Raw genomic sequence first — 57,671 nt, forward strand, 5'->3', positions numbered from 1 at the left:
TCTCAAAGGCCTTTTTCACGCTATTTCTCCTATTATTTTTGATTGTTGAAGAGTAGGGAATTTCTATCTTTCCTCTCAACAAAGCGGACGGGATGGGAGGGCCGACTCCTGCAGGAGGGAAGGGCAGTTTGAAATCCACCGGCGCAGCCGGTTAGTTCAACGCCCGCCTGCGGAAAGCGTGCCCCCCATCCCGGGAGCGGGTCGAAGCTCCTCAAGTCCGAAATAAACGAGCACTTTTTCAGTGGCTTCAATAAAGGCAAGGGTGAGACCCCACAGTGCGTAAGCGCGAGGAGGCTCACCAGCCGCCCGCGGAAAGCGAAGTCTATTTCCGGAGCGAATGCTATGCACCAACTAACATTAAGTTCGATTTTCTCATTAATAAACACTTTTTTGTCCCAGTCCTTCTTACTCTCAACTAAAATTCCTCACTCGATCATATTGATTGTCATTACGAATGTCTACTGCTTTTTTAGGGTTGTCCGTTATGATTCCGTCACATCCCAATTGAATAAATCTTCTAATTTCCTCTTCATCATTCACCGTAAATGGGCGTAAACGAAGACCCTTTTTTATCAATTGTTCTATCTCATCATCTAGCAAACTTTTAAAATAAAAATGATATCCCAGTGCTTGAACTTGCCTTACATATGCAGCAGGATCATATAGAGCGGCAAATGCAATGATGGCTGTCTCAACCATAGGAGCTTGTTGGTTACAAAGAGCCATAAGCTGGTGGTCAAAAGAAGAAAGAATCACCTTCTCTTCCAGTTCATACTTCTCTATTAATGGTAGAATAATAGATGCTGTTTTATGCCGATGTTGAATAGAGCCCTTTAGCTCTACATTTACAATCAATGGCAGCCCTCTCGCCCATATAAACACTTCCTCAAGTGTTGGAATTTCTTCCTTTTGAAATGTTTCACTATACCACGAACCTGCACTTACTTGTTTTAGTTGCTGTACTGTATGATGCTGAACATAACCTGTTCCTGTCGTCGTTCGCTCAAGTGTGTGGTCATGAATCACAACGGGAACATCATCTTTGCTTAATTGTACATCAAGCTCAATGCCATCAGCTTTCGCCTCATATGCAGCCTTAAACGCCGCCATCGTATTTTCCGGATACGAACTTGAAAAGCCCCGATGCGCAAATATTTGTGTCTGGTTCACACGATCTCCCCTAATTCACTTTTTTGTTCACAGCCCTAGTGCTATCCTACTTTATTAGAAAAGAGCCCTTTTCCTCGACACCCCAAAATAGTTTCCCAATATCGTTCACATGTATCGGGCCTACGCCTTCTGGTGTTCCTGTGTAAATAAGGTCCCCCTCTCCCAACCCAAAACAGTCGGCACATTCATCAATAATATCTTGGAACGTAAAAATCATATCTCGAGTATGACCTTTTTGCCTCGTCTCTCCATTCAGATCAAAAGAAAATTCAGTATTGGCACATTCCTTTTCATCAAAAGGCCAGAACTCTGTTATAATGGCTGAGTTTTTGAATCCTTTTGCCCTAAGCCATGGATGACCTTTTTTCTTCAATTCTGATTGAACATCTCGCAACGTTAAATCAAGACCAAGAGCCATTTCACTTACTACTTCCGTCACTTTACTTCCTTTTTCTACGGCTTTATTAATTTTTAAGACAATCTCTAGTTCGTAATGAATGTCACCTAGACCTTTTGGTAAAACAATTTCCTGCCCTCTTGCTTCAACTAATGAATGACTAGGTTTAGAAAATAAAAGAGGTTGGTCTGGTACCTCATTCCCTAATTCTGAAGCATGTTTTTCATAATTACGCCCTATGCAATAAATATTCAATTGACTACACCCTTTCATCCACTTTGACATTTCACCTATTGTCTCCTATTGTACTAAAAAGAGTGCAGAGATTGATAGGGACATCTCTTCAGTTCGTTGTAAAAAAAGTGTCCCAAAAGGTTACTCACCTAACAGGACACTTCTATAATTATATCCCTGCAGAGCGCTGGAGACGTTTTGCTATTTCTAAGAAATCTTCATGAGAAATTCCAGGCGCAAATTCCTCTTGTATTTCAGGATAATCCGGTATCGGGGCCCCTTGAGGAGCTCCTCGTATGACTTCTACAGGCTTTCCATCTTCTGGGTGAGTCCCTTTCCAAATTTTATCGATATCTTGGTAATCTGTATCACTAAATGTATATAATTTACGATGTACACCTTGATCTTCATACTTTCTTGCATAATCAAAGGCTTTGTTCGATAAATTCGGAATAGGTACCATTTTCGTCATGTCCACACCCGTCGCAATTTCAAGAGCTTTTGCATAGGCGACAACATGAACACCGCCACGAACAAGAAGGTACCCTATCATTTCACGGGCAACGGGGTTCTCGGTCATTTCATAGACACGCATCTTATGTGTTCTCGCACCGCATTCTAAGAAGAAATTATGCAATAGATCTAAAATCAAATTCCCACTATTAAAAACATACTCTCCTTTCCAAGGAGCCCCCATGGAATCCATCGGTCGGGACGTTTGAGCCGTATCAATAAAATGGTACGTATTTCGTTTGTCTTTTGCATTTTGCATTGGCTGCATGTCAGGGTCGGCAGGGAACGTTGTGCCTTCGATCATGTTATTTATCGTGTGTGAGACCAATTCAACGTGGCCAAATTCCTCAGCAGTGATACTAGCAACTAAGTCATAGAAAGGTTTTAATTTCTTTTTACTTCGAAAATTAAAGGACTGATACATATAATTATTTAACGTCGACATTTCCCCGAATTTCCCGCCAAGCAATTCTTGGACTGCCGCGGCAGCGTTCGCGTCTGGATGCTCTGGTTTAGGCAAATCAATAAGTAATTTATCTAAACGTTTTATCATCTGACTCCCTCCAATGAAGCAAAATAAGATTCACTATGTTCATATGAAGGAAGTTGGATGTCCTATGCCAATTTATTTTCCTAACGGAGAAAACACTTGAAGCGATCCAATTCGTTGCATTGCCTCACGGAGAACAGCTTCTTCACTTAATAAACCAATTCGGACGTAACCTTCACCGTGTTTCCCAAATCCAATTCCTGGCGCTACTACGACTCTTGCTTTTTCTAATAAAAGATCGGCAAATGACTCAGACGTGTATCCTTCTGGAACCGGAAACCAAGCAAAAAAGGACCCTTTAGGTGCATTAACGTTCCAACCGATTTGATGAGCCGCTTCGACAAGAGCTGCTCTTCGGCTTTCATACATTTCTACTAACTGATTCACACTTGATTGATCAGATTGTAAAGCAAACGCTGCTGCTTCTTGAATTCCGCCAAACAAGCTGCAATAATAATGATCTTGCATGAGTTCAATCGCTTTAATAACACTCCGATTCCCAACAACAAATCCCACACGCCATCCAGCCATATTATACGTTTTAGATAACGTAAGCATCTCAACGCCAACATTTTTGGCACCTGGCATCTGCAGAAAGCTCAGTGGCTTTTCTCCATCAAATCCGATTGCACCGTAGGCAAAATCATGAACGATGCAAACATCATGCTGATCTCCTAACTGAATCGCCTGCTCAAATAATTCAGGAGTGGCAACTGCACCAGTTGGGTTATTCGGATAATTTAAAAACATGAGCTTGGCATCATCCCAAGTCGACTGGCTAATCTCTTGGAAATTGGGATGAAAGTTATGTTCTTCTCTAAGTGGCATTTCATACATGTTCGCTCCAGCTAAAGCAATCCCCGACCAATAGTCCGGGTATCCTGGGTCCGGTACTAACACCGTGTCTCCTGTATTAAGCAAGCATTGGCTAATTTCGACTAACCCTGTTTTGGCTCCCGCTAAAACAGCAACCTCGGTTGTAGGGTCCACATCCACGTTATATTCTTTCTTATAATAATCAGCTACAGCCTTTTTTAAAAAAGGGTAGCCTGCAAATGGTGGATATTTATGATAAAGCGGATTGTCTGCCGCTTTCTTTAATTGATCCACGATAGGCTTAGGAGTTGGCTGATCTGGGTTCCCTTGCCCTAGATTGATCACATCATCATGTTGTTGTTTTACTTTTATAACTTTATTTACAAGCTTCGCAAAAAACTGCTCCGGCAATCGTTGCAAAGCATCAGACTGTGGAAATTCTTTCACTTTCTTCACCTCTTTGAATGTATGTAAAAAAAGAGCCCTTTTATAGAGAGCAATGAAAAAGGAAATGTTCCCTTCCATTGCTCTCCTTATAAGTCTAAAAAAGTAGCTCTTTGTCTGAATGTAATCTAGTATTTCCAACACAGCTTGTCAAGGAAGGGTGATCATTTTAAAAATCCTTGTTTTTTGAGAAACTCACCAACTTGTGGTCTCTTTGGAGTAGAGAGAAAACTAGCCATTTGTTCTGACCATGTATCAGACCGCTTTCCTTTCGTACGATCATAATAATACTGTTTCATAACCTCATCATATTCCTCAATCGCTTCAACTAACGATTTCGTATCATACTGTTCAGAATGAACAACAGCCTCTTTAGGCAATCGCGGCTTCTGCTCAGGGTTCTGATCCGGATAACCTATACATAGACCCATGACCGGGAATGTATACGGTGGTAAATCTAGCAATTCCGTCACAGCCTCTTGATCGTTTCGGATGCCCCCAATCATAACACCACCAAGATTGAATGATCTTGCTGCTAGTAACATGTTTTGGGCAACTAAAGCGGCATCCACAGCCCCTACAAGGACCTGTTCTTCTTCACCTATTTCAAAGGCTTGCTGATGAATCGTACTTGTCTGTTTCAATCGATAAAAATCAGCGCAGATTACGAAAAATACAGGACATGTTTCCACATAAGATTGGTTACCTGCTAAAGCGGCTAGCTTCTTTTTCTTTTCCTCATCTTGCACAACAATTACACTATATGCTTGGACATGATGAGAGGTTGGAGCCCAACGTCCAGATTCAATGATTTGCTCCAATTGTTCGCTTGAAATAGAATCACTTGTAAATTTTCTAATAGAACGGTGACTTTGTATTAACTCAATAACCGAATTGCTTTTCAACGTAGGTCACTCCCTTTACTTAATGTACTACTACAAGTTTATCTCAACTTCAAACGTTTTCAAAAGAATTTCTACTAAAGAATCATACATAATAGTTGTTAATGTACTTCTCGTTAATTTACAATAAAAGGAATTAAAATATAAAAAGGAGTTATATATGAATCTACATTCTCGCCCTTTAAAAGAAGGGGACCGGATTATTGCTTTAGACATGATGAGAGGCTTAGCTCTATTAGGCATTTTATTAGCTAATAGTCTTCACTTTCAATATGGATTGTTTGTCTTACCCGAGATTCATCATCTCTATCCTTTAGGAATGATTGATAAAATCGCCGAAGGATTGATTCTCGTCTTTGCCCAAGCTAGCTTTTATACTCTCTTTTCTTTTTTATTTGGCTATGGAATGGCCTATTTAAAAGAGAGACTTGAACAAAGAACGTTACGATTTGGAGTTGTTTATTTTAGACGAACCTTTCTTTTATTAATCGTTGGTTATTTGCATGGATTGTTTATATGGGATGGAGATATTCTTTTTGTTTATGCACTTACAGCGTTTCTCTTATACTTCTTTTTAAAATTAAAGGAAAGAGGCTTATTGATCTGGTCTTTTCTATTATTATTTCTCATGGCCTTATCAATTGCGACTCCAGAAGACGAGTCAACGTCGATTGTCGATGAACAGTTACTACAATATTCGATTGAAGAAAATGAGGTATTATCATCAGGTTCGTATTCAGAAGTCGTTTTCTTTCGCTTGTATGCTGATCCCCTCGGTTTAGGAATCGTAGGCGACATCATTATCAATGCGACGGCTATGGTAAGCGTTCTTGGAATGTTCTTGCTTGGTGCCTTTGTTGCTAGGAAAAAATGGCTGTTAGATGTTCCGAAACACCGCCGCCTTATCTTGAGAATTTGGTGGATTACGATGCTTTTTGGATTTCCATGTAAGATTGCTTATTTATTCATTGATACTAATGCTTATGAAATGCTTCATACAATGGTTGGTGGTCCTCTCGTTGCTATGTTCTACGCGTCTAGCATCGTCTTACTAGCTACAAGTGAACGTGGCCAAAGATGGCTTAAGCCCCTTACGTATGTAGGAAGATTGTCATTAAGTAATTACCTATTACAATCATTGGTTTTTACAACATTATTCTATGGATATGGTGTTGGTTTGTTTTCAAATATTGGGGTATTTACAGGCGTCTTGCTTGTCCTTGTATTCTTCACATTGCAAGTTATAGCTAGTAAATGGTGGCTCCGACTCTTTCAGATCGGGCCGTTTGAATGGCTATGGAGAGCCGGTACGTATCTTTATTTACCAAAACTATTGCGTAAAAAATAGGAAAAAACCGTGTAATGAATACACAAAACGCTCAGGAAAAGAAACTGTACCCTAATCGTTAGACACAACTAACGATTAGAGGTGCATTTTTTTATGGCAAAATATACTTTTGATGAAAAGCCATCGGCAGTTACAAGATATTTAGAGGGGACAGAAAGTTTTATTTCCAACGCGAGATTAATGGGGACATTAGAAAGAGCTTGATGAACTAGGTAAAGCTAATAACTAGCTGGTGTAGTGGCGTTAGTGAAGAGTCAACAATCTTTTTGACATTGTCTCTCAACAACATGATGAAGGACAAATATTTGGAAATTCAACCTGACTTTGTCTTTCATTAGCTATATGACGGACAAAACTTCGACAATTCAACTTGGCTTTGTCTTTCATCAGCTTTATGAAAGGCATTTCATCGACAATTCAACGTTATTCTCTCTTTCATCATTTTGATGAAGACGTTTGTCATCTTAGCTTGTTAAATAAAACAGCCGTTACTTTGATAACAGTAGAAACTGACTTTCAACCAAAGCAATCCGGTAACTTAAGCAAATAAGCACACAATCTAATTAACTTGAGTTTTAAATAATTGGTTACTAAACGTCGTTTCATCGATTTCCTCTATAGAAGGTAAATTTGAAGTTGTTTTGTCTACAAGCCAATAAAGGCCCACGGTAAGAACAGCTATTCCACTGAAAAAAATAACATAAAAACCTCCAATTATTACACCTAAACTACCACCCAGTAACGATCCAAGTGGCATTGCAATACCACTTAAACTAAACGAGGCTGAGAATACTCTACCTAATAATTGTTTCGGAATCCCTTTTTGTAAACACGTATTTATTAGAATATTTGTAACACCACCAGGTAACCATGCCATTCCATAAACTATAATCATTAACCATGTCCATGGCATAAATACAGATACTGCCCACAGTACCCCACTAATTAAAAATGCAACTGCATATACCTTTCCTACTTTAAAATGCTCTAATTTTAGATAAGGGGCTAGTAGCGCTCCTGACAAACTACCAATTGCTTGAGCCATTAATAATAAGCCATAGATTTCGGCTCCACCTTGATAGTCACTAAATTCAGGAAGAACCACAAAAGTTGCTCCGCCCACAAGATTAATAACAATCATACCAAAAAGGAGTCGAGAGAATTTTTTGCTAAGCAAAATTTTCATACCATCTTTAAGTTCATAATGATACGTTTTCAACTGATTCTTTATTGATTTTTTCATGATACTTTCTTGTATATTTGTAAGCTTTTTCTCTACTTTTATCATTGAAAATATTAAAGCACCCATTAAAAATAGGAAAGAATCCAAGATATAGATGGATACAGCACCAACAATAACAATTAAAACCCCCGCTACTGCATTGCATCCTACCTCAATTCCTTGATATGCAAGTGTAAAATAAGAATTAGCTTTCGTTAGATCTTTATCTTCAACAAAGTTAGGAAGTGAAGCCATTTGTGCAGGGTATACCAACATATTAAAGGTCATAATAATAGGTGACAAAATTAGAACAAGTGCAACACTAAGGAATCCAAGATAAGAGGCCAAAGGAATCATCAATAAAAGGATGCATTGTGTAAGTTGTGTGTTGATTAATAAAGGACGAATAGATATTTTATCGATTAGTGGTCCACTCAAAAACTGGATCAATCTAGGAAGAATAGTAAGAAAACCTGCTAATCCTGTATAAAAAGTTGATCCACCTAGATCGTACACTAGCCACATAGCCGCAACAGCATACAGGCTATCGCCAATATTGGTTATTATTCTTCCTAAAAACAAATACCTGAAATTTTTATTCAAAAATAAATTCATTCATCTCCCTCCTTTAGATAGGCTTTTGGTTTTGTAGAGTTTATTTTTATACCGATACTAAACTCTTGAGCCTCTTCCTTGTTATTTACGGAAGTCTTTTTCACCCACCCTTCAAGAAATGCTCTAAATTCTTCCTTAATTTGATCTTGTTGGTCTTGAGAGAGGTTTAATCGTATACTAAGTGCCGTTGATTCATTAGAAATAAAATCGTCTTTTAAAACAGGATCAATTGGCTCTGTCCCGTAAGAATTGAACCATTTAGATTTTGATTGATAATATTTCTCTATCACTCCACCAACTTGTTTTTCTTCCACAAGTTCAATTAGACCTCCCTCGAAAAGCTTCTTCATATGATAATGTACATTACCTCCAGATTCCCCCAATAAGTCAGCAACCTGCTTCGCTGTTCTAGGTTCCTCCAGTAACTGGCTAATAATTTTTATTCGAAGTGCATTTCCGAGTAGTTTAGCTTGTTTAACTGAAACATTTAATGGTTTATTATTCATATTAAAATCTCCCATAATTCGATCTGTTTTTTTAGATTATCGATCTATAAAATTAGATTATTACTTTAAATAAAAAATATCTACATTTATTTAATTATATTTCTTGAAATTTCGTAATCAGCTGCCTTCGCCTAAACCATTTCCACAAGATATAAAGAAGGAGCCTCTCAAAAGATCTAATTTGGAACCTTTGAGAACCCCTTCTCTTTAGACTGCTTTACGTAGATAGCTTTTCTGAAAACCGAGGAAACGTGAGTATAACTCTTGCTCCTTTATTAGAGAGATTTTTGTACTGAACACTGCCTCTATGGTCACTCATGATCTTCTTAACAATCATCGTTCCTAACCCTGTGCCATCTTTTTTCGTTGTATAAAAAGGTTCTCCGATTTTCGTTAGCGTTAAAGAATCAAATCCGCCGCCATCATCATCAACGATAATGACGACACTTTCATCAATATCCTCAAGTGAGATTTCGATATTGCCATGTAAACCGATCGCTTCCGCGGCATTTTTTAAAACATTGACAAGAACTTGTTTCACTTGATTTGGCTCAGCATAAATAGAATGAAGCTTTGTTTTCGTAACAATGGAAACCTCAATCTCATGTTGGTTTAAAAATCCTCGATACAAAAACAAAACATCATCTAACAGTTGTTTCATATCCACTTTTCTTTTTTCGACTGCTTGCGGTTTGGCGAGCATCAACAATTCATCTGTAATCATATTCATACGTTGTAACTCTGCAATCATTAAGTCTTTCTTTTTTTCCGATCGTTCATCTAATAAATCTACAAACCCTATTAATACAGTAAGAGGGTTTTTCAATTCATGAGCAATGCCAGCAGCCAAACGCCCTACAGAAGACAGTTTTTCAGCTTGAATGACTTGTTCTTCTGTTTTTCGTTTTTCAGTCACATCTTGTATAAAGGCGGAATAGACTTTTTTCTCTGAAGTTGTCGCAATCTCAGAAATGGAAACATTCACAAAAATAGACTGTTTGCTTCTAGTGACATGCTCAGTCTCTAAAAAGGGCTGACTGTTAGTTAACAACTTTTTCCATTCTCCCCCGAAGATTTGTTTGATATTGGTGTCGATCAACTCTACTTGAGAATATCCATATAAGTTTTCAAATGCTTGGTTGCAAGATAGAATCTTACCATCCTCATGAAATAACACAATTCCTTCTTTTACATTTGAAAACAATGAATCTAGATGAGCTTGTGTTGTTTCTAGCTCTTGTTTTGCCATGTATTCATTCTTTTGAGATTTCATCCATAGTTCTCTCGTAAAACGAATATGAAAAATAAAGAAGATGATCGTTAAACAAGAAAAAATGACAAACGTTAAAACCTCATTCTGATCTACATCAACAAAAATATCGTCAAACGAATGATAGAAAAAAAACACAATCATCGTTGTTGCTAACACTCCCGCATAAAGTAAGGCATCAAGACGTTGATACACGGAAGCCAACATGACTCCAAAAAAGATAAACATAAAATAGCCAACTTCTGGATACATCCAATTAACAACAAATGTATACACATATATGCCTGTGATCATGACATACATCATAATAACAGGATTGGGTATGAATCGATAAAAAAGATACAAACTGAAGCAAGTGATAACCCCAACTGGAGGCCAAATATACTCTGGAAAAAACACCCCATCTAAAAAGAGAAAGAAAAAACAACAAATCCATATAATAATCAGCAACAGCCGATTTCGTTTATGTAAAAACTCTAAAAATGTCACGTAGCAATCATCCTTAATTTCAGTAACTTCCATTATAACCCACACCATCATTCTCTTGTCTGTTGCAATTTGAAAAAGCGGGACCTATTTACCATATTACACTAAATTGTCTTACCGAATCATTGGATACGTATTTTTTTTCGACATTTTTTTCGATACACAAAAAAGCAGCAACAATGTTTCCACTGTTGCCACCTCTTCATCCATTATTCAGCAATGGCCGCATCTACTTCAGCAATCATTCCATCGATTGCTGTTAATCCACCAGCAGTGATATACCAATATACTGGATCTAAGTAAATAATATTGCCATTTTGGTAAGCTTGTGTTCCTTTTACTAAATCATTTTCTACTGTTTGTTGACCAGAAGATTCTCCGCCAACAATAGCTCCACGGTCCACAACAAATAAATATTCAGGGTCTTTTTCAGCAATATATTCAAAAGAAATATTTTGTCCGTGTTGAGAAACTTCGATGTTTTCATCTACTGCCGCAACACCAAAATCAGTATGAAGCATTCCAAACCTTGATCCTGGACCATAGGCACTGATCGAGCCATCGTTTGCCAGAATAATTAAACCTTCTGCCTCGCTAGACGTTGCTTTTTCGTTCAATGCAGCTAACGATTCTTCAATTGTAGCCAACTGTTCTGCAGCTACATCTTCTTTTCCGAAGATTTCAGCTAATAATTCAACATTACTTGTAAATGACTCTAAATAGTTTGCAGTATCAACTTGCACAAATAGTGTAGGCGCAATCTCGCTTAATTCGTCATAAGCTTCTTGTGCACGACCTGAGATAATAATCAAATCTGGTTGTAAATCATAAATTTTTTCGAAATCAGGCTCAAATAATGTACCTGCTGTTTCATATTCAGAGCCTTGGTATTTTGAAAGGTATTCTGGAATACTTTCAGTTGGAACAGCTGTTACTGCATTTACTCCTAATGTATCTAATGTATCAAGTACACCCATATCAAAAACAACTACATTTGTTGGATTTTTCGGTATAACGGTTTCACCTAATTGATGAGTAACTGTAATTTCAGCTTCTTCAGCTGCTTCTGTCTCTGCTTCTTCTTCAGCACCTTCGTCTTCCGTTGTTTCTACTTCTTCAACTGGATCAGCAGCCTCACCTTCAGTTTCTGTGCTTGAACCGCACGCTGCTAAAAATAGAGATAAAACCAATGTCATTAGTAAAAAGATCAACGACTTTTTCATTCTACTCACTCCTATTTTGTCTATTGTATAAAATATATAATTAAAGAGATTGGCAGTGTTTGTTTTGCAAGAGCAATTGCTATACCTTGGCCGAGGACTTGCTACATATCCACCAATTTCATTAACTAACAAAAAATTATTGAAGATAATAATAATCATTATCACTATTACCTTTTAATGTTCCCCCCTTAATTTCATAAGGGGGGATTTTAAGATTTTAAACAAAAAGGGAAGTTCGCCCTTTTGCCCTTATCTGTGCGTACATCGTTTGCGGTGGCTTCTCTCGCCGTGCGCTGTTTGAGAAGATCGCTCAAACAGCTTAAAACCATTACGGCGGCTCCGCTCACCGCGTCGATTTTACCCAAAAAGGCAAGATCGGCCTTTCCACCCTACCTGTGCGTACATCGTTTGCGGTGGCTTCTCTCGCCGTGCGCTGTTTGAGAAGATCGCTCAAACAGCTTAAAACCATTACGGCGGTTCCGCTCACCGCGTCGATTTTAACCCAAAAGGGAAGATCACCCTTTTGGGTTAAAATCTATGTAAAATACACACAGATTTTTTTGTCTCCTACGCAGTTAATCGGAATGTCCATGTCATAAATTTCTTTTAGTACGGAATTAGTAATGATTTCTTGTGCGGGGCCTTCCCGTACAATTTTTCCGTCTTTTAAGGCGACAATGAAATCCGAGTAACAGGAAGCGAAGTTGATGTCATGTAAGACAATGACAATCGTTTTGCCTAGCTCATCTACCATTCTCCGCAATACTTTCATAATTTGCACAGAATGTTTCATATCTAAATTGTTTAATGGTTCATCGAGTAAAATGTATTCTGTATCTTGAGCAATGACCATCGCGATATGAGCTCGTTGCCTTTGCCCACCACTTAATTGGTCTAAGAATTTATCTTGGATGTCCTCTAATTCCATGTAAGAAATGGCTTCATCAATATATTTTTTGTCTTCTTTTGTTAATCTACCTTGTGAATATGGAAAACGTCCAAAGGACACTAGATCGCGAATGGTTAATCGGATCGTAATATTATTCGACTGTTTTAATATAGAAACTTTCTTAGCTAACTCATCGCTTTTCGTTTTACTTATATCAACATCGTCAATTTTTACTTCCCCTTGATCTTTCGCTATTAACCGACTAACAATGGAAAGCAATGTACTTTTACCAGCCCCATTTGGACCAATGAATGAAGTAATCGTACCTTTTCTAATTTTAACTGAGACATTATCTACCACTTTTTTAGATTGATATTGTTTTGAAACATTCATCACTTCTACCATTTTTTCGTCTCCCTTAACAATAGATATAGAAAGTACACTCCACCAACAAAATTAATGATGACACTTAATGGCGTTGAGAAGGCAAAGATTCGTTCAACAATTAATTGTCCACCGACAAGAGCAACGATACTTATGAGTACAGCCCCGGCAATTAAATACTTATGTTGATATGTTTTCATAAACTCATGAGCAACATTTGCCACTAAAAGACCTAAGAACGTTATAGGACCAACAAGTGCAGTCGCAATGGCCACGAGAATAGCGATAACAATGAGCAACCTTTTGACAACTTGATCATAATTCACACCTAGATTCACGGCATGCTCTTTTCCTAAAGATAAAATATCTAAATATTTTATATAGCGATAACTATAAATAAAGATGATGATCACTAGCATTACCGACGTCCAAAATAAATCGGTATTAACATTATTAAAGCTTGCGAACATTCGATTTTGAACCATTAAAAATTCATTTGGATCAATGAGTACTTGCATAAATGTTGTTAAACTACCAAACAATGTCCCAAATACAAGACCTACTAATAAAAGAAAATATATATTTCGGCCTTCGCGATTAAATAGTAATTTAAAAAGCAACCAAGCAAAGATCACCATAAAACCTATAGAAACAGCAAAGTTCAGGTGCTTGTTGATCATCACAACACTTAAAGAACCGAATGTGAAGATGATGAACGTCTGAATTAATAAATACAATGAGTCTAACCCAATAATACTAGGAGTTAAAATTCTATTATTTGTAATAGTCTGAAACACCATCGTTGAAAATGCGATTGTGGCGCCTGTCAAGACAATAGCTGCAATTTTATAACCTCTTCTAGGAAGGACGTAATCCCAGTTTCCATTTGCTCCAATTGTTAAGTAAAGAGCAACGAGGCCAATTGCAATGATTGATAGCGTTATTAGTTTTCCTCTATAGCCCATATGTCTTTCTCCTTAACAATAAATAAAGAAAAATTCCACTACCAATTACTCCAACCGTGAGACCAATCGCAATCTCATATGGATAAATTAAAATGCGCCCTAAAATGTCACAGAAAAGTACAAATATAGCTCCTAACAGAGCGGTATAAGGTAAGTTCTCACGAAGATTATCACCTCTATAAATCGTAACAATATTCGGAATAATAAGCCCTAAAAATGGAATCATCCCAACGGTTAACACAACAACCGATGTAATCAAAGCGACAATGACTAAGCCGACATTCATCACATGTTTGTAATTTAACCCCAAATTGACTGCAAACTCTTCTCCCATCCCAGCTACTGTAAATTTATTAGCAAAGATGTAAGCCAGAATTAAAACAGGAATACTTATGTAAAGAAGTTCATATTGACCTCTAATTACGACAGCGAAATTTCCTTGCAACCAAGCTGACATATTTTGAATCAAGTCATATCGGTAAGCAAAAAAGGTTGTAACGGAACTAACAATATTCCCAAACATCAGCCCAACAAGTGGAATGAAAATCGTATCTTTGAACTTAATTCGTTCTAAGATTTTCATAAAAATAAACGTACCTGCTAAAGCAAATGCAAAGGCAACGACCATTTTTTGTAGTGGACTAGCAGATGTAAACAAAATTAAAGACACTAAGATTCCTAGTCTGGCAGAATCAAGCGTTCCTGCTGTCGTTGGAGAGACAAATTTGTTTCTTGTTAGTTGCTGCATAATCAATCCACATATACTCATTCCAACTCCGGCTATAATAATACTAATTAACCTAGGAAACCGAACGAGTAACATCGTTTGAACTTGATCATCCGTCAGACGAAACACATCAAGCGGGGATATGTCCCTTACTCCTATAAATAACGAAGCTATTGATAATAGTACTAAAACTAGTAGTAAATAACGTTTTCTCATAATGACAGCTCTTTCTACTTAAAAAGATTTCTACAAGTAACTAGTAAATGAACGTTCAATCCTCCTAACGAGTTAAATGAGAATCATAATCAATCACAAACAAAAAAAAGAAGCAATTAACATTGATAATGATTATCGATATAACACATTCTAATGTTAATCGATAATGATTGTCAATACTATTTTTCCAATTATTTGTCTAAACAACTAATTTATATTAAAAAAATGACGAAACTATGCATATGTATTAGAGGTTATTAAGATAAGTTGCATCTTTTTTTAAAACTTTGTTGTCTAAACAACGTTCATCTTATTCACAATAAGAGCTTATGATACCAACAAAAAAACTTCTATTCTCATTTAGAGAAAAGAAGCTTATGACCATTATTCACCTAAATTTTTATCAATTTTTTTCAATACTTTCAAAAACGTTTCCATTTCTTCTTGTTCAATTCCATCAGAAATTTGGTCTACTGTATGTTGCGCCTGTTCGATCATACTGAGCTGCAACTTCTTACCCGTTGTTGTTAAAAAAATTAAATTCGTTCTCTTATCAACTGGGTGGGGTATTCTTGTAACTAGATCTCTTTTTACCATATTGTTAATCAGTCTTGAAATACTTGGTGAGTCTTTTTTTGTTAGTTCTGCTAATTGATTTTGAGTTAACCCATCTTCTTCCCACAGCCTGATCATAATCGACCATTGTTCATTCGTTACCGGTAAGTGATTTTGTTTAAAATTTTGATTTAAACGATTCGTAATGAGTCGCGCCGTATTCGTAATTTTATAGCCTATCGACTCTGCTAAAATATATTTACTCTGTCCCATTCGTGAATACCCCTAATTTTCTTGTCATATAAAGATCGTACAGGATTCATTAACAAGAATCAACATAGGGGAAAGCGTTTTAAATACTTTTTCTAATATGGTCTGTTCCATTTTAATATAGATGTCATCAATGAGAATCAAAGACTTCATAAATTTTAACAATCGCCCATTCTAAATCTTTTTTCTTGATCACCAGTGGTGGAGCAAAACGAATGACGTTTTCATGTGTTTCCTTGCATAACAATCCTTCCTTTTTTAACCGTTCACAATAATTCCTTGCAGGCTCATGAAGCTCAACCCCAATAAATAGACCTCTTCCCCTTACCTCTTTTATGATTGGATTTTTGATGTTTCTTATCTGCTTTAGCATATAATTTCCTAAATCGAGTGATCTTTCTACAAGTCGTTCTTCTTCTATTACATCTAATGCAGCTAAAGAAACCGCACAAGCAAGTGGATTTCCTCCAAAAGTCGACCCATGAGATCCTGGATCAAACACTCCGAGAATTTCTTTGCTAGCTGCCACAACTGAAATAGGAAAAACTCCCCCACCTAATGCTTTGCCTAAAATATACACATCAGGTTCCACTTGATCCCAGTCACATGCAAAAAGTTTTCCTGTTCTCCCCAATCCCGTTTGAATTTCATCTGCCATAAATAACACACGCTGTTTTTTACAAAGATCATGCGCTTGCTTTACGTAGCCTCGTGGAGGAATAATGATCCCGGCCTCGCCTTGGATTGGTTCAATGAGAAATGCCGCAGTATTCGGCGTTATGGCCTTTTTTAAAGCATGTATATCTCCATAAGGAATTACCTTAATGCCAGGGAGCATTGGTCCAAATCCTCTTTTATATTCATCATTTGAAGACAGTGAAACGGCCGTCATGGTACGCCCATGAAAGTTATTTTCACAAACAATGATTTCTGCTTTATTGGAACTAACTCCTTTCACATCATACGCCCACCTTCTCGCCGCTTTTACTGCTGTTTCCACCGCTTCTGCTCCTGTATTCATTGGCAATATCATAGATTTTCTCGTTAGTTCTGCCACCTTTTTATAAAATGGCGCAAGTTTATCATGATGAAAGGCTCTAGACGTTAATGTGACTTTATGTGCTTGCTCTGTTAAGGCAGCTATAATTTTCGGGTGACAATGTCCTTGATTAACCGCTGAATAAGCACTTAACATATCCAAGTACGTATTTCCTTCCGGGTCCTTTACCCATACTCCATTAGCTTCTGAAATAACAACAGGCAAGGGATTGTAATTGTTCGCCCCGAATTGGTTGGTTTTTTTTATAATCTCTTTTGACTTTTCCATCATTTCCCTCCTCCTAAAGAAGCTGCTTACCTAATAAAGAGGCGACTAATTCAATCGCTATATCTGCCGTTGTGTTTTTATCATCTAAAATAGGGTTCACCTCAACAAATTCAGCAGATGTTATGATATCGGCTTCGGCTAATAGTTCCATCGCTAAGTGACTTTCTCGATACGTAACACCTCCACGTACGGGTGTCCCTACGCCAGGGGCATAAATCGGGTCAATGCTGTCTAAATCAAAGCTTAGGTGTACTCCATCTGTACGATCTTCCAAATAGCGGATCGCCTCTTCCATCACCGTAGTCATTCCTCGCCGATCAATTTCATGCATCGTAAACACCTTAATTCCTTTTTCTTGTATGAATGTACGCTCCCCTTCATCAATAGACCTTGCCCCTATAATGACAATATTTTCTGGGGTTACTTTCGGTGAATAGTCGCCAATTTTCGTTAATAACGGATGACCGAAACCTAGATTAATAGCTAGCGGCATGCCATGAATATTTCCCGATGGAGAGGTTTCTACTGTATTTAAATCGGCATGCGCATCATACCAAATAACCCCTAAATTTTGATAATGCTTGGCAATTCCAGCGATCGAACCAATGCTAATACTGTGATCTCCACCTAATACGAGGGGAAATCCCCCTTTTGTTATGGTCTCATCTAATTTTATGCAAAGTTCTTCACTTACAGAAATGACTTCCTGTAAGTTTCTTATTTTCTGTTCTTGATTCGTCCCATTTGTTGATCGATGAATGGTTAGATCCCCATAATCAATTACTTCAAATCCTTGACCTTTTAGGTCTTCCAACAAACCAGCATACCTCATTGCACTCGGTCCCATATCGACGCCACGACGTATTTGCCCTAAGTCCATTGGAACGCCAACTACCGATATTTTTTTCTTCGTGCCCATAATGTAACCCCTTTCATAAAGTGGTACATAAAATGAGAATCATTAGACCATCTGCAACAAAGAATGACTCTTCTCTATTACTTCTTTGAAAACAAACCTTTTAAAGCAAAAGAGACATTTTGAGGTCTTTCTGCTAGCCTCCTCATAAAATAGCCATACCAATCATGACCAAATGGTACGTAAACACGCATCGTATAGCCTTCCTTTGCTATCTTTTCTTGAAGCTCTGTACGAAATCCATAAAGCATTTGAAATTCAAATTGGGTTTTCGGTATGTTCCATTGCTTACAAAACTTCATAACTTTCTCAATGATACGGTGATCGTGACTAGCAATGGCTGTATAACTACCCGTCAACAAATGCTGTTTAATCATTTCCAAGTAATTTTTATCAATTTGATCCTTTTGTTGAAAAGCCACTTCTGCTGATTCTTTGTATGCCCCTTTTACTAACCTTAAAGGTACTCCTCTTAACCCTGCCAAATCCTTTTTTCCACTATACAAATACGCTTGGAGCACAGTACCAACGTTATCATAGGTTTTACGTAATTCTTCGAGTATGCTTAACGTTTGATAGTAATGAGAGTGGTCTTCCATATCAATTTGGACAAAATTATTCGTCTTACGCGCTGCATCAAGAATTTGCCTTACATTATTGACACAAAACGTACGATCAATATCTAGTCCAAGTTGTGTTAACTTAATCGATAATTGACTATTCACTCCTGAAGCCGAAATTGCTTCAAGTGTCTCTATACATTTTTTCGTAGAATCAATTGCTTCTTCCTTACGAAGAACAAACTCTCCTAAATGATCAACCGTACATACCAAGCCTTTTTCATTAAGCCCCTTAATCACTTCAATGACACTCGGTATCGTTACGCCTGCTACTACTTGTGCAGCTCCTAGTCTCAATCCCCATTTTTTTGCACCTTTATTTAAGATTTTGTTTTTTGATAAATACAGAAAAAAATTTTTGGAGAGTTTTTCAACCATTTCCATAACCCCCTTAGCTAGTAATCTGTTTTTATAGTTGCTCGGTTACTAGTTTGGCTTGTGTGAATAATAGTAAATAATCAGGTCCCCCTGCTTTCGAATCAGTCCCTGACATATTAAAGCCTCCAAATGGATGGTACCCAACTATGGCGCCTGTGCATCCACGATTAAAATACAAATTCCCAACATGGAAATCTTCTTTTGCTTTTTCTATGTGCCTTCGGTTATTCGTGATAACCGCACCTGTTAATCCATAATCCGTATTATTGGCAATTTCTAGAGCGTGATCAAAGTCTTTTGCCTTGCAAAAAGCAACAACAGGTCCAAAAATCTCTTCCTTCATGATTCGTGCATGTTCATCTACCCCTGCAAAAATGGTTGGCTCTACGAAATACCCTTTGGAACAATCCCCATTTCCACCAGTCATTAGTGTTCCTTCTTCTTTTCCGATCTCAATATAACTCATCACTTTATCAAAAGCAGCTTGATCATTTACTGGTCCCATATAGGTTCGTTCGGCTGGATCTCCCACTGTCAATGTCTTCGTTAACGCAATTGCTTTTTGTAACACTTCGTCATATACATCTTGATGAATCACCGCTCTAGAGCAGGCTGAACATTTTTGACCAGAAAATCCAAAGGCAGATTTCACGATGGACTCCGCTGCTAAATCCAAATCAGCTTGATTGTCAACAATGATCGTATCTTTCCCACCCATTTCTGCGACAACACGCTTTAACCAGATTTGCCCTTCTTGAACTTTGGCGGCACGTTCATAAATTCTGACTCCCACTTCTCTTGAACCTGTAAAACTAATAAAACGAGTTCTCGGATGATCAACTAAATAGTCACCCACCTCGCTTCCACTACCAGGAATATAGTTAACGACTCCTGCCGGCATGCCAGCTTCTTCTAACACTTCTATAAATTTAGCAGCAACAACCGGCGTCGTACTAGCAGGTTTTAAGAGCACGGTATTTCCTGCAACGAGAGCAGCTGACGTCATCCCCGCCATAATGGCAAAGGCAAAATTCCAAGGAGATAGGACAACACCAACTCCTAAAGGAATATACGAAAGTCTATTTTTTTCAATTTTGCGACTTTCAATAGGATAGCCTTTCTTTAATTCAATCATTTGACGTCCATAATATTCTAGAAAGTCGATTGCTTCTGCTGTATCAGCATCTGCTTCATTCCAAGGCTTACCGGCCTCATATACTAAATAGGCTGAGAATTCATGCTTGCGTCTTCGAACGATGGCTGCAGCCTTAAAGAGAATATCCGCACGAACTTCCGGGTCCCACTTCTTCCATGTTAGAAAGGTTTCATCAGCAACTTGCATTGCTTTTTCAGCTAGAGACTGATTCGCTTTTGAGACGGTTCCTACAATCTCTGATTTGTTTGCTGGATTAACAGACACCATTTTTTCCGCTGTTGTTATCCGTTTGCCACCAATTACTAGATCGTACTCTTTTCCAAGTTCTTTTTTTACTTGATCTAACGCCATCTTAAATTCCTTTACATTTTTCTCCAAAGAAAAATCAGTAAATGGTTCATGTTTGTACGGTACGGTCATCAAAATCGACTCCTTTACTCTTTCAAAATATAGTACACTTCGAAATGACAAAGAGTGAATGCAACTTTTACGATATGATAGGTACTAACATGAATGTCTGTTATAGGTGTAACAATTCGAGACTCATGGGTTTGGAAGAATATTATTGAAATATAAAACTTTTGATAGAGAAAAATAAGTTAAATGAAGGTGTGCATTGGTCACGTTAGCGTGTTGGAGCTTCATACAGAGGGGCTAAGATGTATATGACTTCTGGTGTTTTTAAAAGGCTGTTTTCGCATACTTTGTTGTTTTCATGGGATACGTGTTCTCCTCATATTCGTTCCATTGCGCTTCAGCCACTCGCACCCGCAAGGAGGTGCCGAGCCTCCTCGGCTACGCCAGAGGGGTCTCGCCCCTACCTCTGCATTCCCGCAGGAGTCGAGTGACTTCCGCTCCATTTCACTATAAGGAAAAACTATTTCATAGCAACAATCTTTACGAAAACAGCGTTTTAAAATAAATATCGATGACAATTATATTCTGGCACGTATCATATAGCTAAGTAATGAGGCTGGAACATAACGAAAGTGTTTCACTGAGATTACGAAACGATGCACAACTATAGCGGAGGAAAGATACGTAGACTCCAGCGGGATTAAAGGCAAGGGTGAGACCCCACAGTGCGTAAGCACGAGGAGGCTCACCAGCCGCCCGCGGAAAGCGAAGTATATTTCCGGAGCGATTGCTATGCATCCACTATCGTTGCGTTCGGATTTCTCATTAATAAAACTCTTTTTTCATAGCCTCATTACTATATCTATGCACGTTATTATGAATCATTCACTTGACCTATCTGCTGGATAAATCACTCCCATTTGTTTCCTTGCATTTTCTAATATTGATGCCGTAACCATGGAATTTGTAAAAGAGTTAATGGCTGATTCTTTCTTTTTATTAGAAACTAAATGAATAAATTCCTGCGCTTCATAATACATGGGATGTTGATCCTGACTGACTGTAATGTCTTCAACCGTGCCATCTTTATAGCGAATTTCAACTTTTTCAGGTGTGTGGATTTTATCTATAATCACACTTCCATTTTCGCCTTGGATTTCAGAAGGCAGATAGGAGTTGGTAATTTTAGAATAGGTGATAACCGCATCCATATCTTTATATTGTAATAGCAGACTTCCTTGTCCATCGACACCAGAATCAAGCATATAGCATTGCCCTGTTACAGAAAGAGGTTCTCCAAATAATTCAACTAACGGATACACCGCATAAATGCCGATATCCATAAGGGATCCGTTAGAGAATGTTGGGTCAAATGCATTTAATACTTCCCCTTGCTTATAGCGATCATAACGAGAGGAATATTGACAATAGCTTGCAGTATACCTACGAACTTTCCCTATTTTATGTAGGTGTTCTTTTATGTTAAGAAAATTGGGCAACAACGTTGTCTTTAGTGCCTCCATTAATAACACTTGATGATCTTTTGCACATTGTATCATCGCTTCAACTTCAGCCGTATTGGAAGCTAAAGGCTTTTCGCATAACACATGCTTACCATGCTTCATCATTAGCATCGCTTGATCTGCATGAAAGGAATTTGGACTAGCAATATAGACAGCATCAAAGTGATCACTATTTGCCATTTTCTCCAAATCAGTATATGTATATGGAGCTCCATGCTTCTTGGCAAATGTTTGTGCTTGTTCTTCTGTTCGTGAATAAACTGTCGTTAAATCAAATGTTTCAATTTGGTTAGCAGCTTCAAGAAAGCTTTCCGTAATCCAATTAGTTCCGATAATAGCAAAACGAATCATAATCGTAACTCCTCCTAGTTATATTCTTTTATAGCCAAATTTGAACTTTCTTCTTTCTTAAACGTCACTGGTAGCTCGATCTTCATCGTTGTCCCTACATTGATTCTACTCTCAACTTGTAATGTACCTTGATGAGACTCAATTATTTTTTTGCTTACCATGAGACCAAGTCCTGTCCCTTTTTCTTTCAACGTATAAAACGGTTCACCTAATTTAGGAATTAAGTCTTCAGGAATACCGCTTCCTTCGTCGATAATCTCTATCGACACATACTCTTCGTACATCGTCAATTTCGTTACGATCATTCCACCATTTGGCATGGCTTCCATTGCGTTTTTGTACATATTAATAAACACTTGTCTCAGTTGATGTTTATCGCAATAAATCTCCTTGCTAGGTCCCTCTATCACCGTTTTCATTTCTATACTATTTAAAATGGCTTGCGGTTGCAAAAATAAAATAACGTTTTCAATGATCTGTTCAATATTTCCCATTTCATACTTTGCTACTTGAGGTTTGGCGACAACCATAAACTCATTTGTAATCATTTCTAAACGATCAATTTCATTTAGCATGATCGAAACATATTCTTTATTTTTGCTATCTGCTTCCATCTTAATTAATTGTAAAAACCCTTTAAGTGTTGTGAGAGGATTTCTAATTTCATGTGCAAAACCGGCTGCAAGCTCCCCTACTACCGAAAGCTTCTCCGTTCTCCTTAGCAACTCTTCTGTTTTAATTAACTTTGTTATATCAACAGCAGTTCCCATAACTTCAACAATTTGGCCTTTTTCACCTATAATCGGCTTTAATGAAGCAAGAAAACTAGCTCCCTTTGTATCTTCAAATTGAAATTCAACCTCTTCTCCTTGCCAAGCCCTCTCATTATACATATCCAACAAGCTTTCTTGTTTTGTATCGTACATTTCCTCCACTGGCAGTCCGATCAACAGTTCAGGAAGTTTTCCTTTCTCATGAATAATTTTCCCATTCAATAATGTATAAACGAATCTCCCTTTTTCTTTCTTGAATTTAAAAATAACTCCTTGGTATTGTTCGATAATCTCCTGAAATTCTCTTTTCGTTCGTTTCAGTTCCTGCTCTGCCTCTATTTGTTTAGAAACGTCACGAATAATAGCGGCACAGAGAACTTCATTATTATTACTTTTCATAGGAGAAACCGTCATACTCACATCTAGTAGACTATGATCTTGACGCTGGCGAACCGTTTTAAAATCAACAATCGATTGACCTTGCTTTAATTTTGTAATCAACTGTTCGAATTCTTCTTTCTTTTGTAATGGAATTAAAGAATCCACTGTATCCACTTTTTCACTACCATCCCCAAACATTTTGGTAAAAGCAGGATTTCTTCGAATGATTTTTTTCGTATTCAATTCATAAATAAAAATGGCATCCTCGGTATTTTTAAATAGAAGCTCCAGTTCACTTTCCACATCTAGAAGTTTATCTTCGGTTTGTTTTTTATCGAGAAGAGGAACTTGTATAGTTGAATAATAAAATGCTTTCATAATAAAAAAGTAGCCGATCACTTTGAAAATATGTCCCACAATCACGGTAACATCATAAATCGTGGCAAATAACGTAATGGTTAGTCCACATAAAATTAAAAAATAACAGGCTCTTATAAGATTAAGATAAAATTGATTTTTGTTTCTTTTATATTTAGACCATAAAAAATAAATCACAATCACATGAATAATGGCAATAACGTATTCTAGTCCATTTTTCAGACTAGTTGGTCCCGTTTCTACTAATAAAATAGGAAGTTGCTCCGGAAAGCTTAGAAAAGATAGAGACAATACAATCGTTACAACACTAAATCCACCAAACCATAGAAGCGTTTCCAACTTATGTTTCACTTTCGAATCAATATTCCAGACGCTTAAAACCGTTAATAAGATGAGAGCTTCGGTTAGACGCGCAATAATCCAAAACCACGCTGTTGTTTGAGAATGTTCAGAAATAGAAAAAGGCATTCCTGGATAAGAAAACGTATGAATAATATCAAAAATAGCTACGGCTAAAAACGTTAAAGATACGCTCAACAATAGCCTTGACCTTGAAATAGGATAAGTTAACCACCCATAAATAAAAATAGACAATGAAATAGCAATACTAGCTAACTCTAATAAAGTATGGAAAAACAAGTGATTCGAAAATTGATACATATTGGTTTGGACTGCTTGAAAGAAAATCACTAGAAACACACAAAGCCCTATAGCCCCCAAGATGATCGTATTTCTTTCACTTTTCTGAATTTGCACTTTATTAGTCACCTCCTCCTAAAGACATGTTTCACTTTATTATATCATTATTTCCCACTAGTCTCTTAGGCTAAATTACCCTATCCTTCCTTATTGCATAATAAGAAAGACCTCGAACAGTTTTCCTGTTTGAGGTCTTCGTCTAATTTATTTTGCCACAGCAGCTGCAATTTCTTCTTCTGCCTTTGTTTCTACTTCAATTTCCCAATCTTTTCCTACCGTAATACCTAAGTACTTCTCATCACTTGGATCTACGATTTCAGCTTGTTCATATTTTGGAAACCACCAATATTTCGCTAATATATAGTAGCTTACTCCTCCTAGGAAGAAACCAACTAAAAACGAATACGTAGGGAAGAATAAGGCGATCCCCCCACCAATAATCCATGACAAGAAACCAGCCCAGTTTATTCCATTTGCATATTTATATTGTCCTTCACTTTCATACAGATCTGGTACATTTACTCTACGTTTTCGCAGTAAGTAATAATCCGCTATTAAAATTCCAACAACAGCCGATAGAATGGCTCCAATAATTAACAACATATCAATGATAATTCCAAATAAACTCCAAGGTTGAACTGCAATCCCAATCACACCGGCTGCAATGACTCCGATATAAAACGGAACTTTCGGCCCGCCTATATTGGAAAATACAACAGCGGCAGGAATTAAATTTGCGGAAATATTAGTTGACCATTGGGCTAACACAATCATTAATAGAAGAATTCCAAGAACGACGCCACTTGCCGATTGTTGCAAAGCGACAACAGGATCATAATTAGAAACAGCAATATAGGAAACAGCTCCAATGATGACCATAAACGTTTGAACAATAGGATAAGCAATTAAATTGCCAGCTACTTGTGCTTTGTTGCGTTTAAACCAATTTCTCTCGAATTTCGGTGCTTTTACAAATCTTGATATCGACGGCATATCAGAAGCAAGTGTCCCCCAAAACCCCATGTTAGCCATAATTACAACCATAAAAGCTGTAAAAGCGGCTCCCCCTGTTACAGGATTTTCTACCCAAGACCAAACTTCGCGTCCATTTTGCAATGCTTGATCAGAAAGAGTCATATACATCCATCCTGAGATAATGATAATGATCGGTGCAGCTAAATCGGCAAAACGTTCAACTGCTTTGATTCCTAAAGCCGTATTTAGCACTTGCAAGCCGGCAAAAATGAGAAAACAGACAAACCAATTATCAAAGCTCGTTAGTGTTGCTAAAATAGCGTTCATTGCTGTTGCTCCAAAAAAGGTGTTAACCCCAAACCAACAAGACGCTACGATCCCACGGACAACAGAAGGAATATGCGTTCCAACTGTTCCAAATGGGGCTCTCATATAAACAGGAAAAGATAGTCCATGCTCCACGCCTATATCCCCCGTTAGTGTCATGAGCAACCCTAACACTACACATCCAATTACGGTTGCTAGAACAACCCACCCTAATGACAGACTGGCCACTCCTGAACCACCGATAGCAAAGGCTGCCAACACAACAGCCATCCCCACCCAAATAAATGCAAAACCTAATGAGTTCACCTTTTTTCCACTTTGCGTAATAGGAAGAAGATCGGGTGACTTTAAAAATTGGCTCTTGTTACTCATACAGAACAACCCCTTTCCAGTTTTATAAGACGTAAAAAGTGCTCTAACTAAAACAACCCTCCACACAAAGACAGAATATAGATATTATTCAAACTATTGCGTCCGTACTAACACCTAAGAACAAGGAAACATACAACACTTTGTTACATGTTACTGAAACGGGTCCTACACTATGGCTAACTTACCACTATCTCTTTTCTTCTTTCATTCTGCCACCAATTTGATTTTTGTGGTCATAAATTGTGATCTAATCTTACAGAAATTATTGTTAGGCTGAGATTATTAACAGCTAAGTGGAAGGCAGAGGAAAAAGCTTCATTCAGGCATATTCTAAAAACGCTCAATCAAACAAAATAACCCGCTAGAGAAAGAATCATTCGGATTCTTTCTCTAGCGGGTTCCATTTGTTATGAATTACGCCATAGCTTCCTCTTCTTCTTTTTTAAAGAATGTCTTCATTGCATGATAGACATCCCCTTTTTCTTTTAAAATGTGATGACGGAAGCGAATATCATCAATGTTTTTGTATGCGCTCATGAGTGTTGAGTGACGACTATATTGATTTACTTCACCATACCCAAACATACTTGAGACATCCATTAACTTTTCAACTAATTTCAAGCAGCGTGCATTGTCTGAAGTAAGATTGTCTCCATCTGAAAAATGGAATGGATAAATATTGTACCTCTTTGGATCGTATTTGCTATCAATGACTTCTAATGCTTTTCGATAAGCAGATGAACAAATCGTCCCTCCACTTTCTCCTTTTGAAAAGAAATCTTCTTCTGAAACAATTTTCGCTTCCGTATGATGAGCAATGAATTCAATATCCACTGTCTCATATTTGGTTCTCAAAAAACGAGTCATCCAAAAGAAAAAGCTTCGTGCCATATATTTTTCCCAGCGTCCCATACTTCCACTCGTATCCATCATCGCAATGACGACTGCCTTTGATTCAGGCTTTGTCACTTCATTCCATGTTTTAAAGCGAAGATCATCATTATAAATAGGGTTTAGACCAGGTCTACCTTCAAGGGCATTTCTTTTGATTGCCGAAAGAATAGTTCTCCGTTTATCAATGTTACCCATTAGCCCTTTTTTGCGAATGTCGTTGAAGTCAATATCTTCAATAACAATTTCATCTTCTTCTTTCTTTTGTAAATTAGGCAACTCTAACTCCGAAAAAAGCATCTCTTGCAATTCCATAATCGAAACTTCCGCTTCCGAATAATCTTCTCCCGCTTGATCACCAGGCCCTTTTCCTTTACCGGGTCCTTGTTGTTTCTGAGCATTTGGATCTTTTGCTACGACATCGCCAACTTTACTATCTCCATCACCTTGGCCGACATGTTTATTTTTATCATAATTATAACGAATCTTGTATTCATCGAGAGAACGGATCGGAATACGAATCACATCTCGACCGTTTGACATGACAATGTTTTCTTCACTAACAAGATCAGGTAAATTCTTTTTAATGGCTTCTTGTACTTTTTCTTGATGGCGTCTTTGGTCCTGGTACCCTTTTCGATGAAGCGACCAGTTTTCTTGTGACACGACAAATTGACGTTGATTGTTTTTCGTCATGTGTTCCCCTCCCTTTGTATTCTTATCAGTTAGTCTACATAGGCATGAAAAAAGCCAATTCATTTTACTTTTCACACTTTTCTCTGTTTGTGCATATTATGGTCTCGAGTCGCATTAGATTATGGGGCCTGTAATAAAATGGCTTACTTTATCCTATGCAGACAGGGGAGAGAGTTGCTAATAAATTCTGACAAATCTTCTTTTTATCATATTGGACAAGCAAAAAATAGACATTTACCTAAGCAAAAAGAGCACTGAAAAAGGTTGATGTTTACCTTTTCAGTGCTCCTTAGCAATACGCGGGGCTGCTGCCTTCTTTTTTATTATTTTCTCCTTAATAGGGAGAGCCAAGCCCCCATGACGTTTAAGTCTGTAAGCTAATCCACTTTACTTATTTGAATTGTTTTTAGCGTAATTTTGTAAAAATTTCTTGAAATCATCTGTAGATACTTTAGATTGGATTGCTTCTTTAACTAATGGTACCCATTCTTTTGGTAAATCTTGTTCCTCTCTTCTACTATGCACCATCTTGCTTCACCACCATTCCAAAAAGTATAGGGAGATCCTTCTTATGTTTAAGTACTACTAACCTGCTTTTTTCTTTCTAAGCAAAAATATTCTGAATCTCCTTTAACATACATTTAGTTTCAATAATTTGTCCATGAGCTTTAACTGAGTAGATTTCAATTGCTCTTCTTCCATCCTCTCTTATTGAAACCATCCTGACTTTATTACCGTTCTGTTCTGATCCGAAACTTAGATGTAGATATCCTTTTTCAACGAGTCTAGTTATATAAGTGATAAATGTAGTACTTGAACAAGACCAACCATACCGTTTTTGTATGACCCTCTGTAGTTGTACAATAGAAATATAGTGTTTAGCTGAATCAGATTCTTGACTTAGTTGATCCAACTCAACGAGCGATAAGTAGGAGAATACTGATTTAGGATGCATACTTTGAGTTAATAACTTTGTTTGATCATAAGGTGGTTGAAGGAATCCATGTAGCGTTTTTTGCTTATAACAAGCTTCTAACATTTTTTCTAAACAAGTAAGTTGTGTATGAATGGCCTCCTTCCATTTTGCTATAGGTAAGGTTAGAGCCTGCTTGCCTTTAGAAGTGATTTTATAAAGTTGTAGACGACCATAAACAAACTTTGATGCAAAGTGTTTCGCTACTAAGGAAATTAATAAGTTATTTACTTTTGTTCTCAACGTAGCCGTACCTGTATATAAACTAAATTCTTCAGCTATTCGACTCGTTATCGTTTCACTATCTAATTCTTCTCTAGACAATGAATGAAGAATCATCCATTGTAGTAACGTCGTTTTTGATAAAACTTCCACTATAATCCTCCTCTATTAAGTAATGCCACTACTCTTATTTAATCCAAGAAAAATTATTTAATAATTCATCTAACTTTTTACTAATTTCAATCGTGTATGGGTGTGTTAGGCCATATTCTAGACCTACCTCGATCATGTAATGTCTCGTTAATTCAATTTCTACATCTTTTTCATCTGTAAAAAACTCAATCATTGGCTCACTTCCTTTTATATATCTTCTGTACTTTTATTCTCCTAAATATTTGAACGATCGTATATCACCAAACATTCTTATTTTTCTACGCTAACGATTATATTAATTGCTACGATTAGGAATGTGTTCCTACTTGTTTAGATGAAGTTTCATTTTTACATAATGAGCCGAATTCAATCATCTCCTGCGGATGAAAAGGAAGGCCACTAAAAAAGGTGAAAAACGTACCCCATAAAAACAACAAAGTATGCTAAAGTAACCTTTTTGTATAAAAAAAATAGGACCAGTATATGAACTGGACCATGTCTTGTATATTGAATTTTAATTATATCTTCAACTAAATTAGTCTGCTTTTTTCATTTTTCTAACCTAACTCAAAGCCAAACTCGTGATATTTACCGCAATATACCAGCTTCTGTAATAGGCCAAAAACGTACATCCACTTTGCCAACAATTTGCTCAATTTCAATAAACCCTAGACGACGGCTGTCTAGGCTATTGGGACGGTTATCCCCTAATACAAAAACATGACCTTCAGGTACTACTTCGGGAACGACGAAGTCATTTGTATAGGAGCCCCATTTGTGCTCTGCAAGCCGTTGTTCTAAAAAGGGCTCTTGAACAGCAACGTCATTAATATAAAGAACATCCTCACGGTAAGAGACCACATCTCCTGGCAGTCCTATAATGCGTTTTATATAATCTTCATCTTCATTTGCATGAAAAACAATTAAATCAAATCGGTTTGGTTCCGTAAAGCCATAACCAAGCTTGTTAACAATAAAACGTTCGCCATCATAAACACTTGGAGACATGGACTCTCCTTGGACTTCATAACTCGTAAACACAAACGTGCGAATGATGATAGCAAATACAATTGCGATAAAAAACGCCTTTCCCCATTCCAGCCACTCATTGCTTCTAGTTTCCACAGCTTTTCCTCCGCTAGCTCTTTTCTTAAATTTACCAAAGTTTTGCCATCGCTACAAGAGTAAGTGTGCTAGATGAATATAAAGAAAAGAAGCCTTCACGATTGAAGACTTCTTTCATCCTACATTATCTGTTTAACAAACTTCCTACGTAGCGAAGCAGTTCATTTGCTGAAACAGAATTATACCCATGTTCATCAATTAATCTAGCAATAACCTCATTTACCTTTTTAAGTTGAGACTCATCAGGTGTTTTCGTCGACGTCGTGATTTTCACAATGTCTTTTAGATCAGCAAATAATTTCTTTTGGATCGCTTCACGCAAACGTTCATGAGAGTTGTAATCGAATTTCTTCCCTTTACGAGCGTAGGCAGAAATACGAATTAAAATCTCTTCTCTAAATGCTTTTTTCGCATTTTCTGAAATTCCAATTTGCTCTTCAATTGAACGCATTAGCTTTTCATCTGGTGTCATCTCTTCACCAGTAAGAGGGTCGCGAAGTTTATTTTTATTGCAATACGCCTCAACATTATCCAGGTAGTTATCCATTAATGTTTTAGCCGACTCATCATACGAATAAACAAATGCCTTCTGAACTTCTTTCTTTGCAATGGCATCATATTCTTTTCTAGCTATTGCAATAAAGTCCATGTAACGTTCACGGTCTTCTTTTGAAATAGAAGCGTGTTCACTCAACCCTTCTTTAATCGAACGTAAAACGTCTAGTGCATTAATGGATGTTAACTGCTTACGAATAATGGCTGATGAAATACGGTTAATCACATAACGAGGGTCAATCCCGCTCATGCCCTCATCTGGATCTTCCTGTTTAAGTTCTTCTAAATCTTGAGAATTAAAGCCTTCCACACTTTCCCCGTCATACAAACGCATTTTCTTCAACAAGTCAACGCCTTGTTTAGTTGGTTCTTTTAATCTTGTTAATATTGTGAAAATTGCAGCTACTTTTAAAGCATGTGGAGCTATATGCACATGCGCTAAGTCACTATCTTGAATCATTTTCTTATAAATTCTTTCTTCTTCACTAACTTTTAAGTTATATGGAACTTTCATAACAATGATACGAGAATGTAATGCTTCGTTCTTTTTGTTAGAGATGAACGATTTGTACTCGGATTCATTTGTATGAGCCACAATGAGTTCATCCGCACTAATCAAAGCAAATCGACCCGCTTTAAAGTTTCCTTCTTGAGTTAAGGAAAGCAAATGCCATAAAAATTTCTCATCACATTTTAACATCTCTTGAAACTCCATCATTCCTCGGTTCGCTTTATTCAGCTCACCATCAAAACGATACGCCCTCGGATCAGATTCAGAGCCGTATTCAGCGATCGTTGAAAAGTCAATACTACCTGTTAGATCGGCAATATCTTGAGACTTCGGATCGGACGGACTGAATGTACCAATACCCGTACGTTTATCTTCAGAGAAGAAAATTCGCTCAACTATGACATCCTCGATCCGGCCACCATATTCCTCTTCTACACGCATCATATTTAACGGAGAAAGATTTCCTTCTATTTTAATGCCATATTCCTCTTGGAAGTCTTTTCTTAAATGAGTAGGGATTAAATGAAGTGGATCTTCATGCATTGGACAACCTTTAATCGCAAACACCGCGCCCTTGTCTGTCTTTGAATATTGCTCTAAACCACGTTTTAACATGGTAACTAATGTAGATTTCCCTCCACTAACGGGACCCATTAAAAGAAGGATTCTTTTCCTAACATCAAGTCGTTTAGCAGCAGAGTGAAAATATTCTTCAACCAATTTTTCTAGCGACTCTTCTACTCCATAAAGTTGATCCTTAAAAAAGGAATACTCCTTTTTCCCGTTCACTTCTTCCACACCAGCATCTTTAATCATATTATAAACACGGGAGTGAGCGGTTTGTGCAATCCACGGCTTTTCCTTCAATAACTCCAAATAGTCAGCAAATGTTCCTTCCCATCTTAAACGTTCCTCTTCTTCTCTGAACTGTTCAACCTTTTTTAATATACTCATGTATCGTACCTCCATCCTCGTGTTCAAGAGCGCGATTAATAAACCATATGCGAAAACCAAAACGAACATGCATTAGATCTTCAAAAAAGCGGTCTTCTTTTTTGAAGATCTAATGCAATGTGCGGAGCCGGCGTTATGGTTTTAGCCTTTTAAGTGCCCTTCTTAAAAGGCGTACGCCGTGCAAAGCCATTGCCACCTCTGTCTTCAAAAAAGCGGTCTTCTTTTTTGAAGATCTAATGCAATGTGCGGAGCCGGCGTTATGGTTTTAGCCTTTTAAGTGCCCTTCTTAAAAGGCGTACGCCGTGCAGAGCCATTGCCACCTCTGTCTTCAAAAAAGCGGTCTTCTTTTTTGAAGATCTAATGCAATTTCAAAGAAAATGAACAACAAAAAGCACCGCACTTGCGGTGTTGGTGTTTTTTTGTTGTTTAAAAATAAAAATGCCTAGCTCATAATGAACTAGACGGTTTTCATGTTTTTTTATTTGCTTATTCTAGAATGAATCAGTTTAATTTTATGTCCATAATACCCACCGTTAAATGTCATATCCTCTCTTCTATTAAAACTATAATACATTTAACAATCGCTCTTCTTTAGTTGAACAAATGTCATGACTGTTTTAATTTATTGAAACTTTATTCCCTTGCTTGTTAAATGAACATGCACCTATCTCCTCAATAGTCACTTCAAAAGGATAAAATTCCGCATCTTTCTTTGAGAAGAACCACCTACGACCATCTTTTACTGTAATAAATAAACCATTTTCATCTCCAACTGGTGTTAATCCTTCACTATCATCTCTCCAGTTAGGGATCCCTAATTCATTTAACTTTCTAACGAATGGGATTACTTCATCTACTACTATTCCTATTTCACTAATATTGATGAAATCATCTGAAGAAAAACGATGTTCAACTGCATTTTTCAGATTGTGGCGAGCAATAAATTCCAATATGTTTCCTGACGGGTCTTCAAAATAAATGGCATGCGCATTCCAGCTTTTAAAGAAGACTTCATCCGATTCTTTTTCTATATTTAAATCTAATTTTGATTGTATCCAAGACTTTGCTTCTTCCATTTTATTTTCTGGGATGTTTATCGCAAAATGATAAAATGGCTCTGAATCTGTCTGTGATTGTTTAAAAATAAGAGATGTGGAACCTATTTTAACAGAGAAATCGTTTGTATTCTCACTAATAATATGAAGCTCTAATACATCTTTGTAAAATCCTTTCATTTCCTTTAATTTATTTGTAAATAACTCAATTTTTGTGAATTTCATTTTTTTCTCTCTCCTCTTTATGAAATTCCTTTATGTTTATGGAGCTTTTATAATACGAACTTATTTATGCTATCGCCCCGTTAGTTAAGTAATTCGATTATAATCTTCTTTTATTAACCCATATACATAATGGTCAACGAATCTATCATATAAAAATTCAGAACTCCTTATACAACCTTCTTTTTGAAAGCCTAGTCTTTCAGGGATAGCTTGGCTTTTTTGATTTTCAGTCGCAGCACGGATTTCAACTCTCTTTAAGTTCAATTCGTTAAAACAATAATCTATAACAGATTTACAAGCACTGGTCATTAAACCTTTACCTTGAAATTCTTCACCTAGCCAATAACCTATTGAAGTAGATTTATTAGCCCAGTTTATACCATGTAAGCCAATAACCCCTGCTAATTCCCCTTTGTACCAAATACCAGCTTGAAAGCCATTATTATCACCAAATTGCTTTAATGTACTTACAATAAAATCTTTTGAATGGCTTACATCTTTTGTAAAATCAACCCAAGGCAACCATTCCCTAAGAAAATGCCTTGATTTATTCGTTAAGAGAAATAGATTTTCCGCATGCCTCGGTTCTAACAAGCGTAATTCGGAATCATCATTAAGTTTAAAGTGAAACATAATTTTCTCTCTCCCTTTATTCTTTTTATAAAACTTAACTAATTTAAATTTTAAGAAAAATCATTTCAAACCTTTATTATACTTGCAATATCGTTGTTGAAGAAACATACCAATTTCCTTCAAAAAGAAAGGAGAATACCCTGTTCAGCATTCGGTAGCAATAGGTAAGCGTTTGAAGTTATCTCCAACTTTTCCCCTGCCCAACACGGAACGTGATAGTTTCCCATCATTCCGCGTGCCATCTAATAATATGTACTAGATTATAAGTTCCTTGTTACTTAAATAGATTGAAATCACATGATTGTATTTAAACCGCACTTTTCACGATATGTGTTCAACTTCTTTAGCATTGACTTTGTAATATTAAAGCATTTTAATCGTGAATGTATTGCCCTTTCATCTGTTTGGTGTATTGCCATATGTATGTCTTTGTGCAGAATTCTAAGGTTTTTAAACGTGTCATCTCCACCTAGATGTATGGGGATGTAATGGTGACAGTGAACGTCACGAGCTTGTAGAAATACGCCTGTGATTTCACATTTCCCCATTTTCATACTATATCGGCTAATACGATTATCCATATACTCAACACTTCGTGTTTGAATATTCGATTCCAACAATAACGCAATTTCTCTTTGAATATCTAAGCGTAATTGCTTGTGTATTCTCGCTCTTCCTTCTGATGTGAAAGGTGTTAAGCTCTGACTGAAATTCATAGCATTTTTCGTTTTTACATCGGCTAACGGGAAGAGGTAGACACTGGCTATTTTGAATGTCTTGGCTCCTAAACTGTAAAACTTCTTATAGGTTGGCGGAGCGTTTGTAGGATGTCCAAACTTACCGACAGATTTAAGGCGGTTATATATAAATGGACGCACATCGTAGGCAAGTCGTGAGAACTCATTGTAGACGTGGGTGGCACGATTAAAATAGTTGTGGATGCCTAAGACAAAACTGTTAAACAATAAAGCGTTTCGAGTAGTTGGCGAGGCATTTAATTTTCGAACGTATTTTTTTAATGTTTCTTTGATTTTACGCTTTTTGTTTTCTTTTAAGCCTGTGTGCGCTACTCTCTTGTTCCCTTTTTTATTCGCACGGATAGTGAACCCAAGAAATTCTGACTCTGTTTTTCTTAGGTTGATAACTTGAGATTTTTCTGGCGATATATCTAGTTTCAATCGCTGCTTCAAATATAATTTTATGGCATGATACCATTTCTGTGCCGTTTTCCAATCACGGCATAAGACCTTAAAATCGTCCGCATAGCGGACGAGGTAGCCCTCTTTTAAAGTCGTTCGCTTCTTAGCATACAGTTCACCTTCACGGGACTTATAATCTTTGTGAAGAGGGAAGAACTCCCACTGTTCAGCTACCCAATGGTCTAAGTCGTTAAGCACTACATTTGATAGTAATGGGGATAACAAACCACCTTGTGGTGCGCCTTTTGTGGGAACTCCTTCACCATCAATTTCAGCTTTTAGCATTTTCGAAATACAGGCTAAAACCTGTCGGTCATTGATTCCTAGATTCCAAAGCTGTTTCATTAGTAGGTTGTGATTAATATTATCGAAAAATCCTTTAATATCAATGTCCACCACATAATGGAGCTGAGCTTGATTAATAAGGAATTGTACTCTTGCCATAGCATGGTGTGTAGACCTTAACGGTCTAAAACCATAACTATGTTTGTAGAACCTTGCTTCCATGATTGGTTCAAGCACTTGTCTAAAGCATTGTTGAATAATTCTATCTATAATACATGGGATACCTAGCGGTCTCCACTTACCATTTTCTTTCTCAATTAATTTCCTTCTTACTTTTTTAGGGCGATAATTCTTTAACTTGTTTTGAATTTCATTGACGACTTCATTTTCTGATAGCTTCTTTAAGTCATCAATCGTTTTCTTGTCTGTTCCCGGTGTCTTTGACCCTTGATTTGACTTGATTGTTCGGTATGCAAGCAGAATGTTTTTCCTAGAAATAATAATGTCGTATAAATGAGAAAATGATTCCTTTCTAGACGATTTATCATAGAGTTCAGAAAACGTATCTGTCATATCGTAGTAATCCCAATATCTTAGCGTTTGCACTGTGGCATCATCCTCTCTTAGATGATGTTCCCACATTCTTACCCGACCGGTGCAATTCACGTTAGGAAAATAATCATTCTATATTACTAGACTTGGGGCTGTTCCTCCACTTCCATTACAGAAGTTTCCTCAGTCATGCCCCTACCTTCACAAGAATAAATGCATTTCGGCTTCGCCTTATAGCAACCATCTAGGATAAGCAGTCCATGTTTGCGATGTTTCTTGCTTCCCAAGTACCTTACAAGGTAGCTATCCATTCTAGAGGTAGGTGCTTCCTCTGAGCCTGTGAGCGTGATACCGCCATTGTTCAGTATAATGTATTTCATAGGAGAGATTTTTACTCTACATCACTCACCTCTTCGTAAGAAGAGCCATAGGTTTCCTCTATGTTCTAACTTTAGACCCGTACCTTCGGAAGTTCGTCAGTTCTTTTCGCTATTAGAACGATTCTCACCATATCTAGTTTTTCAGCCATGCGGTCTATCTGTCAGCATACCCTTCTGTCAAGATGGCTTTAGCCTTCATTCAACCGAATCTACCTGTGCTTCGAACCCTATAACCTGTTAGTTATAACGCACGCAGGAGTATTGATGGAATAGTTTCTGGAGACGTGGTTCCATCATTCCTATTCTCCCTTGTAAAGTTAGGATTCATCTAGTGAATCCCCTGTATTTCACGTTAGAGACGCTTATTACAGAACTTGTCACACCTATCCGTTAGCTTAATAAGTATTTCTATAATAGGATTTCTATATGTTGTTCGTATTCATCCCAAAGAGTAGAAATAAAATTGTTAATTTCTTTATCTATTACCTCTAACTCATCAACTCCATAATTTGATAAGTCTAGTCTTTCGTTAATTAACAGGTTCACATAAGCATCACGCTCGATACGTTCCTTAAAGTATTCTTCATAATATTCTTCAACAGTAATTCCTAAATAATCTGCTTGGACTTCAAAGAAATCCTCATTTCCTGAGTTACCGAGCGGAAATAACAATTCCATACTGTTAAGCTCTTCCGACACATCAATTCCTGTACTTTTTGCTTCTAATACCATCATTTCTTCTTGCACAAACTTCTCAACCATTATAGAAATATCTTGGTCATCTACAAAGTATAAAGAACGTATATCTTTTAATGTAATTTCTTTACCTTTTACAACAGCTACTACATCGTCATCTTTGACTGCTGTGTTATTTTTTTCTTTTACACCATCACTTACATACACAGTCTCATTATAGGTCATTCCAAAATGACTATATTCTATATGAACATTGTTGATTTCTTCATGATGAATGACACTTACCGCATATATTTCATCCTCTATTGAAGCAGCTCCATCTTCTGATGAAGTGCCTGCTTTTATAGGTACCTCACCTATATTAGTAAAATTATATTCTCTCGCTTCTTCTCCGTTGTAATCATCGGTTATAATAAATCCTTGTGACACAGTACTAACTTGTAATCTAGTTTCTAAAGGCTTTTCCTTATTATTTACCGAAACATCTAAAATTACCACGTCACGAAAACCAACGTTACCAATACCAATAATAACTGATTGATAATCTTCATCTGAAGCAATGGTACGAAACTCCAATGGTGAACTAAATTTTAATAACAAATAACCACCACCAATAATTAGTACGAGAATAAGTATTCCAGTACCTTTCCAACTTAATCCCCCAACTAAGTCTGCAAGATTACTACCGTGGATACTGCTAGATGGATTTTTTAATTCTTCTTGCCTCATCTTTTCTCTTCTTATTTCGGGAGTTTCTTTCTCTTTGTCCATTTTAAAAATCCCCTTCTGTATGAGATCTTATTTAGCAATCTTGCCCGCAGTGTAAAAGCGTCTCCACTTATTTACTCGATACGCCCCCATTAATTAAAAAGACATTTAAATATTTTTCAATATCTTTGCTGGATTTCCAGCTACTATCACATTAGAAGGAACATCTTTCGTAACAACAGAACCAGCGGCAACGACTGAATTATCACCAATCGTAACACCCGCCAAAATTACACAACTTCCACCAATCCACACATCGTTACCAATGATTATTGGTATGGCATATCCACTTTTATTTCTACCTTTAGGTTCTATTGAATGACCAGCAGTATAAATTCCAACATTCGGACCTATCATACAGTTGTCACCAATTCTAACTTCAGCCATATCTAAAATAGTACAATTATAACCAGCATAAAAGCTGTTCCCTACATGAATGTTATATCCTAAGTCACAATGAAAGTTATGTTCAATACTAGGATTGTCACCCACACTACCAAACAATTTCTTGATAATCTCTTCTTTTTTCAAATCATCCTCAACATTTGCATTATTAAATGCTTGAATAAGATTGTGTGCGTGGATGTTCTTCTTTTTTAGATCGTCTGTGCCTCGTTCATAATAGATTTTTTCTTTATTTTTACCGTTCATATCAAAAGACCACCTTATCCATTTAGTTAATAAAATAATGCCTTTTCTTCAAGTAACCTTTTTATGATTTTTATTGATTTAATTCCTCCCACTTACTTAAATACATTCGTTCTGTGAGTCCTTTATGATTATCTATTTTACAGATGAATTCTAAACTATTTCCATCAGGATCATTAAAATGAATTTTAGCGTGTGCATAATCCTTGTGGGGCATTACAAAAGGTTCAGTTGGTTCAAATCCAAAAGCCTCTCTAGGTTTATAACCTTTAGTGGTGAGCCAATTAACAGAATTTTTTAATCCTTCTAACGAAACTTGAAAAGCTATATGTCTTATTGAAGGGTGATACTCAAGTTCTACCTTGTCCGTTTCCCATAAGCCCAACCAACTTTCATTTTTTACAATCCACAAAAATGCCAATCTATGTTCAACGATATGGTCAAGTTCAAGCCCAAGACCAGTGTAGAACTCTATCGAACGTTTTAAGTCACTCACTGGTAAATGCGCTTCATATAACCCCTTTATCATCATTCAGAAACCTCCAAATTTGTTAAAATCTACTTACCTTTAGCTTAACAACATCTTCCTAATTTTACCATTGATTTCCCTTTGTGTTTTTAATAAAGAAGCATTCCTTCTTTATTGCAGAAATGCTACCGATCCCTTTAAGTGAAGACATTCGCAATGTTTGCATTTTAGCAACATCTGATAACAAAAAAGGACTGCTAACCGCAGCCCATTTATACAAATTTTAATTATTAGTTAATTAAGTTTTCTATTGTAGTTCGAACAATATTTAATACTTCTGTGTTTACTTTGCCAAATCTTTTTCTTATAATTCCTTTTGAAAGTGTATAAACTTTGTCTGCTCTCACTGCCGAAGTAACTTTAAGAGCACCTTCGTCTAAATCTTTTTGTTTAATCACAACTGAATAATCAAGGTTTTTTAATTGTGATGTAATAGCAACAACAAGAATATCATCAGTCATCTGATTATAATCATCGTTTGAAATAATGAGAACAGGGCGTTGTTTTCTATTCGACAAGTCACTAAATGGTACTGGATAAAACAATGTCACCTTGTTTATGCATCATTCCAAACCTCATCATCTATATCATTATCCCAAAAATCAATGCTACTTTCGCTCGCTTTTGTTAGATCTTCTGATAAACTTTTCTCTTTTTTTGTCTTTAAATATTCAGCAAAGTCTAATATTTTATCGACTTCTTGCTCTGGAATTTCATCAATAATTTTTAGTAATCGTTCCTTAGCATTATTCATGATGTTCATCACCTCTTTCATGAATATTTTATCTAATTATACCATTTTCAGACACTTCAAACCATTGGTGTTTAAGTAAAGCTCCCATTAATGTCCACATGAAAGGAATAAGTATGGTTTTTTCACTTCGCTGTTTATACCTTTTTTTTGTGTTCGAATGGAAAAATATTTCTCACAATGTATGGTAACACATCGACACGAATCTGGCCTTTAATTCAATTAATATGAAAAAGAGCTGCTGATCCAGATCGACCTTCAATTCTTACACCCTTTAGCACAACAAGAATCGCGCTGACCTTGTTAAATCAACACTCCCTTTAGTTTATATATATTGGGATTTCACATGCCTAATCAAACAAAGACTGCAAAAAATCGTTCCCTTTAGTTGAAGTACCTTTTCCTCTTTTTAAGCAAACTAAAAATCAAAATTCCTAAAAGGCCACCTGATGTATTTAATATAATATCATCCACATCAAACACACCTAATTTAGTTACATATTGTACAGTTTCAATAGTAAGGCTCAATAGCAATATAACTACTAACGATAAGGCGTTCTTTAATTTCGGGAAAAGAAGTAAAATAACTATTCCTATTGGGATAAAAAGCATCACCATGCCAAATGTATTAAAAAACCAAGTACCAAAATTATAACTCTGAATGTTAAGGAGATAAGTTCCAATGGTAGAGAAAGGGACAAAATTATGCGACACTCCAGTATAACTCCCATCAAGTCTATCTGGATAAAATAAACCAACTCCTACAAAGCTAACAAACAACACCAAAGAAATGTAGAACAAAGTTAATAAAATAACATACCGCTTTAGTTTCAAAGCAACAACTAACAGCTTCACCCGACACCCCTCCTCAATAAAAGGTATGTTCAATTAATCATACTATTCAGTAATATTTAATTAACTGCTTCGTTAAAAACATAAGACTCTATTATCAACTGAAGAAAGAACTTCGAATAAGAAAAAACATAGGGAGATTTTAATCTTCCTATGTTTTCATTCATACTATTTATCTGTTTGTTTTTGCTTCTTTTTCAAATACTCCGCACGTATTTTTTCAAGTTGTTGCTTTTTATCAAATTTGGCAGGCGTCTGTTTTTCATGAAACTTTGTCACTGCTACCTTACTTTTTGCATCCAATTGATATTTTCCCACTTTGTTCACCTACTTTTCTGTCTATAAAGACAATCTATCCAACAAATATAATATACCTTATTTTACTAAAGTAAACCTTATTGCTTTATTATGTACGGCTAACTTTGTATATATCATAAAAACCTAGTAAGATAATTTTTTCGAGTAAAGAAAGAAGATATACCTTCTGAAAAATCGGCTAGTCATGTTTATACTTGTTCTCTACCTTTTAAAGGTACAAAGCGGACACCAGAGACCTTATTTGGGAAGAATCGTAGTATTTGAGGTGTAATTGGACACAGGATCTCTTATTTGCTGAAAATGAGAGGTTATTTAGCAAAAATAGGCTAAATAGGGTCCTCTCAGTCCACTTAGAGCTCAAAATCCTCCTTTTTTTAAAAATAGAGGAACCACAGTCCGCTCCGCTTAACCCTTGCGTCGATTCGCCCGAGCACGCGCTGCCTTCTGCCCCTTCCCTAACAGAGCTCTCCCCCTAGAAGAAGATCTCCTACTCCCTTCTGTTTCCAACACCCAAAAAGAAGTTTTGATGGTACAATGAGTAAGTGAATAAAATGAAATGAGAGTGTAAAATATGACAAAATCGATTACTGGTTGGGGACTGATTGGTCTCACCTTTGTTATTTTTATTTTTCTTATGGTTGAAGTGACAGCTGAAGTGAAAGAGGTAAAATCGATCTCAGACGTGTTACAAGAACATGTAAACCTCGAGGAAATTGCCTTATCTAAAAATAGTTTGATCTATGATCGAAACGGGGATGTTATTAGCGAAGTCTTCCGTGACGAAAATAGAATTTACTTACCATACAATGAAATACCGAATGTAGTCATTGATGCTTTTATAGCAACAGAAGACCAACGTTTTTTTGAGCACAAAGGCTATGATGCGATTGGAATTGGAAGGGCGATTTTATCAAATGCTAGACAGTCTGGCATTGAAGAAGGCGGAAGTACCGTCACACAACAACTTGTCCGAAATCTTTTTCTTACCCATGAGCAAACATACAACAGAAAAATGAGTGAAATTTTATATGCTCATGAATTAGAAAAAAACTACACAAAAGAAGAAATTATTGAACTCTACATTAACACGATCTATTTTAGTAATGGTGTTTATGGGATTGAAGCAGCTAGCCGTTTTTATTTTAATAAGCCAAGTGAGCGTCTAACAGTGGCAGAAGTGGCTTTCTTAAGCGCAGTACCTAATAACCCTAGTCATTATGATCCTCTACGAAATAGTGAACAAACGAAACTAAGACAACAGTGGGTTTTACAAAAAATGCTCGAAGCCTCTTATGTAACGAATGAAGAGTATGAAGCAGCTCTTGAAGAGGAAATTGTCTTAAATGTGAAAAAGAAAACAGACTTGCATCCTGATTATGTGACCTATATCCATCATGAATTTACTGAACTAGTTGCCAAAAGTGAAGGTTACCATGAAAAGCTTGCTCAAGCTTCGACACCTGAGGCGAAACAAACGGTTCAGAACTCGTTAGATGAGCGAGTCCGACACTTGTTACAGCAAGGCATTCACATCGAAACAGCTTTAGATCCATTTTTACAAAACTTAGCGGTAAAAAGCATTCATAGACAAATACCTGAATCAGATGTACAAGCATCCGCTGTCGTCCTTGACCATCAAGAAAACGAAATCGTTGCAATCACTGGCGGGAAAGATTACAGCAAATTTGATTTCCATAGAGGCTATCAAAACCCAAGACAACCCGGTTCAGCAATCAAACCATTGCTTGTTTATGCACCATACATCGAAGAGTATGATGTTCCAGTTCAAAGCACCATTAATGCGAGCAATGTTTGTTTTAATGAAGGAAACGGGAGAGAATATTGTCCAAAGAATTATGGTGGGTCAGAGTATGGAATGGTTTCATTAGCGACCGCATTGAAACATTCATATAATACGCCTGCTGTTCGTATTTTCGATCAAGTGGGAATTAACACAGCATTTAGCTATCTTGAGCCGTTTTCGTTTTCTCATTTAGACGATCGAGATTATAATTTATCTGTTGCATTAGGAGGATTTACTTACGGTATGACTCCATTAGAGCTAACAAATGCCTATACCACTTTTGCTACGAATGGTTCTTATCGCCCTTCATATGGAATACGAAGTGTAAAAGATACAAACGGAAACATCCTGTATTCATGGGATACACAAGAAACGTATGTGTGGAGCCAAAACACAAATGACAAAATGCGTAAGCTGTTATCCGAGGTCATAGAGAGTGGAACAGCTAGAAGAGCTCAAATCTCTGCTCCTTATTCTGGTGGAAAGACGGGAACGACAAATGACTACCATGATTTATGGTTTGTCGGTCTAAACGATCAATATACAACGGGAGTATGGGTAGGAAAAGATCAACGTTCTAGTATTCTTCATTTAAATGATAGAGGTCCACACTTACAAATTTGGAAAGAGCTTATGAATTAAATAAAGAGTAAAACGAAAAGGACCTATCTCAATGAGATAGGTCCTCTTCTCTGACTATAAAGGCAAACTCGCCATAAAGCTGTTATACAAACGTAATAAAGCAAATACAACAGCTAAAATGAACGCACTCCATAAAATAACTTGAAATAATACGAATCCAATCAGTCCAGCCAAACTAAGAGTGTCACTAATTTTGTAAACAAGAAATATAAAATAAGATAAACTCGCTAAAAGAAACAAAAGAGCAACGACAATAATGTATTGAGCCAGAAGAATCGCGATCACACTAGCAATCAAATAAATCCATGATCCCGTTCGAACTTTGTTTAACTCATGCCCCTCCTCATCTTTAGAGAAAAAGAGCATAGATAACTCAATCGTTGTATCTGCGATTAACTTTAAAGCAGAGAAAACCATAAAAAAGAATAATAAAAGCAAAAATAAGAGCGTTAGTTTAATGCCACTTTCTGAAATAAACTCTAACATTCCGCTGTAAATCCCTAAATTGATTAGGTGACCTAAAATAAAACCTTGTACATAAATCGCAAAGGCTAAACTAAACAGCAAAATCGAGATAAGTGGAAAATGACTTGTGATATAACGATTTGACAACGTCAACGTCCCCTTTTCTATAACTAGCAAAAAAAATAGTTTGTGCTACTACGTGATGAATCGAAAGCTACCGGATCCCACATACGTTCAGAAAAATCACTCGATTTCCCAATCCTTTCACGTAACTTTCATTTCTTTCTTCAGCAAATTGTTTTATAATGGACATATGCTTGTGACAAGGAGGAATATCTATGGGTACATTACTCATCCTTGGTGTTAGTATTGTTTTCTTCGTTGCTATTTTTACAGCAGGATATGAAGACAATCCACACAAAAATTAATAAAGCTTTCATTTACTTACGAAATCGACCAATCTCCATGGAGACTGGTCGATTTTTCATTTCGACCTTTTTACTTTAACCCAAGAAATCCTTGCTGACGAATCGCTTCATAGATGACAATTGCCGCGGTATTAGACAAATTCAACGAACGAATCTTATCTGTTTGCGGAATCCGAAAACAACTCTCCACATGTTTCTCGATGACATCCTGCGGAAGCCCTGTTGTTTCACGACCAAATACAAAAAAGTGATCCATGTTTTCATTGGAATAATCAAAGTCACTATAGTTCTTGGTTCCTACTGTTTCTATAAAGTAAAAGGCCCCTTCAGGATATGCCTCAAACAACTCGTCCAATGAGTCATAATACTTAATGGAAACACTTGGCCAGTAATCACATCCCGCTCTTTTCAGCATTTTGTCATCCGTTGAAAAACCAAGAGGACGAATTAAATGCAAAGTCGTATTCGTACCAGCACATGTTCTTGCAATGTTACCTGTATTTGCTGGGATCTCTGGCTGATAAAGCACGATATGTAACCCCACGTGCACACACCTCTATTTCATTTAATAATACTTTTCATTTCGACAAAATTCATTATACCATCTACATTCTAAAGAAGAAATGTCAAAAAGAGGAGGATGTGCAAATAACGAATATCGTTACCTATCGCAAATCCACATTCCTTCTTAATCACGCACTTTTGATTGAACAATTTTGCATAGAAACTAAGGGCGGGACATTGATAGAGTGTTTGACTGAAAATTTTAACGATACACAACTTTAGCGAAGTATATTTCCGGAGCGATTGCTATGCATCAACTATCATTGCGCCGCATCTGCCGCCATTATTGATAAAACTCGTTAACTTTATGATCATCTTCTAAAAATTCTTGAATGAACATAGTTAGTTCCTCTTCGTTCGTAAATTGATTAATATCTATTCCGTAAAAATTTTGTAACTCTTCTCTCTTTACAACAAACTCTTGCTCAACAAAATGAAATGCAACCCAGTCAGCATTATGAACTAACGACAGGATTAAGGTAGCATTAAATAAAGCAAGTTCTTTATAATTTCTCTCTATACCCTCACGCTTCTCTGCTGGGATATAATTCAAAATAATTCCATAAGGTTGTTCAGTTGTTTTAAGTTCCAAGCTATTTAATTGCTCGCCATCTGGACTAGGTAGCTCCCTCGTAATATTTCCAACAGCACCGTTATCTCCTACATACGTATTTTTATATTGAAAAAGATCTTCATTTTGGGTAGCTTCATGCGAGTTACACCCATTCAAGAAAAGCAATATCACTAACAAATAGAAGAAAAGTCTACTATTTTTTTTCATTTTTTCTCTCCTTAATCTTTAACTGCCTTATTGTAATTCTTCAAACGGATAGTAAATTTCTGTTCCATCTTTTAAGATAATACTAAATTGTTCTGCGTTGAAACTTCCATCTTTTTTATCAGAGAAATCTGGAATATACCAATGATAAGAGTTTACTTTATACTTGATGTCGAGATCACCCGTTTTAAATCTAATATAATCAACTTTATTCGAGTTGACATATCCATAGTAAAATCCAATATCGTCGTTATTGATATGGCTCAAGTTATCTGGTCTAAATACCGTTTCATCATTACGATCATTTGTTGCTTGACTAATTGTTTTCACTCCCCACCCTAACGCTCCTAATACAAATTCTTCTCCTTTTATGTAATCACCTGAATCGTAAAGTACAATGGTACTTTCACCAATATTTATTTGTTCCAATATCTCAATAGCACCTCTCTTATCTGCCACTCTTTCCACTGAAGAATTCTGATAAAAGATCGTTCCCCATACAGAAATAATCAAAATGACCAATATTGCTATCATGCTTTTATTCACTGTTATCCTTGCTCCTTTTAAAACTTATAGCTTCAAGGTTAAAACTATCTTCTTCAACAAAAAAAGTTCAATAGTATTATGTTAGCAAAATAGCGTATCCGCTTATTGGGAAATGCCTTCGTTTGTTAAGGTACTCTTGAACTTTAATGATTATCAAAACCAAATGGTCTAATTAGCACCGTTCCCATTTTAACATTTATTCCCTTTTTGCGTGACAAAAAAATACGTCCCTGTTTTATTTACAGGAACGACTTGATTAACTGTTTCATCCGGTCTTCTAACTCTCTTCTTTCCTTTTTTAGTAGAGCTAAAAACCCATTCACAAGCGAACGAAAAAGAAAAGATCCCTTTTCAAGCAAGCGGGCTTTTAGCGCTCTACTTCATTACTCCGATACTTCCATGGACGCCTGAATAGCTGGACTAATTTCTGTGTGAGGATAATTAATTCGTTCTCCAAACTCTACCCAGTCAAGATTCGCCATCAGCAGCAGGTAGCGTTTGCCGCTGGCCGGATCGCTGATGATGATATGGTCACGGCCCGCTGTTTCAACGCGCCCTTGATAAACCATTGCATTCCAACTAGTGTTTCCTTGGTAAGTAAAGTAGAATGTACCAACCTTGCCTTTATTGAAGCGCAGAATATTTTCAATAAACGATTCTTCTACCGCACCTGTTGGTAGCTGCTGCCCAGTCCCCATTGGAACCACCGGCACATTATACGCGGGTCCAGAAGGCATACCCATCGGGAAGCCGCTTGGCTGTTGTGCGACAGGGGCCTGCATCATAGCTGGATAAGAACCTGGGTAATTATTATTCATTGGATAATTTCTAGAGTTTCCACAAGTCATGAGAAAATCATCTCCTTATTATTTATCTATAAAACTCTGGGCAGTAGCCCGGTACAGCGACATAGAAACAATGATTTTTGTGCGCAAAATCAAACTGTGTCATAGGGGATCTTGGCATCGTGGGGGTACATGGATCGCGGTATGCTTGCCCCGGACTTGGATTAAAAAACCACAAATTCATTCTGGCCCGAGGATTCCTATGACCTTGTAACAAATTCCTGGCCCTTTGAAGATCTTCTTCATTGGGACGTTGTGTATACAAAGCTCCATTTAAAACAGGCTCAAAGTGAGGAATTCCCGTTCCTGGTATCGTTTGATAGATCGCATGTCTAATATTGCGCAGATTTCTGAAGTCTGGTTCACAGTCAGCCTCTACCCGATTGGCCACAACGGTTCCTACCAAGTCCATGCCTTCAGCTCCCTCGCCGATTGCCTCCGCCAGCATAAGTCTTGCTAACGCATCCACGTCACGTTCGGTATGGTTGATTCGCCTACCCATTCTCTCACCCCTTTCGGCTTATACAAGTAACTTATTGCCTAAAGGTGTTTTTGGTAGCTTGCCTATCAGCCCAAACCTTTCAAATTGAATAAAAAAAAGAAAGAGCCTTGTCCCTTTTCGCTGAAGCCTTACTTCAAAGCTATTGGCGCAAAAGCAAAAGAGCTGCCATATGACAGCTCTTTTACGAAAGTACGTTAGTTTAATAGACACTTTATAAGGACATTATTTGGATTTGTCTTTATTTGTTTGATGAAGGACTTTTCGTTGAGAATTGAACTTCGGTTTGTCTTTCATCAGCTTGATGAAGGACTTTTTGTTGCTAATTGAACTTCGGTTTGTCTTTCATTAGCTTGATGAAGGACTTTTCGTTGAGAATTGAACTTCGGTTTGTCTTTCATTAGCTTGATGAAGGACTTTTCGTTGAGAATTGAACTTCGGTTTGTCTTTCATTAGCTTGATGAAGGACTTTTCGTTGAGAATTGAACCTACTTTTGTCCTTCATTCGCTTAATGTAGGCGTTACTATTACATTTCTGCTGTTAGCAATAGAGGAAAACCACCCTCCCCCCTTATACTCCCATCCCCAGTGCGATGGCTTCACTCGCCGTGCGCATGTTGAAAAGTGCACTCAACATGCTTAAAACATAACGGCGGCTCCGCTCATCGCATCGATCTCTAGTCAAAAGGGAAAGTCACCCTTTTGACTAGAGATCTATATAGTAATGTGAAAGAATTTGTATTTGATGTTTGGTGTCCAGGCGGTGGAGTCTTCGTATTTCCAGTAACGCATGCGGCTGTTGGCGGTTTGGGCGTTTACGAGAGGTTCTCCGTTGGCATCTTTATCTACTACAATGGTTGTATGCTGCCACCTTCCATCTCCATTAAAGTCATAACAGATCACGTCTCCGGGCTCTAGCTCCATTGCACTTTCTTTTTCTACTCCTCGTAATCCACCGTTTTCTCCACTTAAATACCACCTGAGAGCGTGAGCAACAGACCAGCTGTAGCTCCAATTGTTAGACCTGAACCACCATCCATTTGAGCGATTCGGGTAGCCCTTCATCGTCGCTCCCCCAGCATGTAGGCATTGTGAGATGAAATTGGTACAATTATCGGTAAACTTGCGATATTGTGGATTAAAGTCATCCCACCATCTTTCTGCATAGCGTACAGCTTCTCTTCTGTTATAAGAGCGATTAGTTCTTTGGTCATGTTGAAAAGAACGTACGTTAGCAGTCGTTTCTATTGCTTCTTGCTCCACTTCTCGACTTGCGATAACTTGATCTTCTCGAAGTTCATCTTGAACAAATGTCGCTCTTCTTTGTTCCACTAGTTCTTCTAAATACAATTGATCTTTTAAGTGAATCAAAAATTCACAACGCTGAAGATAGTCGACATACAAATGATCGTCTACTCGAGACGTTCGGATCACATCGCCTTCTACAAAAGAACGTACAATCTCTGCTCCTCTTTCCTTATTCATATTTATTTTCTTTTTAATAAAATCTTCAACCAAACTTTCTTCTCGGACATCGTTCACATATTGACCATTTCTCTGCTCAATTAATTCATGTAATTGACTAACCATTTTTTGATTCATCTCAACATGCTCCTTTCTATATAAACTTTATGCTAGGAAGCTTGTATGAAATGAAACAAAAATGATTCAACTAAAAAGACAAAAAAAAAGAATGACCGTGTCATCCTCTTACGATATTTTTTCGATTGCTCCTTCTAAACTGAGCAAGAGTTCTTTTTTATCTAGTCCGCCCCCGTAACCGACCATGTTTCCATTGCTTCCAATTACACGGTGACAGGGAATAATAATCGGGATCGGGTTTTGATTGTTTGCTCCGCCAATAGCTCTTACTGCTTTGGGAGCTCCAATTTCTTGTGCAATTTCTTTATAAGACTTTGTTTGACCATATTCAATTTCTTTTAATGTATTCCAGACTTTTTTCTGAAACTCCGTCCCACATAAATCAAGCGGTACATCAAAATGATTTCGTTTTCCGGTAAAATAATCTTCCAATTGTTCACAAATGGGTTTAAGTGTTTCTTTGCAACGAACCACTTCCCCTTTTCGGCCTTGTTTTTTCAACCAAGCTTTTAACGAAGCCATACACTTCGTCATTTCTCCAAAATGAATGTGACAAACGCCTTTTTCAGTTGCAACAATTGTTAGAGTACCTAGGGGACTATTCATTTCATCGACATAGTGTGTTAATTGCGTTGTCATATAATCCCTTCCCTCCAATGTCCAATCTTTTCCTTATCTTACATTACTACTATAAGATTCGCTCGTCTATTAATGCTTATTTTCAATCAAATTTAGCCCTTTTTCGATTTCTACTAGAACTTTTTCATCTGTTTCCTTCTTTTTCGCTCTGTTAAGCGCCTCATTCTCTTCTAAGCTCCCGATTTCGCCTATCGCCCAAGCCGCCGTTCCTCTTATTACAGGACGAGGATCCTTTACTAACAATTCTTTTAAAATGGGCAATGCTTTTTGATCTTTAAAATGGGCCAAAGCAATAATCGCATTTCGTTGGATTGGTTTTTTCCCTCTCCATGACCCAGATACATGGCCAAATTTTTCTTTAAATTCTCGGTTGCTCATCGTTAGTAATGGAATCAACTTTGGTTTAGCTAATTCCGGATCTGGTTCCATTTCAGGGTGGATATGAAAATCCTTCCCTTTGTTTTCCGGACACACTTGTTGGCATGTATCACAACCATAAAGCCGATTGCCAAGTTTCTTTCGATATTGATCAGGTAGAAAGTCTTTTGTTTGAGTTAAATAAGCAATGCACTTCTGGGAATCGAGCTGCCCTCCCTGAATTAAGGCCCCCGTTGGGCATGCGTCAATACATTTATTACAAGAACCACACTGTTCCGTCATCGGAATATCCGGTTCAAAAGAGATCGTCGTCACCACTTCTCCTAAATAGACATAGCTTCCAAACTCAGGTGTGATAATAGCGCAATTTTTCCCACTCCATCCGATTCCGGCTCGCTCCGCAACAGCGCGATCTGACAGTTCCCCCGTGTCAACCATAGAAACTGTTTTGGCATCTGGGACTCTTTCCTGTAAGAACTCCTCAATTTTTTTAAGACGATCTCGTAAAACATCATGATAGTCCTTCCCCCAAGAAGCTCGGCAGAAAATCCCCCTTCGATCGTCTCTCGTACTTTTCGGTGGATTTTCCATTTTCGATGGGTACGCCAAAGCTATTGAAATAATCGTCCTCGCTCCTGAGAGTAGCCTCTCGGGTTCCACTCTTTTATCTATATCAGGTTCTTCGAATCCAGACTGATACCCTAGTTCTCGTTGACTAAGAAGTCGATCTTTTAATTGTAAAAATGGATCCGCTGAAGTAAATCCAATTTTATCGACTCCTATTATTTTACTATATGCAATTAGCTCATCCTTTAATTGGGCAAGTGTCATGGTCGTTCACCTTTCTTCATCCTTTTCCTACCAATATGCTACAATAAAGCAAAAAAGCAGGAGGAACGTACTTATGGTTAATATCGTGATTGATGAGTCGATCTCATCCAAACTTTCTACTTTCAAAATAGGAGTAGTCCAATATAATAATATCGTGATTGGCGACTCACCTCAAATGTTAAAGGGACGTTTACAATTTTTTCAAGAAACATTGAAAGTGGATCTGGAAGAAAAAGAACTTACTGAGTTTGAAGGAATTGCGGAGTGGCGTCAAGCTTTTAAATCGTTACAAATGAACCCAGGAAGATATCGACCTTCTCATGAAGCTTTATTTCGTCGAATAAAAAAGGGACAACCTCTTCCACTTGTGCACTCAGCAGTCGATTTGAATACATTTTTTTCATTAGAATATGTCATTCCTTTAGGTATTTACGATTTAGACCATATAGAAGGTGATGTCACGTTTAGACTCGGTCTAGAGAATGAAGCATACGAAGGTGTCAATGGTCGAGAAAATGATATGAGTGGCAAATTGGTTAGTGCGGATCAGCAAGGCGCATTCGGAAGTCCGATTGTTGATTCTGTCAGAACGAAGGTGACACCCGATACAACGTCTGCACTTCAGTTTTTTTACTTGAAACCATCGATGAATGTGACTGAAGCTTCAAAATTGTTACAAGCTGCCGGAAAAATGTTCACACAAATTCATGGCGGCGATGATCAACATAAAGTTGTCACGTTTGAATAGAAAAAATTGGTTTATAATTTTCTTGAAATGGGAAATAGTAAACTGAAGATAACTAAGGAGGTCATTGTATGAGTCAAGAAAAAGTATCAGTAATCTTAAACAAACAAATTGCAAACTGGAGTGTTTTATTTATTAAGTTACACAACTATCATTGGTATGTAAAAGGACCGGCATTTTTTACATTACATGATAAATTTGAAGAATTATATAACGAGGCGTCTACACATATTGACGAATTAGCTGAACGTCTTCTAGCTTTGAAAGGACACCCTGTTGCAACTATGGCAGAGTTCCTAGAGACAGCTTCTGTAAAAGAAGCAAGTGGACAACAAGACGCCGAATCGATGGTTGGCGAACTTGTTTCTGACTTTGATACATTAATTGATGAACTTAAAGATGGAATGGAAGCGGCTGATTCATTAGGTGATGAGACGACAGCAGACATGTTACTTGCTATCCACCAATCGCTTGAAAAGCACAACTGGATGTTACGTTCATTCTTAAAATAAAAGGCTGTTTTCGCATACTTTGTTGTTTTTATGGGATACGTGTTCTCCTCATGTTCGTTCCATTGCGCTTCAGCCACTCGCACCCGCAAGGAGGTGCCGAGCCTCCTCGGCTACGCCAGAGGGGTCTCGCCCCTACCTCTGCATTCCCGCAGGAGTCGAGTGACTTCCGCTCCATTTCACTAAGAGGAAAAACTATTTTATAGCAACAATCTTTACGAAAACAGCCAAATAAAAAGACAAGCCCTCTGATTATAATCAGAGGGCTTGCTTTTTGACGCTTACTCTTCTTCTGGTGTAAACGTACGTTTTGAAAATTCATCATCTAACATAAAGAACGCATTGCTATCGTTATCGATTCGTTTTAACTTGTTAATAATGCTATCAAACATATCTTCTTCTTCTACTTGCTCCTCAATGAACCACTTTAAAAAAGAGATCGTTGCATGCTCACGGCCGTCTAACGCTAAATCGGATAAGTGATAAATACTCTTCGTAACTTCTTTCTCTTGCTTTAACGCTTTTTCAAATGCATCTAATACGGAAGAGAAAGAATTGTTTGGCTGATTTAGCGATTGAATTGTGGCTCTTTCTCCAAGTGCATTAATAAAGTTATAAAACTTCATAGCATGAAATCTTTCTTCCTCTGCTTGAACGAGGAAGAAATTGGCGAATCCATCTAAACTTTCTGATGAACAATAAGCAGCCATTGCTAAGTAAGAGTGCGCAGCATAAAATTCAAAGTTCATTTGATCATTTAACGCTTTTTTTAATTTATCATCTAACATATGTACCCCAACCTTTCATTCGTTTTCTCTATTATATCATTCCCCTTTGCTCCATGTCTTGAAACCTTTTACATCACTTTCCTTACACAATTAAACTTGTTAATCAAACGTTTAATTAAAGAGTGATTTCACTTGATACATGTAGAGTTGACACGTTTTAAACAAACGTTTATTTAAATTAAAAAGGAGAGGAAAATCGATGAAATAACCTTGACCTTCCCCTCCTTTTTATTTTCAACTCACTTTACTCTCACTCTGTATGGAATCCACCGGTTTTTTTGCGTAATGAAGTTCAGAGGAAAGATACGCAAAATGACGCTCTTTCTCTTCCTTTGACCATTGGAACGTTTTTGCCATATAATCCGTTACCGCACCTTGCCATTCATCCACCCAGTTAATGTTAAAAAATAAAGCACTCGTTCGACGATTAAAGAAATCTACAGGAGTGGATACCATTTCATCCTCTATTCCATACTGCAACTGAGCTAAAAGTAAAGGTGGAAGCTGGTGGCTATTCGCTTCTTCTGCATTGCTTTTTAAACGGGTGAACACGTGATCCACGTTTGATCCATACAATTTTGCCACTCGCTTCGCCTCTTCTTTGCTTAAGCCAAGAGTGACGCCTTCAGCGGTCTTTGTCTCAACAAACTCATCAAAGCCAGCAGACCCACCTACCATTCCTCCTGACAAGGTGATCGTAGCGGTCGAGCATGATTGTTGATTTCCTAAATCTTTTGCAACTATATCAACGATTCTTTCTGCCATCTTGCGGTAGCCAGTTAGCTTTCCACCAGCAATCGAAATCAATCCTGTATCAGAAAAGAAGATCTCATCTTTACGTGATATTTCAGAGGCATTTTTTCCTTCCTCATGAATGAGTGGTCGTAACCCTGCCCAACTTGATTCAATATCGTGTTCCGTTAATTGAACGGACGGAAACATATAATTAACTGCGTTGATAATATAACTTCGATCTTCTTCCGTCATTCTTGGATGGGTAATATCCTCATTGTAAACAGTGTCTGTCGTACCAACATACGTTTTCCCGTCACGTGGAATAGCAAAAACCATCCGACCGTCTTTCTCTGTATCAAAGTAAACCGCTTGCTTTAACGGGAAGCGACTTTGATCAATGACAAGGTGAACCCCCTTCGTTAAATGTAAGTACTTCCCTTTTTTCGAGCGGTCTTCCTCCCGAAGTGTATCAACCCATGGTCCTGCCGCGTTCACAATTTTCTTTGCGTATATTTTGTACATTTTTCCAGATAATACATCTTTCACTTTCACAGCAACAAGCTTCCCGTCTTGATAAACAAACCCTTCCGCTTTCGCATAGTTGGCTGCTTTTGCTCCTCTTGTTACAGCTTCTTTCATAACCTCTAACGTTAACCGTGCATCGTCCGTTCGGTACTCAACATAAATTCCTCCACCTTTGAGACCTTCTTTTCGCACAAGTGGCTCTTTCTGTAATACATGATTTTTATTTAACATTTTGCGGCGTTCATGCTTTCTAACACCAGCTAAGAAATCGTACATTTTTAATCCAATGGAAGTCGTAAACTTGCCAAATGTGCCTCCTTTAATCATAGGCAACAGCATCCACTCTGGCGTCGTGACATGTGGAGCATTTTCATAGACAATCGCTCGTTCTTTTCCGACTTCTGCAACCAGCTTCACTTCCAACTGTTTTAAATAACGAAGCCCTCCGTGAACCAATTTCGTCGATCTACTTGACGTACCCGCCGCAAAATCTTGCATCTCAATTAAACCAGTATCGAGCCCTCTAACTTGGGCATCTAATGCAATGCCCGCTCCTGTAATCCCTCCACCAATGACAAGTAAGTCTAGTTCTTTATTACACATCTCTTTTAAGATTGTTTGACGTTTCAAACTTGAAAATGTAGCCATCTCTATCTCCCCTTAGTAGGTTCTAAAAGAGAAAAAAAAGAAGACCACAACATCTTTCACCAGCTTAGCGCTAATGAAAGAGTTGTGGTCTTCTCCTAATCTCCGACCAATATTAACTTACTTAAGATTATACTCTACTTACCTAACTTTTTAAAGCCTTATTTAAATATTTTCGTTGCTTCTACGGCCTTTTTCCAGCCACGATACAGCGATTGTTGCTCTTCCTCTGACATCGTCACTTCAAACCGACGTTCAACTGCGGCCTGTTGTTTGATTTGCTCTTTGCTTTCCCAAAAACCAACCGCCAGACCTGCTAAATAAGCGGCTCCTAACGCTGTCGTTTCTTGAACTTGTGGACGTTCAACTGCTACGCCTAACATATCACTTTGAAACTGCATCAGAAAATTATTCGCCACAGCCCCACCATCGACTCTTAGCGTTTTCACTTTTATATTTGAATCAGCTTCCATAGCAGTAACAACATCTTTTGTTTGATAAGCTAATGCTTCTAACGTAGCTCGAATAAAATGTTCTTTCTCCGTTCCGCGAGTCAGACCGAACACCGCTCCTCTCACATCGCTGTCCCAATAAGGTGTTCCTAAGCCGACAAAGGCAGGAACCACATACACTCCCTCAGATGAGCTCACTCTTTTTGCGTATTGTTCTGTATCCGCTGCTGATTTGATCATGCGCAAGCCGTCACGCAACCATTGAATGGCTGAACCGGCAACGAAAATGCTTCCTTCTAGCGCATACTCGACTTTCCCGTCGACTCCCCAAGCTAGTGTCGTGAGTAGTCCATGCTCTGATTGTACGGCCTGTTCTCCCGTATTCATCAGCATGAAACAACCTGTTCCATACGTATTTTTCACCATTCCCTCTTCAAAACACGCTTGCCCAAATAATGCGGCTTGCTGATCACCCGCTGCTCCTGCAATCGGTACCTCTAATCCGAAGAAATGATAATCAACCGTTGTTCCATAAATTTCTGATGAAGGCTTTACCTCTGGCAACATCGACTTTGGAATATCCAACATCGAAAGCAGATCATCATCCCATTTCAAGTCGTAAATATTATAAAGTAAGGTTCTAGATGCATTAGAATAATCCGTTACATGAGCTTTCCCACCTGAAAGTTTCCAGATGAGCCACGTATCAATCGTTCCAAAAAGCAAGTCTCCCTTTTCTGCTTTTTCTCGCGCCCCTTCTACATGGTCCAAAATCCACTTCACTTTTGTTCCAGAAAAATACGCATCAATCAGCAGCCCCGTTTTTTCTCGAACCATATCCTCATAGCCTTGTTTCTTCAGTTGCTCACAAATGTCGGCTGTTTGTCTAGATTGCCAAACGACCGCATGATAAATCGGCTTTCCAGTATGTTTATCCCAAACAACAGCGGTTTCCCGTTGATTGGTAATACCAATTCCAGCAATCTCTTCTTTGTCCACATTTGACTTCAGCATCACACCAGACATAACCGCAAGAATCGATGCCCATATTTCATTCGCATTATGTTCAACCCACCCAGGTTGAGGATAAATTTGCTCTATTTCTCTTTGTTCAACAGCAACAATTTTTCCTTGCTTATCAAATAAGATCGCTCTTGAACTTGTTGTTCCTTGATCCAAAGCCAGAATATATTTTTTTTCCATGAAAAAGTCCTCCAGTCAGGTTTCTTCTATTATTGATTGCGGAATTTTTTGTTGAGGTTCATGACGTAGCTCTAGTTGTGTCTTCGTTACATGTATATAGTAAAAAAATAAATACTATGAGCACAACCCCTTCAAGCCGACGAAACTAGTTCTTCATCTAGTCAAAAAAGACGAGCAAAAAGAACCTATCAAATACTGATAAGGTTATTTGGCTCGTCTCCTAATCTCCGTCACAATCTATTAACTTACCAATTATTAAACCAAAAGTTGAAAACGCTGTCAATAGTTACGACTGTATTTTAGGTTGTCTCATAAAAGATTTTAAAAATCCCAAAGCTCTTTTCTTGAAGTCGTTACTCCGATCGCTCCTGCCTCTAACGCCTTTGCAACTTCCTCTTTTTCACGGATAAGCCCTCCTGCAATAATAGGAATACCCGTTTTTTGATAAACTTCTTCTATTATATGCGGCATAACACCAGGCAACACTTCGATATAATCAGGCTTTGTCGTTTCTAGTAATTTATAACTCGTTTCAAGAGCAATCGAATCTAATAAAAATAAACGCTGTACAGCGATAATGGAGTGCTTTTTCGCCGTTAATACAACATTTTTCCTCGTTGAAATAATTCCCCCTGGCTTAATATCCTGGCAAATAAATTGAGTAGCATACTCATCTGTTTTTAAGCCTTGCACTAAATCAACATGCAAAAACACTTTTTTCCCTGCTTTTTTTGCAAGTTGGATTAAACTTTTGAGTTGTCCGATATGACTATTTAGTAATATGATCACTTCAAATTTACTTGTTAGTAACTTCTCAAATTCCCTAATCGTTCTAGCAGCAG

Annotated in this window: 52 protein-coding genes and 1 pseudogene (1 of these 53 running past the window's edge); 4 read left to right on the forward strand and 49 right to left on the reverse strand. The window is 37.4% G+C overall.

The features are described from left to right. Positions 1 to 411: 411 nt before the first annotated feature. The 5 genes from N0O92_RS19110 to nfsA form a co-directional block, all read right to left on the reverse strand. On the reverse strand, positions 412 to 1,170 hold the full coding sequence (locus N0O92_RS19110) for a glycerophosphodiester phosphodiesterase (RefSeq protein WP_315616243.1): 759 nt from the start codon (positions 1,168 to 1,170) through the stop codon (positions 412 to 414). 46 nt (positions 1,171 to 1,216) lie between these two features. Then, entirely contained in the window at positions 1,217 to 1,852 is a 636-nt protein-coding gene (locus N0O92_RS19115) for a fumarylacetoacetate hydrolase family protein (protein WP_315616244.1), read from the reverse strand. Between the two features lie 118 nt (positions 1,853 to 1,970). Continuing rightward, positions 1,971 to 2,867, reverse strand: coding sequence for a manganese catalase family protein (locus N0O92_RS19120; protein ID WP_315616245.1), 897 nt, complete (start codon positions 2,865 to 2,867; stop codon positions 1,971 to 1,973). Positions 2,868 to 2,939: 72 nt separating this feature from the next. Then, positions 2,940 to 4,127 carry a pyridoxal phosphate-dependent aminotransferase gene (locus N0O92_RS19125; protein WP_315616246.1) on the reverse strand — a complete coding sequence of 396 codons (1,188 nt, stop codon included), beginning with the start codon at positions 4,125 to 4,127 and terminating at the stop codon, positions 2,940 to 2,942. Between the two features lie 161 nt (positions 4,128 to 4,288). Continuing rightward, complete coding sequence (nfsA, locus tag N0O92_RS19130; RefSeq protein ID WP_315616247.1) at positions 4,289 to 5,029, reverse strand: oxygen-insensitive NADPH nitroreductase; 741 nt, start codon at positions 5,027 to 5,029, stop codon at positions 4,289 to 4,291. 157 nt (positions 5,030 to 5,186) lie between these two features. Between nfsA and N0O92_RS19135 the strand changes: the two genes are divergently transcribed. Further along, positions 5,187 to 6,374, forward strand: a complete 1,188-nt coding sequence (locus N0O92_RS19135) for a DUF418 domain-containing protein (RefSeq protein WP_315616248.1) — start codon at positions 5,187 to 5,189, stop codon at positions 6,372 to 6,374. Between the two features lie 559 nt (positions 6,375 to 6,933). Here N0O92_RS19135 and N0O92_RS19140 read toward each other — a convergent pair. The 31 genes and pseudogenes from N0O92_RS19140 to N0O92_RS19290 form a co-directional block, all read right to left on the reverse strand. Continuing rightward, positions 6,934 to 8,211 carry an MFS transporter gene (locus N0O92_RS19140; protein ID WP_315616249.1) on the reverse strand — a complete coding sequence of 426 codons (1,278 nt, stop codon included), beginning with the start codon at positions 8,209 to 8,211 and terminating at the stop codon, positions 6,934 to 6,936. Beyond that, positions 8,208 to 8,717, reverse strand: a complete 510-nt coding sequence (locus N0O92_RS19145; RefSeq protein WP_315616250.1) for an ArsR/SmtB family transcription factor — start codon at positions 8,715 to 8,717, stop codon at positions 8,208 to 8,210. The genes N0O92_RS19140 and N0O92_RS19145 overlap by 4 nt, the downstream gene beginning before the upstream one ends. Positions 8,718 to 8,934: 217 nt before the next feature. Continuing rightward, positions 8,935 to 10,509, reverse strand: a complete 1,575-nt coding sequence (locus tag N0O92_RS19150) for a two-component system sensor histidine kinase NtrB (protein ID WP_315616251.1) — start codon at positions 10,507 to 10,509, stop codon at positions 8,935 to 8,937. Positions 10,510 to 10,682: 173 nt separating this feature from the next. Then, a complete protein-coding gene (locus N0O92_RS19155) occupies positions 10,683 to 11,696 on the reverse strand; it encodes a siderophore ABC transporter substrate-binding protein (protein ID WP_315616252.1) in 1,014 nt (337 codons plus the stop codon). A gap of 535 nt (positions 11,697 to 12,231) precedes the next feature. Then, positions 12,232 to 12,990 (reverse strand): iron ABC transporter ATP-binding protein, encoded by a 759-nt coding sequence (locus tag N0O92_RS19160; RefSeq protein WP_315616253.1) that lies wholly within the window; start codon positions 12,988 to 12,990, stop codon positions 12,232 to 12,234. Continuing rightward, complete coding sequence (locus N0O92_RS19165; protein WP_315616254.1) at positions 12,984 to 13,934, reverse strand: iron chelate uptake ABC transporter family permease subunit; 951 nt, start codon at positions 13,932 to 13,934, stop codon at positions 12,984 to 12,986. The genes N0O92_RS19160 and N0O92_RS19165 overlap by 7 nt, the downstream gene beginning before the upstream one ends. Further along, entirely contained in the window at positions 13,924 to 14,877 is a 954-nt protein-coding gene (locus N0O92_RS19170; protein WP_315616255.1) for an ABC transporter permease, read from the reverse strand. The genes N0O92_RS19165 and N0O92_RS19170 overlap by 11 nt, the downstream gene beginning before the upstream one ends. A gap of 384 nt (positions 14,878 to 15,261) precedes the next feature. Continuing rightward, positions 15,262 to 15,705: a MarR family winged helix-turn-helix transcriptional regulator gene (locus N0O92_RS19175; RefSeq protein WP_315616256.1), complete on the reverse strand. Its 444-nt coding sequence runs from the start codon at positions 15,703 to 15,705 to the stop codon at positions 15,262 to 15,264. Between the two features lie 127 nt (positions 15,706 to 15,832). After that, the gene (locus tag N0O92_RS19180; RefSeq protein ID WP_315616257.1) at positions 15,833 to 17,029 is read right to left on the reverse strand and encodes an ornithine--oxo-acid transaminase; all 1,197 of its coding nucleotides are present in this window, start codon (positions 17,027 to 17,029) and stop codon (positions 15,833 to 15,835) included. Between the two features lie 13 nt (positions 17,030 to 17,042). Then, a complete protein-coding gene (gene rocF / locus N0O92_RS19185; protein ID WP_315616258.1) occupies positions 17,043 to 17,948 on the reverse strand; it encodes an arginase in 906 nt (301 codons plus the stop codon). Positions 17,949 to 18,025: 77 nt separating this feature from the next. Beyond that, positions 18,026 to 18,943: a proline dehydrogenase family protein gene (locus N0O92_RS19190; RefSeq protein WP_315616259.1), complete on the reverse strand. Its 918-nt coding sequence runs from the start codon at positions 18,941 to 18,943 to the stop codon at positions 18,026 to 18,028. Between the two features lie 31 nt (positions 18,944 to 18,974). After that, positions 18,975 to 20,519, reverse strand: coding sequence for an L-glutamate gamma-semialdehyde dehydrogenase (gene pruA, locus N0O92_RS19195; protein ID WP_315616260.1), 1,545 nt, complete (start codon positions 20,517 to 20,519; stop codon positions 18,975 to 18,977). A gap of 818 nt (positions 20,520 to 21,337) precedes the next feature. Beyond that, positions 21,338 to 22,330, reverse strand: a complete 993-nt coding sequence (locus tag N0O92_RS19200; protein WP_315616261.1) for a Gfo/Idh/MocA family protein — start codon at positions 22,328 to 22,330, stop codon at positions 21,338 to 21,340. A gap of 14 nt (positions 22,331 to 22,344) precedes the next feature. Continuing rightward, positions 22,345 to 24,618, reverse strand: a complete 2,274-nt coding sequence (locus N0O92_RS19205; RefSeq protein WP_315616262.1) for an MASE3 domain-containing protein — start codon at positions 24,616 to 24,618, stop codon at positions 22,345 to 22,347. Between the two features lie 147 nt (positions 24,619 to 24,765). Continuing rightward, entirely contained in the window at positions 24,766 to 26,235 is a 1,470-nt protein-coding gene (locus N0O92_RS19210; RefSeq protein WP_315616263.1) for an NCS1 family transporter, read from the reverse strand. Positions 26,236 to 26,649: 414 nt separating this feature from the next. Beyond that, positions 26,650 to 27,822, reverse strand: coding sequence for a sporulation protein YhbH (yhbH, locus tag N0O92_RS19215; protein WP_315616264.1), 1,173 nt, complete (start codon positions 27,820 to 27,822; stop codon positions 26,650 to 26,652). 387 nt (positions 27,823 to 28,209) lie between these two features. Beyond that, entirely contained in the window at positions 28,210 to 28,350 is a 141-nt protein-coding gene (locus tag N0O92_RS19220; RefSeq protein ID WP_315616265.1) for a hypothetical protein, read from the reverse strand. Positions 28,351 to 28,426: 76 nt separating this feature from the next. After that, positions 28,427 to 29,170 (reverse strand): hypothetical protein, encoded by a 744-nt coding sequence (locus tag N0O92_RS19225; RefSeq protein WP_315616266.1) that lies wholly within the window; start codon positions 29,168 to 29,170, stop codon positions 28,427 to 28,429. A 34-nt stretch (positions 29,171 to 29,204) separates the two neighbouring features. Beyond that, positions 29,205 to 29,363, reverse strand: coding sequence for an aspartyl-phosphate phosphatase Spo0E family protein (locus N0O92_RS19230; RefSeq protein ID WP_315616267.1), 159 nt, complete (start codon positions 29,361 to 29,363; stop codon positions 29,205 to 29,207). 395 nt (positions 29,364 to 29,758) lie between these two features. Next, positions 29,759 to 30,295: a signal peptidase I gene (gene lepB, locus N0O92_RS19235; protein ID WP_315616268.1), complete on the reverse strand. Its 537-nt coding sequence runs from the start codon at positions 30,293 to 30,295 to the stop codon at positions 29,759 to 29,761. 124 nt (positions 30,296 to 30,419) lie between these two features. Continuing rightward, positions 30,420 to 32,315 (reverse strand): PrkA family serine protein kinase, encoded by a 1,896-nt coding sequence (locus N0O92_RS19240; protein WP_315616269.1) that lies wholly within the window; start codon positions 32,313 to 32,315, stop codon positions 30,420 to 30,422. Positions 32,316 to 32,932: 617 nt separating this feature from the next. Beyond that, the gene (locus tag N0O92_RS19245) at positions 32,933 to 33,595 is read right to left on the reverse strand and encodes a ring-cleaving dioxygenase (RefSeq protein WP_315616270.1); all 663 of its coding nucleotides are present in this window, start codon (positions 33,593 to 33,595) and stop codon (positions 32,933 to 32,935) included. 84 nt (positions 33,596 to 33,679) lie between these two features. Next, positions 33,680 to 34,228: a GNAT family N-acetyltransferase gene (locus N0O92_RS19250; protein WP_315616271.1), complete on the reverse strand. Its 549-nt coding sequence runs from the start codon at positions 34,226 to 34,228 to the stop codon at positions 33,680 to 33,682. Positions 34,229 to 34,521: 293 nt separating this feature from the next. Further along, on the reverse strand, positions 34,522 to 36,318 hold the full coding sequence (gene ltrA / locus N0O92_RS19255) for a group II intron reverse transcriptase/maturase (protein ID WP_315616272.1): 1,797 nt from the start codon (positions 36,316 to 36,318) through the stop codon (positions 34,522 to 34,524). 1,631 nt (positions 36,319 to 37,949) lie between these two features. Next, a pseudogene (locus tag N0O92_RS19260) lies at positions 37,950 to 38,111 on the reverse strand (DUF6366 family protein); the annotation flags it as partial. Between the two features lie 105 nt (positions 38,112 to 38,216). After that, complete coding sequence (locus N0O92_RS19265; protein ID WP_315616273.1) at positions 38,217 to 38,759, reverse strand: sugar O-acetyltransferase; 543 nt, start codon at positions 38,757 to 38,759, stop codon at positions 38,217 to 38,219. A 70-nt stretch (positions 38,760 to 38,829) separates the two neighbouring features. Next, positions 38,830 to 39,285: a VOC family protein gene (locus tag N0O92_RS19270; RefSeq protein WP_315616308.1), complete on the reverse strand. Its 456-nt coding sequence runs from the start codon at positions 39,283 to 39,285 to the stop codon at positions 38,830 to 38,832. Positions 39,286 to 39,515: 230 nt separating this feature from the next. After that, positions 39,516 to 39,836 (reverse strand): type II toxin-antitoxin system PemK/MazF family toxin, encoded by a 321-nt coding sequence (locus tag N0O92_RS19275; RefSeq protein ID WP_315616274.1) that lies wholly within the window; start codon positions 39,834 to 39,836, stop codon positions 39,516 to 39,518. A 5-nt stretch (positions 39,837 to 39,841) separates the two neighbouring features. Then, positions 39,842 to 40,039: a DUF2281 domain-containing protein gene (locus tag N0O92_RS19280; protein WP_315616275.1), complete on the reverse strand. Its 198-nt coding sequence runs from the start codon at positions 40,037 to 40,039 to the stop codon at positions 39,842 to 39,844. A gap of 381 nt (positions 40,040 to 40,420) precedes the next feature. After that, positions 40,421 to 40,891, reverse strand: coding sequence for a VanZ family protein (locus N0O92_RS19285; protein WP_315616276.1), 471 nt, complete (start codon positions 40,889 to 40,891; stop codon positions 40,421 to 40,423). A 165-nt stretch (positions 40,892 to 41,056) separates the two neighbouring features. Further along, positions 41,057 to 41,206, reverse strand: a complete 150-nt coding sequence (locus N0O92_RS19290) for a hypothetical protein (protein ID WP_315616277.1) — start codon at positions 41,204 to 41,206, stop codon at positions 41,057 to 41,059. 571 nt (positions 41,207 to 41,777) lie between these two features. On the opposite strand from N0O92_RS19290, the gene N0O92_RS19295 reads away from it, so the two are divergent. Then, positions 41,778 to 43,652, forward strand: coding sequence for a transglycosylase domain-containing protein (locus N0O92_RS19295; protein WP_315616278.1), 1,875 nt, complete (start codon positions 41,778 to 41,780; stop codon positions 43,650 to 43,652). Between the two features lie 54 nt (positions 43,653 to 43,706). Here N0O92_RS19295 and N0O92_RS19300 read toward each other — a convergent pair whose 3' ends face one another. The 9 genes from N0O92_RS19300 to queG form a co-directional block, all read right to left on the reverse strand. Next, positions 43,707 to 44,264: a DUF5366 family protein gene (locus N0O92_RS19300; RefSeq protein WP_315616279.1), complete on the reverse strand. Its 558-nt coding sequence runs from the start codon at positions 44,262 to 44,264 to the stop codon at positions 43,707 to 43,709. A gap of 351 nt (positions 44,265 to 44,615) precedes the next feature. Further along, positions 44,616 to 45,089 (reverse strand): tRNA (uridine(34)/cytosine(34)/5-carboxymethylaminomethyluridine(34)-2'-O)-methyltransferase TrmL, encoded by a 474-nt coding sequence (gene trmL / locus N0O92_RS19305; RefSeq protein ID WP_315616280.1) that lies wholly within the window; start codon positions 45,087 to 45,089, stop codon positions 44,616 to 44,618. Positions 45,090 to 45,392: 303 nt separating this feature from the next. Then, positions 45,393 to 45,890 (reverse strand): DUF4825 domain-containing protein, encoded by a 498-nt coding sequence (locus N0O92_RS19310; RefSeq protein ID WP_315616281.1) that lies wholly within the window; start codon positions 45,888 to 45,890, stop codon positions 45,393 to 45,395. A gap of 27 nt (positions 45,891 to 45,917) precedes the next feature. Then, entirely contained in the window at positions 45,918 to 46,433 is a 516-nt protein-coding gene (locus tag N0O92_RS19315; RefSeq protein ID WP_315616282.1) for a hypothetical protein, read from the reverse strand. Positions 46,434 to 46,816: 383 nt separating this feature from the next. Further along, a complete protein-coding gene (gerQ, locus tag N0O92_RS19320; protein WP_315616283.1) occupies positions 46,817 to 47,281 on the reverse strand; it encodes a spore coat protein GerQ in 465 nt (154 codons plus the stop codon). A 22-nt stretch (positions 47,282 to 47,303) separates the two neighbouring features. Beyond that, positions 47,304 to 47,780, reverse strand: a complete 477-nt coding sequence (locus N0O92_RS19325; RefSeq protein ID WP_315616284.1) for a cell wall hydrolase — start codon at positions 47,778 to 47,780, stop codon at positions 47,304 to 47,306. Positions 47,781 to 48,491: 711 nt separating this feature from the next. Then, a complete protein-coding gene (locus tag N0O92_RS19330) occupies positions 48,492 to 49,379 on the reverse strand; it encodes an amidase domain-containing protein (protein WP_315616285.1) in 888 nt (295 codons plus the stop codon). Positions 49,380 to 49,487: 108 nt separating this feature from the next. Next, positions 49,488 to 50,018 (reverse strand): methylated-DNA--[protein]-cysteine S-methyltransferase, encoded by a 531-nt coding sequence (locus N0O92_RS19335; protein ID WP_315616286.1) that lies wholly within the window; start codon positions 50,016 to 50,018, stop codon positions 49,488 to 49,490. Positions 50,019 to 50,087: 69 nt separating this feature from the next. Continuing rightward, a complete protein-coding gene (gene queG, locus N0O92_RS19340; protein WP_315616287.1) occupies positions 50,088 to 51,227 on the reverse strand; it encodes a tRNA epoxyqueuosine(34) reductase QueG in 1,140 nt (379 codons plus the stop codon). Between the two features lie 73 nt (positions 51,228 to 51,300). On the opposite strand from queG, the gene N0O92_RS19345 reads away from it, so the two are divergent. Both N0O92_RS19345 and N0O92_RS19350 read left to right on the forward strand, forming a co-directional pair. Further along, positions 51,301 to 51,975 (forward strand): B3/B4 domain-containing protein, encoded by a 675-nt coding sequence (locus N0O92_RS19345; RefSeq protein WP_315616288.1) that lies wholly within the window; start codon positions 51,301 to 51,303, stop codon positions 51,973 to 51,975. 68 nt (positions 51,976 to 52,043) lie between these two features. After that, positions 52,044 to 52,484: a Dps family protein gene (locus N0O92_RS19350; RefSeq protein WP_315616289.1), complete on the forward strand. Its 441-nt coding sequence runs from the start codon at positions 52,044 to 52,046 to the stop codon at positions 52,482 to 52,484. A 278-nt stretch (positions 52,485 to 52,762) separates the two neighbouring features. On the opposite strand, the gene N0O92_RS19355 is transcribed toward N0O92_RS19350, so the two are convergent. The 4 genes from N0O92_RS19355 to N0O92_RS19370 all read right to left on the reverse strand — a co-directional run. Next, on the reverse strand, positions 52,763 to 53,269 hold the full coding sequence (locus N0O92_RS19355) for a ferritin (protein WP_315616290.1): 507 nt from the start codon (positions 53,267 to 53,269) through the stop codon (positions 52,763 to 52,765). Between the two features lie 234 nt (positions 53,270 to 53,503). After that, complete coding sequence (locus N0O92_RS19360) at positions 53,504 to 55,177, reverse strand: glycerol-3-phosphate dehydrogenase/oxidase (RefSeq protein ID WP_315616291.1); 1,674 nt, start codon at positions 55,175 to 55,177, stop codon at positions 53,504 to 53,506. A gap of 158 nt (positions 55,178 to 55,335) precedes the next feature. Next, positions 55,336 to 56,829: a glycerol kinase GlpK gene (gene glpK, locus N0O92_RS19365; RefSeq protein ID WP_315616292.1), complete on the reverse strand. Its 1,494-nt coding sequence runs from the start codon at positions 56,827 to 56,829 to the stop codon at positions 55,336 to 55,338. A gap of 321 nt (positions 56,830 to 57,150) precedes the next feature. Continuing rightward, positions 57,151 to 57,671, reverse strand: the 3' portion of a protein-coding gene (locus tag N0O92_RS19370; RefSeq protein WP_315616293.1) for a glycerol-3-phosphate responsive antiterminator. Its footprint extends 37 nt past the window's final position; only the last 521 of its 558 coding nucleotides appear in the window; the start codon falls outside the window, past its right edge — the gene reads right to left on this strand; its stop codon occupies positions 57,151 to 57,153.

Source organism: Alkalihalobacillus sp. MEB130 (genome assembly GCF_032335535.1).
Taxonomy (GTDB): Bacteria; Bacillota; Bacilli; order Bacillales; family Bacillaceae_D; genus Halalkalibacter.

What these genes read in the sequence shown, in the direction of transcription:
- N0O92_RS19115 (WP_315616244.1), bottom strand. Translation starts at nt 1,852, where the DNA reads ATGTCAAAGTGGATGAAAGGGTGTAGTCAATTGAATATTTATTGCATA.
- N0O92_RS19120 (WP_315616245.1), bottom strand. Translation starts at nt 2,867, where the DNA reads ATGATAAAACGTTTAGATAAATTACTTATTGATTTGCCTAAACCAGAG.
- N0O92_RS19135 (WP_315616248.1), top strand. Translation starts at nt 5,187, where the DNA reads ATGAATCTACATTCTCGCCCTTTAAAAGAAGGGGACCGGATTATTGCT.
- N0O92_RS19140 (WP_315616249.1), bottom strand. Translation starts at nt 8,211, where the DNA reads ATGAATTTATTTTTGAATAAAAATTTCAGGTATTTGTTTTTAGGAAGA.
- N0O92_RS19145 (WP_315616250.1), bottom strand. Translation starts at nt 8,717, where the DNA reads ATGAATAATAAACCATTAAATGTTTCAGTTAAACAAGCTAAACTACTC.
- N0O92_RS19150 (WP_315616251.1), bottom strand. Translation starts at nt 10,509, where the DNA reads ATGGAAGTTACTGAAATTAAGGATGATTGCTACGTGACATTTTTAGAG.
- N0O92_RS19155 (WP_315616252.1), bottom strand. Translation starts at nt 11,696, where the DNA reads ATGAAAAAGTCGTTGATCTTTTTACTAATGACATTGGTTTTATCTCTA.
- N0O92_RS19160 (WP_315616253.1), bottom strand. Translation starts at nt 12,990, where the DNA reads ATGGTAGAAGTGATGAATGTTTCAAAACAATATCAATCTAAAAAAGTG.
- N0O92_RS19165 (WP_315616254.1), bottom strand. Translation starts at nt 13,934, where the DNA reads ATGGGCTATAGAGGAAAACTAATAACGCTATCAATCATTGCAATTGGC.
- N0O92_RS19170 (WP_315616255.1), bottom strand. Translation starts at nt 14,877, where the DNA reads ATGAGAAAACGTTATTTACTACTAGTTTTAGTACTATTATCAATAGCT.
- N0O92_RS19175 (WP_315616256.1), bottom strand. Translation starts at nt 15,705, where the DNA reads ATGGGACAGAGTAAATATATTTTAGCAGAGTCGATAGGCTATAAAATT.
- N0O92_RS19180 (WP_315616257.1), bottom strand. Translation starts at nt 17,029, where the DNA reads ATGGAAAAGTCAAAAGAGATTATAAAAAAAACCAACCAATTCGGGGCG.
- rocF (WP_315616258.1), bottom strand. Translation starts at nt 17,948, where the DNA reads ATGGGCACGAAGAAAAAAATATCGGTAGTTGGCGTTCCAATGGACTTA.
- N0O92_RS19190 (WP_315616259.1), bottom strand. Translation starts at nt 18,943, where the DNA reads ATGGTTGAAAAACTCTCCAAAAATTTTTTTCTGTATTTATCAAAAAAC.
- pruA (WP_315616260.1), bottom strand. Translation starts at nt 20,519, where the DNA reads ATGACCGTACCGTACAAACATGAACCATTTACTGATTTTTCTTTGGAG.
- N0O92_RS19200 (WP_315616261.1), bottom strand. Translation starts at nt 22,330, where the DNA reads ATGATTCGTTTTGCTATTATCGGAACTAATTGGATTACGGAAAGCTTT.
- N0O92_RS19210 (WP_315616263.1), bottom strand. Translation starts at nt 26,235, where the DNA reads ATGAGTAACAAGAGCCAATTTTTAAAGTCACCCGATCTTCTTCCTATT.
- yhbH (WP_315616264.1), bottom strand. Translation starts at nt 27,822, where the DNA reads ATGACGAAAAACAATCAACGTCAATTTGTCGTGTCACAAGAAAACTGG.
- N0O92_RS19220 (WP_315616265.1), bottom strand. Translation starts at nt 28,350, where the DNA reads ATGGTGCATAGTAGAAGAGAGGAACAAGATTTACCAAAAGAATGGGTA.
- N0O92_RS19230 (WP_315616267.1), bottom strand. Translation starts at nt 29,363, where the DNA reads ATGATTGAGTTTTTTACAGATGAAAAAGATGTAGAAATTGAATTAACG.
- N0O92_RS19240 (WP_315616269.1), bottom strand. Translation starts at nt 32,315, where the DNA reads ATGAGTATATTAAAAAAGGTTGAACAGTTCAGAGAAGAAGAGGAACGT.
- N0O92_RS19245 (WP_315616270.1), bottom strand. Translation starts at nt 33,595, where the DNA reads ATGAAATTCACAAAAATTGAGTTATTTACAAATAAATTAAAGGAAATG.
- N0O92_RS19250 (WP_315616271.1), bottom strand. Translation starts at nt 34,228, where the DNA reads ATGTTTCACTTTAAACTTAATGATGATTCCGAATTACGCTTGTTAGAA.
- N0O92_RS19265 (WP_315616273.1), bottom strand. Translation starts at nt 38,759, where the DNA reads ATGAACGGTAAAAATAAAGAAAAAATCTATTATGAACGAGGCACAGAC.
- N0O92_RS19270 (WP_315616308.1), bottom strand. Translation starts at nt 39,285, where the DNA reads ATGATAAAGGGGTTATATGAAGCGCATTTACCAGTGAGTGACTTAAAA.
- N0O92_RS19280 (WP_315616275.1), bottom strand. Translation starts at nt 40,039, where the DNA reads ATGAATAATGCTAAGGAACGATTACTAAAAATTATTGATGAAATTCCA.
- N0O92_RS19295 (WP_315616278.1), top strand. Translation starts at nt 41,778, where the DNA reads ATGACAAAATCGATTACTGGTTGGGGACTGATTGGTCTCACCTTTGTT.
- N0O92_RS19310 (WP_315616281.1), bottom strand. Translation starts at nt 45,890, where the DNA reads ATGAAAAAAAATAGTAGACTTTTCTTCTATTTGTTAGTGATATTGCTT.
- gerQ (WP_315616283.1), bottom strand. Translation starts at nt 47,281, where the DNA reads ATGACTTGTGGAAACTCTAGAAATTATCCAATGAATAATAATTACCCA.
- N0O92_RS19325 (WP_315616284.1), bottom strand. Translation starts at nt 47,780, where the DNA reads ATGGGTAGGCGAATCAACCATACCGAACGTGACGTGGATGCGTTAGCA.
- N0O92_RS19330 (WP_315616285.1), bottom strand. Translation starts at nt 49,379, where the DNA reads ATGAATCAAAAAATGGTTAGTCAATTACATGAATTAATTGAGCAGAGA.
- N0O92_RS19335 (WP_315616286.1), bottom strand. Translation starts at nt 50,018, where the DNA reads ATGACAACGCAATTAACACACTATGTCGATGAAATGAATAGTCCCCTA.
- queG (WP_315616287.1), bottom strand. Translation starts at nt 51,227, where the DNA reads ATGACACTTGCCCAATTAAAGGATGAGCTAATTGCATATAGTAAAATA.
- N0O92_RS19345 (WP_315616288.1), top strand. Translation starts at nt 51,301, where the DNA reads ATGGTTAATATCGTGATTGATGAGTCGATCTCATCCAAACTTTCTACT.
- N0O92_RS19350 (WP_315616289.1), top strand. Translation starts at nt 52,044, where the DNA reads ATGAGTCAAGAAAAAGTATCAGTAATCTTAAACAAACAAATTGCAAAC.
- N0O92_RS19355 (WP_315616290.1), bottom strand. Translation starts at nt 53,269, where the DNA reads ATGTTAGATGATAAATTAAAAAAAGCGTTAAATGATCAAATGAACTTT.
- N0O92_RS19360 (WP_315616291.1), bottom strand. Translation starts at nt 55,177, where the DNA reads ATGGCTACATTTTCAAGTTTGAAACGTCAAACAATCTTAAAAGAGATG.
- glpK (WP_315616292.1), bottom strand. Translation starts at nt 56,829, where the DNA reads ATGGAAAAAAAATATATTCTGGCTTTGGATCAAGGAACAACAAGTTCA.